Genomic DNA, 57,671 nt, shown 5'->3' with positions numbered 1-57,671 from the left:
GCGTCGACATCGCCTACTGCTGCCTGGGCACCACCATCAAGCAGGCGGGCTCGGAAGAGGCGTTTCGCGCGGTGGACCTGGACATGGTGGTGGCCTTCGCCAAACGTGCCCGGGAGATGGGCGCCCGGCACCTGATCGTGATCAGCGCCTTAGGGGCTGATCGCAGATCGCCGATTTTCTACAACCGGGTCAAAGGCGAGATGGAACACGCATTGCGGGCCCAGGACTGGCCGCAACTGACCATTTGCCGGCCCTCGTTGCTGCTGGGCGAACGCATCGAGCCACGCTTGGCGGAGAAAGTCGCCGGTCCGCTGTCACGCTTGATCCCCGGCAAGTACCATGGCATCGAAGCTTGCCAAATGGCCCGCGCCATGTGGCGATTGGCGCTGGAAGAACAGGATGGGGTGCGGATTGTCGAGTCGGATGAGCTGAGGAAACTGGGCAAATAAGATCAAAAGATCGCAGCCGGCGGCAGCTCCTACATGATTCCTTGTAGGAACTGCCGCCGGCTGCGATCTTTTGATTTTTACAAACCACCCGTCGCCTGAAAATTCACCCCCAACACCGTCAGCACCGACAACGGCAAAAGCAGCGTATCAAGCAGCGCGCTGGCCGGCAGGTCGACGCCAGGATAGCCTGGCGCTTCGGCACCGAAACGGTCCTTGGCACAGCAACCACCGTTCATCGCGTACAGATCCAGCCGTGTTCCCGAGTACACCACCGGCGCTCCGGGTTTGGCGGCATCCAAGGTGCGCGCAGTCGCGCACCCTGCCAGCTGCAAGGCCAGCAGAATCGTCAGCAGCTTATTCATCGCTGGTCAGATGGTGTTCGCCCCAACGCGGCAGCATGTCTTGCGGAATGTTCAGCAGGTTGAGAATCCGCGCGACGACGAAGTCGATCAGGTCGTCAATGGTTTGCGGCTGATGATAGAAACCTGGCGATGCCGGCAGAATTGTCACACCCATGTTCGACAGCTTGAGCATGTTTTCCAGGTGAATGCTCGAATACGGCGCTTCACGCGGCACCAGAATCAGCTGGCGGCGCTCCTTCAACGTCACGTCGGCGGCGCGCTCGATCAGGTTGTTGCAAGCCCCCGTCGCAATCGCCGACAAGGTGCCCGTGGAGCATGGCACCACCACCATCGCGGCGGGCGAACCAGAGCCCGAGGCTACCGGTGACATCCAGTCCTCCTTGCCGTACACACGAATCTGCCCGGCAGCAGCGCCGGTGTATTCCGTGAGGAAGGCCTGCATCATCTGCGGTTTGGCCGGCAGCGTGACGTCAGTTTCGGTGGCCATTACCAGTTGCGCCGCCTTGGAAATCAAGAAGTGCACTTCACGGTCTTCGCGCACCAGGCAGTCGAGCAGGCGCAACCCGTACTGAGCGCCGGAAGCGCCAGTCATCGCCAGCGTAATGCGGTCCGGGCCGTTGTTCATTTGAGCGCCTCGGCGAGTTTGCCGTGCAGGCCGCCGAAGCCGCCGTTGCTCATGATCACCACATGTGTGCCGGGCTGAGCCTGACTTTTCACGCGTTCAATGATGCCTTCCAGCGAATCGCTGACAATCGACGGCACGGTGCATAGCGCCGCGGTAGCGCCCAGATCCCAGCCGAGGTTGGCCGGTGCATACCAAATCACCTGATCGGCATCGACCACGCTTTCCGGCAAACCATCGCGATGAGCGCCAAGTTTCATGGAGTTGGAGCGCGGTTCGATGATCGCGATCAACGGTGCATCGCCAATGCGCTTGCGCAGGCCGTCGAGTGTGGTGGCGATGGCGGTCGGGTGGTGAGCGAAATCGTCATAAATAGTGATGCCACGCACTTCCGCGACTTTCTCCATCCGGCGCTTCACGCTCTTGAACGCGCTCAACGCGGCGATGCCCATGGACGGCACCACACCGACGTGACGTGCGGCGGCCAAGGTAGCCAGTGCGTTGGCGACGTTGTGCTGGCCGGTCATGTCCCACTCGACCACGCCCTGGGAAACACCTTCGAACATCACCTCGAACTTCGAGCCATCTTCACTGTGCAGTTTGACCTGCCATTGACCGCCGGCGCCGGTGGTTTGCACCGGAGTCCAGCAGCCCATCTCGATCACGCGCTGCAACGCGGGTTCGGTGGTCGGGTGAATCACCAGGCCTTCGCTCGGGATAGTCCGTACCAAGTGGTGGAACTGCCGTTCGATGGCTGGCAGATCGGGGAAGATATCGGCGTGATCGAACTCCAGGTTGTTCAAGATCGCCGTGCGCGGGCCGTAGTGCACGAACTTGGAGCGCTTGTCGAAAAATGCGCTGTCGTATTCATCGGCTTCGATTACGAAAAACGGTGTACCGCCCAGACGCGCCGACACCGAGAAGTTCTGCGGTACGCCACCGATCAGGAAGCCCGGGCTCATGCCTGCGTGCTCCAGCACCCATGCGAGCATGCTGCTGGTCGTGGTCTTGCCATGAGTGCCGGCGACGGCCAGCACCCAGCGACCTTGCAGCACGTGATCGGCCAGCCATTGCGGGCCGGAGACGTAAGGCAGGCCTTTGTTCAATACGTATTCGACTGCCGGATTACCACGCGACATGGCATTGCCGATCACCACCAGATCGGGTGCCGGGTCCAGTTGCGCCGGGTCGTAACCTTGGGTCAACTCAATGCCCTGAGCCTCAAGCTGAGTGCTCATCGGCGGATAGACGTTGGCATCGGAGCCCGTCACGTGATGGCCCAGCTCTTTGGCCAGAACCGCCATCGAACCCATGAAAGTGCCGCAGATACCAAGAATATGAATGTGCATAGTCGACCTCGTAAAACATGGCCGCAGGTTAGCTTAGGGAGGGGAAAATCGCACCTTTGTTTCGGGCTGATGCAGAACCTGCAGGAGCGAGGCTTGCCCGCGATGAACGATAACGCGGTCATTCAGGCAGGCCCTGACGCCGCCATCGCGGGCAAGCCTCGCTCCTGCAGGAACCGGTTCACCTAGCGGGCAATCCCGTGTTTGCGCAGTTTCCGATAAAGGGTGTTACGACTCACACCCAGCTGTTCAGCCGTATGCGTCATATGCCACCGCGTATGTTCCAGCGCATTCAACAGCGCCAGCCGCTCGGCATCTTCCAGCGGATGCTCGGACGGCTCTTCAATGGCCTGCACCGCAGCTACCGGCCGGGCCTGGCGAATCATTGCTGGCAAATCTTCCAGGCCGACCCGTCCGCCTTCACACAACGCCGCCAAGGTACGCAGCACATTGCGCAACTGCCGAACGTTGCCCGGCCAGGCAAAGCCCAATAATGCCTGCCGTGCCGGCCCGTCAATCAGCACGGTTTCCCCGCCTGCCTCTTCGGCCAGTAAAAAGTCCAGCAACTGCGATTTGTCACTGCGCTCGCGCAATGCCGGCAGCGCCACCTCCAAACCGTTGAGTCGGTAATACAAGTCTTCACGGAAGCTGCCATCCTCAACCCGCTCCAGCAGATTGCGGTGCGTGGCGCTGATGATCCGCACGTTGACCGACTCCGGCTCGCCGCCAATCGGCACCACCTGGCGATCTTCCAGCACCCTCAATAGACGCGTCTGCAAGGCCAAGGGCATATCGCCGATTTCATCGAGGAACAAGGTCCCGCCATCTGCCTGCTGCAACTTGCCGCGCATGCCTTCCTTGCGCGCGCCGGTGAAACTGCCGCCGCGATAACCGAACAACTCGCTTTCGATCAGGCTTTCGGGGATAGCCGCACAGTTGAGGGCGACGAAGGCTTTGCCGGCCCGCTGACTGGCGTGGTGTACGGCTTTGGCGAAGGCTTCCTTACCCGAACCGGTTTCGCCGTTGATCAGCAATGGCACGTCCCGTTCATACACTCGCAGGGCTTTGCGAAAATCCGCCTGCAACGCGGCATCACCCAGGCAGATACCGGACAACTGCGTACGCTGTTCAACCACTGGACTTGGCGCCAATGACACCGGCGCGCGGCGAGCTTGTCCACGCAACACGGCAAACAGGTTGCGCCCGTCACGGGTGCGCAGCGGCCAACTGGCGCTGGCATTGACGCTGGCGCGACCAAGCAGTTCATCCAGCGCGCAATCGAAAAACGCCTCCACCGGTTTACCCAGCAACCCACCGCGAACATGCCCCAGCAGGTTCAGCGCACTTTGGTTGACCGCGCAGATCCGCCCTTCCCCGTCGAACGCCAACAGCCCTTCGCTGAACAGCCCGACGGACTCGGCCTGCAGATGAAAACGCAGCAACCATTGATTGTCGAAATAACGCAGGAAATAACAGCTCTCGATCATCTTCGCCGAAAGATTGACCAACGCCATGGTATGGAACTGGCTCTGCCGCGACATTTCATGCCGCGCCGATGAAACGTCGAGCACCGCCAGCAGCTCGCCGTGCGGGTCGAACACGGGGCTGGCCGAGCAGGTCAGGCCGGTGTGGCGGCCGCGAAAGTGCTCATCCTGATGGATAGTCAGCGACTGGCGCTCCACCAGGCACGTGCCGATGCCATTGGTGCCTTCGCAGGCTTCGCTCCAGTCGGCTCCGAGCCAGAGACCGGCGCGTTCAAAAATCTTCCGTTCGGTGGGTGCGGTCACGCAATTGAGGATCACGCCACGAGCGTCGGTCAGCAACACCGCATGGCCAGCCCCGGAAAGCTGCTGATGCAGGCTGGTCATTTCATTGCCGGCGATCTGTAGCACTTGCTGCAGGCGTTCGCGGCTTTCGAGGACGCGACCATGCTCCAGCACCGTCGGCGCCATGGTCAGCGCCGGATCAAGGTGATAGTCCTCAAGACAGCGCAGCCAGGAACGGGCAATGGACGGATCGCTGCCGGGACCGTGCAGGTGGGTTTTCCCCTGAGTGACGGTCAAGACTTGCTGGGCATGGCGACTCAAATGGTTGTCGTGCATTTCTTATTATTCTCCCCGAAAGGTGTACACGGCCCTGTAGGAGCTGCCGAAGGCTGCGATCTTTTGACCTTGCTGATTCGAGATCAAAAGATCGCAGCCTTCGGCAGCTCCTACGGTCCATCACAGGCACCGAGCATCCTCCAGCCATCCATGCTTTGCAATGCCGGCGAGACCGACCCGTCACACGCTGTGCCAGAAGCAGTACAAACTGTCACCAAGGCTGTACCGAAACCGTCACAGACAGAGTCCGTCGGTCCGACAAAAACCGCGTAAGGCCTTGATTTGCCTGACCTGCAAGGCAGTGGCCCGGCCTTTGCTCTACGCTTAAAGCAAGCGCACATGCGCGTCTTCCTAATAAGTACAAAAGCCAAGGAGAACCCACCATGCGTTACGCTCACCCCGGTACTGAAGGCGCTATCGTTTCGTTCAAAGCCAAATACGGTAATTACATCGGCGGCGAGTTCGTCGCGCCTGTCAAAGGTCAGTACTTCACCAATACTTCGCCAGTCAATGGCCAACCGATTGCCGAATTCCCGCGCTCCACAGCCGAAGATATCGACAAGGCCCTGGACGCTGCCCACGCCGCTGCCGATGCCTGGGGCGCCACGTCTGCCCAGGCGCGCTCGCTGGTGCTGCTGAAAATTGCCGACCGCATCGAGCAGAACCTCGAACTGCTGGCAATCACTGAATCCTGGGACAACGGCAAAGCCGTTCGCGAAACCCTCAACGCCGACATCCCGCTGGCTGCTGACCACTTCCGCTATTTCGCCGGTTGCATTCGCGCCCAGGAAGGCAGCGCTGCCGAGATTGATGGCAACACCGTGGCCTATCACATTCACGAACCACTGGGCGTGGTCGGGCAGATCATCCCGTGGAACTTCCCGATCCTGATGGCGGCCTGGAAACTCGCCCCGGCCCTGGCTGCCGGTAACTGCGTAGTGCTCAAGCCTGCCGAGCAAACCCCGCTGGGCATTACCGTACTGATGGAACTGATTGGCGACCTGCTGCCGCCAGGCGTGCTGAACATTGTGCAAGGCTTCGGCAAAGAAGCTGGCGAAGCCTTGGCCACCAGCAAACGCATTGCCAAGATCGCCTTCACCGGCTCGACCCCGGTCGGCTCGCACATCATGAAATGCGCCGCTGAAAACATCATTCCGTCCACCGTGGAGCTGGGTGGCAAATCGCCGAACATCTTCTTCGAGGACATCATGAAAGCCGAACCGTCCTTCATCGAGAAAGCGGCCGAAGGTTTGGTGCTGGCGTTCTTCAACCAGGGCGAAGTCTGCACCTGCCCGTCCCGCGCACTGGTTCAAGAGTCGATCTACGACGAATTCATGCAAGTGGTCATGAAGAAAGTCCTGCAAATCAAACGTGGAGACCCGCTGGACACCGACACCATGGTTGGCGCCCAGGCATCCGAGCAGCAATTCGACAAAATCCTTTCGTACCTGGAAATTGCCAAGGGCGAAGGTGCCGAGCTGCTGACCGGCGGTAAGGTGGAAAAACTCGAGGGCAACCTGGCGTCCGGCTATTACATCCAGCCGACCTTGCTCAAGGGCACCAACAAAATGCGTGTGTTCCAGGAAGAAATCTTTGGCCCGGTGGTGAGCATCACCACCTTCAAGGACGAAGCCGAAGCCCTGGCCATCGCCAACGACACCGAGTTCGGCCTGGGTGCCGGCCTCTGGACCCGCGACATCAACCGCGCCTATCGCATGGGCCGCGCCATCAAGGCCGGTCGTGTGTGGACCAACTGCTACCACCTGTACCCGGCACACGCCGCGTTCGGTGGTTACAAAAAGTCCGGCGTCGGCCGTGAAACCCACAAAATGATGCTCGACCACTATCAGCAGACCAAAAACCTGCTGGTGAGCTACGACATCAATCCGCTGGGTTTCTTCTAACCCAGCGCGTAACGGCCATCGCGGGCAAGTCTTGCCCGCGACGGCATCTCCAGGCTGACACAACACAAATGCCCTGGCCGTTCCTGGCACGGGCATTGCCTATTTTTATCCGGGTTTGCTCGCACACGGCCCTTGTAGGAGCTTCCAAAGGCTGCGATCTTTTGATCTTGCCTTTTTAAAGAGCACGATCAAAAAATCGCAGCCTTCGGCAGCTCCTGCAGGGGAATTGCTTTCAACCAGGAGGACACCGCCCCATGGCCGCATTTGCCCATACTGTCGGCGCCCAGACCTATCGCTTCGACAACCTCAAAGAGGTGATGGCCAAGGCCAGTCCGGCGCGCTCAGGGGACTTCCTGGCGGGTGTCGCCGCGCTCAACGATGGTGAGCGTGTGGCCGCACAGATGGCTTTGGCCGACATTCCATTGAGCCACTTCCTACAGGAAGTACTGATTCCTTATGAAGATGATGAAGTCACCCGACTGATCATCGACACCCACGACAAAAACGCCTTTGCCGTGGTCAGCCACCTCACGGTCGGAGGTTTTCGTGACTGGCTGCTCAGCGACGCCGCCGACGAAACGGTCCTGCGCGGCCTCGCCCCCGGCCTGACCCCGGAAATGGTTGCCGCCGTATCGAAGATCATGCGCGTGCAGGATCTGGTGCTGGTGGCTCAGAAAATCCGTGTGGTCACGCAGTTCCGTGGCACCCTCGGCCTGCGCGGCCGCCTGTCCACGCGCCTGCAACCCAACCATCCCACCGACGAACCGGCCGGCATTGCCGCCAGCATTCTCGACGGCCTGCTGCACGGCAACGGTGATGCAATGATCGGGATCAATCCGGCCACCGACAGCATCGCCTCAATCTGCGCGATGCTGGAAATGCTTGACGCGATCATTCAGCGCTACGAAATCCCGACCCAGGCTTGCGTGCTGACCCACGTCACCACGTCGATTGAAGCGGTAAATCGCGGTGTACCGCTGGACCTGGTGTTCCAGTCGATCGCCGGCACCGAAGCGGCGAATGCCAGTTTTGGTATTAATTTGAACGTGTTGAAGGAAGGGTACGACGCCGGGTTGAGCCTCAATCGCGGCACGCTGGGCCAAAACCTGATGTATTTCGAAACCGGCCAGGGTAGCGCTCTGTCGGCCAACGCCCACCATGGCGTCGATCAACAGACGTGTGAAACCCGGGCCTACGCGGTGGCGCGACATTTCAACCCGTTCCTGGTGAACACCGTCGTAGGATTTATCGGCCCGGAATACCTCTACAACGGCAAACAGATCATCCGCGCCGGCCTTGAAGACCACTTCTGCGGCAAGCTCCTGGGCGTACCGATGGGTTGCGACATTTGTTACACCAACCATGCCGAGGCCGACCAGGATGACATGGACACCCTGCTGACCCTGCTGGGCGTGGCCGGGATCAACTTCATCATGGGCATCCCCGGCTCCGACGACATCATGCTCAATTACCAGACCACCTCGTTCCACGACGCGCTTTATGCCCGCCAGACCCTGGGCCTCAAGCCTGCGCCGGAATTCGAGCAATGGCTGGCGAAAATGGGCATTTTTACCCAGCCGGACGGCAAGGTGCTCTTCGGCAACGGCCTGCCGCCCGCCTTTCGCCAAGCATTGGCGCAATTGGGATGAGTGTTGACATGGAAAAAATACCCTTCGATCCGCACAACCCCTGGCTGGAACTGCGACGCCTGACACCGGCGCGAATTGCTTTGGGCCGTACCGGCACTAGCATGCCTACCCGCGCACAACTGGACTTCCAATACGCCCATGCCCAGGCGCGGGACGCGGTGCATTTGCCATTTGACCATGTGGCACTGCGCTCGCAACTGACTGAACGCGGTCGTGACAGTATTCTGCTGCACAGCGCAGCGATCGACCGCAACAGTTACCTGCAGCGCCCCGATCTGGGGCGAAAATTAAGCGAGGCGTCCGCACAAATCCTGCGCGATTACACCGCGGCCCATCCTGGCGGAGTCGATCTGGCCATCGTGGTCGCCGATGGCTTGTCGGCATTGGCGGTTCATCGTCACACGCTACCGTTTCTGGCGCGGCTGGAAGAACAGGTCAACGCCGAAAACTGGTCCGTAGCCCCGGTGATATTGGTGGAACAGGGGCGCGTTGCAGTGGCCGACGAAATCGGCGAGCTGTTAGGCGCAAAAATGACAGTGATTCTGATAGGAGAACGCCCTGGCCTCAGCTCGCCAGACAGTCTGGGTTTATATTTCACCTACAATCCCAAAGTCGGCCTGACGGATGCCTACCGCAACTGCATCTCCAATGTGCGCCTCGAAGGGCTGAGTTACGGCATGGCGGCACACCGTTTGCTGTATTTGATGCGTGAGGCCTGCCGGCGCCAGCTTTCAGGGGTCAATCTGAAGGACGAAGCGCAAATTCAGACGCTGGATTCGGATATGAGGGCGGATATGAAAGGTAATTTCCTACTCGGCCCGCCGGATGGATGAATCGCTTCCGCATTGCACTTTCGTTCCATTTTGAGGCAGGATCGACGCACGGCTGCCAGTGAGTACCCTTTGCCGCCAGAGCACGTGAAGACAGCCACTTGAAGACGAGACCTACCATGCGGATTATTCAAGCGACCCTCGAACACCTGGACCTGCTGACCCCGTTGTTCGTCAAATATCGCGAGTTTTATGGTTCCCTGCCGTATCCGGACTCGTCCCGGGCGTTTCTCGAGAAACGCCTGCGTCGCAAGGAGTCGGTGATTTACCTTGCACTGTCTGATGACGACAAAAACAAACTGATGGGTTTTTGTCAGTTGTACCCAAGCTTTTCGTCGCTTTCGCTGAAGCGCGTGTGGATCCTCAACGACATCTACGTCGCCGAAGATGCCCGTCGTCAGTTGGTGGCCGACAACCTGATCCGTACTGCGAAGAAAATGGCCAAGGAAACCAACGCCGTGCGCATGCGCGTTTCCACCAGCAGCAACAATGAAGTCGCGCAGAAAACCTACGAATCCATTGGGTTCAAGGAAGACACCGAGTTCAAGAACTACGTGTTGCCGATCAGCGACGAGTTGTAGGCGTTTCAAAAAGATCGCAGCCTTCGGCAGCGCCTACAGGAGCAAGGTTTGTCCCAGCCAATGTAGGAGCAGCTGAAGGCTGCGATCTTTTCGTCAATACACCACGACATCCCCCGCTACAAACTCGACGCTCTTTTCACTTATCAGCCCGTATAATCCCGATCTTTCCGGCTTGTAAGAAAAACTACCCCTACCCGTAGTCTTACGCGAAGTCATCCGCACAGGCCTGCTGAGTCGGGCCGCTAACACAGGTGCCCCCATGGATTTCAACTTGATCGACATTGTCCTGCATCTCGATGTGTACCTCGACATGCTCGTAACCAACTACGGGGCCTGGATCTACGCCATTCTGTTCATGGTGATTTTCTGTGAAACCGGCCTGGTGGTGATGCCTTTCCTGCCGGGCGATTCCCTGCTGTTCATCGCTGGTGCCGTGGCGGCTGGTGGAGGCATGGACCCGGTGCTGCTCGGCGGCCTGCTGATGCTGGCGGCGATTCTTGGTGATAGCACCAACTACATCATCGGACGAACGGCTGGCGAAAAGCTGTTCAGCAATCCGAATTCGAAGATTTTCCGCCGCGACTACCTGCAACAAACCCACGATTTCTACGACAAGCATGGCGGCAAAACAGTAACCCTGGCGCGCTTCCTGCCAATTATCCGTACCTTTGCACCGTTCGTCGCTGGCGTAGGGAAAATGCCATATCCGCGTTTCTTCGCCTTCAGCGTCTTCGGCACCATCCTGTGGGTTGGTGGTCTGGTCACCCTCGGGTACTTCTTCGGTAACGTACCGTTCATCAAGAAAAACCTTTCGTTGCTGGTGGTCGGCATCATCCTGTTGTCACTGGTACCGATGATTATCGGCGTAGTCCGCAGCCGCTTGGGCGGCTCGAACTCCAAAGCCGAATCTCGCTGATTCACGATGTGGTCCCTGAGCGCCTGGCGACGCCAGCGCACCCTGGCCAAGCACCCGATTGCCGACGACATGTGGCAGCGGGTGCGTCATCACTTGAGTTTTCTCGATGGCATCAGTGCCGCCGAAGACCGATGGCTGCGTGAAGCCTGCGTGTTGTTCCTGCAAGACAAACACCTGACCGCCCTGCCCGGTGTCGAATTGCATCAGGAGCAACGTCTGCTGCTTGCCGCCCAGGCGCAATTGCCGTTGTTGCACCTCGGCGACCTGAACTGGTATCAGGGTTTTCACGAAATCATCCTTTACCCCGACGACTTTCTCAGCCCGCAGCGTCATCGCGACGCCAGTGGTGTCGAGCACGAATGGGACGGCGAGCACAGTGGTGAAGCCTGGCAGCAGGGCCCGATCATCCTTGCCTGGCCCGGCGTCATGGCCAGCGGCGGCTGGGAAGGCTACAACCTGGTGATCCACGAACTGGCGCACAAACTCGATATGCTCAACGGTGACGCCAATGGCCTACCGCCATTGCATGCCGACATGCGGGTCAGCGACTGGGCCAAGGTCATGCAAGAAGCCTACGACGACCTCGACCGACAACTGGAGCGCAACCCGGAAGCCGAGACCGCAATAGATCCTTACGCCGCCGAGAATCCGGGCGAGTTCTTCGCGGTCACCAGCGAATACTTCTTCAGCGCCCCGGATTTGCTGCATGAGGCTTATCCTCCGGTCTACGAACAGCTGAAGTTGTTCTACCGCCAGGACCCGCTGGCGAGGCTCAGGCAACTTCTCGCCGACGACCCTGTCTATCAGGCACATGACTAAGGTCTACAGGACCTGCGGTGCATAGCAACGTTGGCGGAATATGCCTATAATCGCCGCCACTTTTTGGTCAATCCGGCCAAGTGTTTTTGGTCAACTAACGGGGGCAACGCCCAATGAGCTACAGCAAGATTCCGGCTGGCAAAGACCTGCCGAACGACATCTACGTCGCGATCGAGATTCCGGCCAACCACGCGCCGATCAAATACGAAATCGACAAAGACAGCGATTGCCTGTTCGTTGACCGTTTCATGGCCACCCCAATGTTCTACCCGGCCAACTACGGTTACATCCCGAACACCCTGGCGGACGACGGTGATCCCCTCGACGTACTGGTTGTAACCCCTTACCCGGTTGCTCCAGGTTCGGTGATCCGCGCACGTCCAGTCGGCATCCTGAACATGACCGACGACGGCGGCGGCGATGCCAAAGTCATCGCGGTTCCGCACGACAAGCTGTCCCAGTTGTACGTCGACGTGAAGGAATACACCGACTTGCCACCGCTGCTGATCCAACAGATCGAGCACTTCTTCGCGAACTACAAAGATCTCGAAAAAGGCAAATGGGTGAAGATCGAAGGCTGGGCCGGCGCAGACGCTGCCCGCGAAGCGATCACCAAGTCGGTTGCGGCCTATAAAGGCTAAGAGCAGTCGCGAGCTTCAGGCGGCAAGCCTCAAGAGAAACCCCGGTTGATCCGGGGTTTTTTGTGGGCGCTTGCAAAGCAGCTTAAACAGCTCGTTTAACACCCTGCCATTGAGTTGTTTTTTGTTTAATTTTCCCTGAAAGCGTCTTACATCCCGTCTTAAATTTCCGCCGATTTTGAACGGTTCGTTGATTCAAAGCCTTATTGCGCGCCAGTAGACTCGCGCTTATGAAAAACAACAAATCCAGCGGTCCTCGGTTCAAAGCGCTTCTTGGGATAGCGAATATCACCACAACAGGATTTGCCGAGTTCTTGAACACGGCACCACAAAATGTGCACAACTGGTACACCCGCGGCGTGCCTGCTCACTGCATGGAAGAAGTCGCCAGAAAACTGTCCGTGAACAGTGACTGGCTAAAAACTGGAGAAGGCCTGAAAGACGCCAAGCATCTGCGCCTGGCCGATGAGTCTGGCAACATCTTCGACGCCCAGGCCATTCGCGGCGTTTATACCGTGATTGAGCCCACCGATCTTGACTTGCCGTTCTACAAGGAGGTTCCTACGGCAGTCGGCTCTAACAAAACTCACGTTGTCGAGGACCGCGAAGAATCCATCCGCCTTCCTCGCAGTCACCTCGATTCCCTGGAGATCAACCACACTGACGCCATCTGCGCCCGCATGGTCGGCAACAGCATGGCCGAGAAGATCGAAGACGGCTCCACCATTGCTATCGACCGGGGCCTTACGCAAATCATCGACGGCCAGATCTACGCCATCGAGCACGACGGCATGCTTCGTATCAAATACCTGCATCGAGTCCCGGGTAACGCATTGCGGATGCGCAGCCACAACAGCGCCGAGTATCCAGACGAGATTCTCAGGCGCGAACAAATCGAAGAGCAGAACTTCAGGGTATTGGGCTGGGTGTTCTGGTGGTCGACACTGAACAAGCGCAGACCGGAAGTGCCGTTCCTGTAACGCCGAGGCGTCTTTTTCGCGAGCAAGCCCGCTCCCACAAGGATTACGCGATCCTTGTGGGAGCGGGCTTGCTCGCGAATGCTTTGCAACATTCAACCTACATCTCGACCCCGTCAGCAGACCCGCAACGATCGGATAGCTCTACAACGCACACCATGCTGGGAATTTCCCCAAAAAATCAGTATGCTGCGCCCCACATTTGCGCATCGACCCGCTCCGCGGCTCATGATCGCACCGACAAGGCAGATGATTTTCTCGCTGAGTCCCACAGCCGGACGCAAGATCCGGGTGTACGTTTTGAAGGCTGGCGCGGTTTACCAAAAATGATCCAAGCCAGTCCCCGAGAAGCCGGCCACAAGCCGGCTTTTTAATGCCTTTCAGAAAACCCGTATTGATTGACAGCAACGCAGCTGATTTAAAAGCCACCGCTTGAATCGGTACAGAGCGTTCCGATCGCAGTGCACTTTTTATGGCCTGCGTCTTCTATCAATATCCGCACCGAAATAGCGGCGAACGCACCCCCGAAAAAGCAAAAAGGGAAAGCAAGCATGAGCGATACCCCAATTAATCAGAGCATGCCACTCGATGGCTATGGCGATTGGCTGGTGGACCTCAAGGGCCGTATTCATAATGCCCAGCAGCGCGCCAATTTGATGGTGAATCGTGAACTGGTGTTGATGTACTGGCAGTCTTCCTCCGTTGCGTCATCAAACGCCAGTTCGCGCCCGTGGAAGGTCGCTCAGGTGCCCAGTTACCATTTGTGATGGGTTGCCAAGGGAATCCCTATACTTTTACGGATAACTAAACCCCTTAACCAGCGTCAACTCCCCCACCGCCCGCATCGGCACCAGAAACGTTTCCATCTTCTCGCTCGGCGTCCCCTCTTCGGTAATTACCGTCACCTGCGCGGTGGTCAGCGGTTGTACCGCGTCTTCCTGCCCTTCTTCATCACTGCGATAGCCGCCGCCAAAGTAGTTCACATACACCAGATACTGACCCTTGATCGGCGCCGGCATGGCGAAGATTTCCGGGCCATAGCCGGTTGTGACATCGACATCCAGTGTGGCGCCGTTAGGGGCGACGCGGTCGCCGTACCAGATATGCGCGCCGTCGGGGGTGATGAGGTGGAGGTCCAGGTCGGTGTTGTCGCTGTCCCAGGCCAGCAACACGCGCAATTTGGCCGGAGTAGCGCCGCCGCTGGTGTTGAGGAATTGCGTGCGGTGGCGTTGCTGGCCATCGGGGCTGCGCACTTCCACGCTGTTGCTGCCGTTGGGGAATGAGAACGGTCGGTCGAAGCGGCCGGCGGCGTCGATCTTCAGGGGCATGCTGACGCCGTTGACTACCAGGCGACCAGGCTCAGCCGATTTGGGCGTAGTTTTGATCTGGCCGCTGATGCGCGCGGTGTTGGCCTGGCCTGCCGGGGTGTTTACCGAAGAGGCCGGGTAGTTGACGGTCTGACGGAAGTTTTCGCCCTCGCCTTCGGCCGCACCGGTTCGCCAGCCGCCTGCGGGAGTATCGAGCTTGATGCTGTCGGCGGCGATAACCGGCGTTAACGCGGCAACCGTGCAAAGCATCAGCAAGACCTGTGGGTAACGGAGTGTCATGGTCTATTCCAGCAAGAGGTGGCGGGCGAGCCCTTCGATGTAGGTTTCGTCCTGGCCATTGGGGTGTGCTTCGAAGGCCAGGTGCAGGTATTCGTGGGTCAGGTCGAGACGGTCTTGCAGCGAGAGCACGCCGCGCACGTAGATCCGCTGGCGTTCGCGGTCGACATAAGGGCGGCCGAAGGCCAGGCGGCACACGGCGAAGGTGCTGACTTCGTTGTAGCCGGCTTCGCTCTCAAGGCGTGAGCGCCAGCCCTGACGTTGCTTTTGCAGCCAGTCTTGCGCCGCGGGCAATGCTTCGCAGGAGGCCACCGGATTGTCCCACCGACTGAGGCTGGCGCGCGGATAGGCGTGCAGCAGGATGGCGTCGTACCGCTGGCCGGCCTTGGCCTGTTCGACCGCTTGCTGCCAGGACAATCTGTCCGGGCCGGGTTGGTCGGAGTGGTAAGTGACGGGGCTGCCGGCCAATACCAGATCGCTGGTCCACGCAGCGATGTTGCGGGCTTCGGCGCTGGCCGGCCGTGGTGCGACGCGCTGACGGCTGCTGCTGTCATCGATGCTCAGGCAGTCGCCATTGCGCGTGGCGTTTTGCAGCAAGTAGGTGCGGATGGCCACGGCCAGGGCTTTGGCGGCTTCGACGGGTTCGGGGGTGGCTTCGCGCTGCAGCACGCGGGCGACGTATTCTTCGCGATCCAGGCGGGCGATGAGCTTGTCGTTGAGTAAAAACAGTTCGCCATCGCTATGGATATCGAGCTGATTACCGTTGGCGAATTCGACGCGGTAATCGCCCTGCAAAGGACCGGATCCCAGAACGCGATCCCCCGTCAGCACTCGCTTCAATGGATGACGCGAGAACAGGCTGACCTCAACACATTTTCCCGCTTCGGCCGGCCATGACGACGGCAAAACAGTCGCCAGCGCCGGACCATAATTGCGCAAAACCATCTGACTGGTCCCACGTCCACCAGCCCAGATCGGCGTACCGTCCGCCGTCCATCCGGCGAATCCGCCCTGACGTGACGACGGATCCTGATCCCCCAACCAGCTCCAGGTTTTCACCCGCAAGCCGCTGCCAAGTTCACCGACCGCATTACCGTCGGCAGCATTCAACAGCACATCCAGCAGCACGCGCCGGGCCTGATCTTGCGCCGGTATCACCGTCAACATGCGCAACAACTCAACCACCGAAACCCGGGTGGCGGGCTTTAATGACGGTAAATTCAGCAACCACTCCGGCGCTTGCCGCGCCTGCCAATAGGCTCGCCAATCCGCGCTGGATATACCCAACCGCGCCGGTTCAAAATACAACCCGCAGGATTTCACCAACGCCTGATCGCGCTCGATCTTGCCGCCCGCCGTGCAGCAATAAACTTCCTCTTTCGATTGCCCACGACATTCATAAGCCGGTTCGCGAGCGGCGGTGTCCACCAACCAGCCGTAGACAAACAGCTTCCACACACTGCCCAACGGCGTCTGCACGGTGTCGGGCAATGGCTCACGCGATAGCAACTGAGTGCGGTTCAAGGACAGCAACTCTCCCTTGTAGGCCACGCGCAGCGGTTCGTCCTGCGCCGTGACCAGCGCGGGGACCAAACACAGCAGCCAACAGATCAGCAACCGATGCATGTCAGTGGACCGTGACCTGACCGAGCGCAGGCTTCTGTTCCTGGGCTTGATGCTGTGGCGCGTACACCTGAGTGAAACGCACTGGCGGCAGGTTGAACTGGCCTTTCTGCGAGAAACGCACCAGGTGACGCAGGCGCAATTCGCCACTCAACGCATCCACCGGTACCGCATAGGCCAATTGTCCCGGCTCGAAACGTGCCTTCTCCAGCGCCGTTGGCTCGGTACCGGCCTTGCCCATCAGCTTGATGCCCCACGTGGTGCGCTCAACGTCGGCGCCCGGTGGCAGCGGCACTTCGAGCATGCCGTAGCGCAGCGGTTTGCCGGCCTTGCTGGTGAGGATTACTTCGTCCAGGTACAGGCTGTCACTGGACAACGGCGTGTTGCCGACCGGCTCCAGTTTGAAGGTGAATGCTTCGTCACCCGGCACCAGTCGCGACAGGCGACGGGTGATGGTCACGGCCATCGGATCGGCTGCCGGTTGCTTGGTCTGGTAACTCAGCGCGGCACGGAGCGGCCGTTCTTGGCTGCCGGTCACCGACAACACCGCCGGCACCGGCGAAGAACCCTGCCACGTCCAATACGTTTCACCGGTATCACCGTGTTCTTTTTTCCAGCCGTCACCCGGTGCCAGTGCGATGGTGGGCGAGGCCTGTTCGATGCTGCGTTGCAGCCAGGTCAGCGCCAGCGCCCGTTCCAGAGTCGACTGCTGTGGCAGCAAGCGCTGTAACAACGTCGACGCGCGGGCCTGATCGAAAGGTTGCAGCGACAGGTTCAACGCTTCGGCAAATGGCTGTGAGCTGACGGCCAAACGTTGTTGCGCATCGGCCAGTTGCCGGTTGAATGCGTCCGGCAACGCGACTTTCGATTGCTTGGCCAGGGCTGTGGTCAGTACCCGAGCCGCGGCCAGACCCAACGCCGAATCCGGATCGTTAATGACGATACTGTCTTCGCCATCGTCCATCAGGTTCGCGGCATTGCCCTCGCCCGCTTTTGCCAAATCCTCCATCAAACCGCTGAGCAAGGTATTCACCGGCAACTGCATTTGTTTGGCGAACGACAAAATCAGCGCGCGTTGCAACAGCGGCGTGTTTTTCGCCTGTTTGGCGTAGACCTCCAACACCCGCTGCCAATGCTCCGCAGGCAAGCTCAATTCCAGCACTTTGCTGGCGTGCCAGTCAGCGTAATAGGCATAAGCGGTGAGGAATGCATCCGGTTCGCCGTCCATGCCCCACCAGGTAAAACTCGCCGAAGGCCCGGCCATTTGCACCAGACGCAAGCGGCTGTTCTGCATGATCAGGCGCAAGCGATCGCGCACTTGTGGGTTCGACGACAGGGTTGGATAGGCGATGCTCAGTGGCAGCAGTTGACTGGCCGTTTGCTCGACGCCGCCATACGGATAGCTCAGCAAATCATCGAGGGCCGAGCGGAACAGCGCCTGCGGGCTGTCATCCAGACGCAAGCGAATATCCGTGGCGTCTGCCGGCAGCGTCAGCGGCGTATCCCCGCTCGCCACGTCCAGGCTTTGACTTTGCGTGACCTGCCAACCGTCACCGGTTGCAGTCAGTTGCACCGCCAACGCATCAGCGATTTTACCGTCCTGCACCAGTTCGGCGGTCCACTCGCCATTCGCCAACGTGAACGCCGGCAACGGGACGTAGTTAATGCCGCTGTTAAGCGTAACGGGAACGCGCTGATCATTGCCCGCGTAATGAATCACCAACTCTGCCTTCACCGGGTTCTCTGCCTGACTGAAAGCAAACACACCGAGATCCGGCTTGTCGCCCGCGCGGAATTTGCTTGGCCCGCTCCACTTGAGGTACAGCGGTTTATCCGAACGCACGAACTGCTTCTTCTGCCCGACCTGTCCGTCATCGGCGATAGCCCGGGCGGTGATGCGCCAGCGGGTCAGTGAGTCGGGCATTTTGAAAGTGAAACGGGTTTTACCGCTGGCGTCGGTCAACAATTCCGGTTGCCACGCGGCGGTGTCGACGTCCTCTCGACGCGGCCGCTCCAGCACTTTTACGCCGCGTTCACTGCGGTTGGCTTTGCCGGGCGCGCCCGGGCTACCCGGTAGTGCAACGTCATAGCTGATGAACGACAGACTGGCGCTGGTGCGCACGTTGTTGCGGCGCGGATGGTAGAAAAACTGGTCGATGGTTGGCGCGACTTCCGGTTGCAGCGCGTAAATCATTTCGTCGACCACGCTGACCGTCAAATGCGCCGGAATCGGCTTGCCGGCGAACAGCGTCGTCAGGTCTACCGACACCGTATCGCCGGGCTGATAGGTCTCTTTGTCAGTCGCGATGGCCACATCGATTTGCGGCGTAATCACCCTGATGCCGGCGTTCTGAAAACTGTATTGACCGCCCTTGGTGTACAGCACCGAGAAGGTCAGGTTCGGCGCGAAGCGGTCCTTCACCGCAATGCGCGCGCGGTACTGGGTGTCGCTGAGTTTTTCCATCTTCAGCCAGTCGCCGCCCTTGGACAGCAGCGCCGTAGCTTCGACTTTGTCGCGTTCCAGCGACAGCAGCGCATCGCTGATCGGCTCGGGGAACGTGATCAATGCCAGCACTTCATCACCGGCCTTGTACTCGGGTTTGTCGAGGACGATTTCCACGGTGCCGGGTACGGCTTTTACGCCTTCTCCGGTGACTGAATGACCGGTCCCACCGAGGGTTCGACCATGGTCATCCCTGAGCGTCAGGTTGTAGGTGCCAGGCCTTTCGAAGGCCAACGTGAAGCCCTTGTCGCTGGCGGCAAGCTTGCCTTCGCCGGTGCTCTGATCCTCCAGTCGTACCCAACCGTAGCTGCTCGGCGTGATCGATTTTTGCTCTGCAGCGTTTTCATTCGCGTAGCTGAACACGACCTTATCGCCCACCGCACTGAAACGTTGCGGCGCGCCAAGACGGAAGTTCGCGGCACCACGGTCGATGAGGATTTCCTTGGTGGTCTTGACCCGATACGCCGCACCATCGCTGGCGAATACCGTGAGCATGTAACGGCTCGGTTTCTCGGCGGCTGGCAGGTCCAGAGTGGCGTTACCCTTGGCATCGGTGGTCAGTTCGGTGCTGGTCAACTCCACAGGAAATTGCCCGAGGTATTGCAGTTCGTTGTCGACCATCGACAGTTGCTGGGCGCGCAAGCTCAGACTCAATTTGGCGTTGGCCACCGGTTTGCCGTCCGGGTACAGCAGCACCAGGCTGCCTTGCACCGGTTCGCCCGTGCGGTAATCCTGCTTGGCCAGATTCAGCGAAATTTCGAAATGCGGCTTGATGTATTCGGCCACGCGAAAGGCGCTGCTGTAGGCCTGATCCTTGTAGCTGAAGCGCAATTCATAACCGCCGGCCACGGCGTTGTCCGGCAGCTGGAATCGGCCTTGGGTGCCAGCCTTGGAATCGAGTTTCAAGTCCAGGCTTTGCAGTGCCGTGCCGGTCGCATCCAGCACGGTCACGTTGACGTCGGCAGCCGTTGGTTGCACCGAATCCCGGGCGTTTTTGAACTCGCGGCCGACGATTTTCAGCGACACCCAATCTCCCGGCCGATACAACGGCCGGTCGGTGAACGCATAGAGTTTGGTGTCATAGATTTCGCTGTCGTAGTAGAAGTTTTCCGAGACGAATACACCGCCCTCTTCGTCCTCGCCGATCAGGAACGAACGCTCGGGGCTGACGTGTTTCAGGCGCAGCAAACCATCGGCATCGGTGGCACCGCTGCTCATTACGCCGAGGCCATCGGTCCACAGCACATTGACCTTCGGCACTGAACTGCCTTCGTGTTTGCGCGCGGCCCAGACCAGCAATTCATCGCCAGCAATCTTGCTCACGGCCACGGTGTTGGAGACGAAAACCATGGTGGTCGCACGGTACTTGCCGATCAGCGCTTCCACCAGATACAGGCCCGGTTTCAGGTTGCCCAACGGGATATACACGTTGCCCGGCGCGACACTGACGAACTCACTGGAAGACCCGGCCAGATTCACGCCCTCGGGCGGCTGGATCGGCTTGGCTTGCCACAGCGGATAACGGAATTGGCTCACCACTGGCAAACCTGGAATCAACGCGAATTGCGGCTGCGCATCGTAGGGCGTTGGCGCCGCAATGGCGGCGCCCATCTTCAGTTCCGGTACTTGCTCGGTGACTTGTTTACGCGACTCGAAGGAGAACGCCCGCTGCATCACCCGTCGGGATTTGCGATACCAGTTGTCCCACAAATAAGCGAGGGTGTTGGACAGGCCTTCGCCCTTGAACTGGCCGTCACTGACCACCCGGTGCAGGTTCTTCTGGCGCTTGAGGAAATCCAACGGTTTGTCGATGCGATACACCCGAATATCGGCACCACCGTAAGGCTCCATGCGGAACCGGCGATAGTCGCGACCCGGCGCTTCGAGACGTACCATCGCTTGCTCGTCACTGGCGAAACTGCTGTCGGCCAGCAGGAAAAAACTTTCACCGGCCACCGGCGTGTAGCCGCTCGGCTCGACCGTATCTTCGGCATTGGCCGCCGAGAAAGGCAGCAGCAATACCAACAAAAGAGGCAGAAAACGCAACATGCGGGCACCGATCATTGGGAGAGAAAATTCAGTCGATAGACGCCGATGAAGTTGGGGTTGGCTGCATCGGGTATCCATCGGGTGTCCTTCCATGTCATGAGTTGCTGCAGGCTTGCGGAGCGCATGCCGTTGTCGGTGGGGGTGGTAGTGCCGGTGTGATAGGCGATGTAGCGGCCCATCCAGATCATCAGGTGCTGGTCGTCGCCCTGATCGAAAAACATCAGGTCGCCGGGCCGGGCTTGCGCCAGATCGCGGCCGACCAGATGACTGTTGAACTGAATCAGTTTGATCGCGTTGACGTACGGCCCGACCTTGCCGCCGCCCTGCTGCCATTGCTGGGCGAGGCCGCGTTGCGCCTCGCTCAGTTGCAGCTCTGGCGGCAGATAACGGTTGGACAGGCCATTGCTGCGCAGCCATTTGTCGTCGTGGACTTTCAGCGCTTCGTTGGCGGCAAAACGTACCAGGCCCGCGCAGTCCTGCTGATACCAGCGCGGGCTCGGACCTTGGGTCAGTTGTTCCTGGGCGATGCGCACGAACCAGGCACGGAACACCTGGGATTGCTGCACGTCCAGCGGCGGTGTATCAGTGGCAAAGGCTCGGGTGCCCAGTAGCAACGCCAGCAGGCCGAGGCCTCGGATAAGTGCTGTCACAGGGCTTTCCATTCCAGCGGCAGCCACTGCCAGTGGCCATCGGGTTCGCTGCCTTCCGGCAAGGTCAGGGCGTATTTGCCGTAGCCGCCGAGCTTGCGCAGTTTCGGGATCAGGTAGGTTTGCGCGGCGTTATAGAACACCGGTTCCATGTCCTGCGGCAGGCTGTCGAGGGTTTCCTGTTGCATCAGTTGCGCCATCGAATCCGGGCCGAAGTAGACCGGCATCAGCAGGTCTTTCGGCACCACGTCGGCCATCGGCGGGAATCGTTTGTCGAGAGTACCGAGGGCCTTGTCCACCAGCTTGTCGTCGAGGGAGAACAGCAGCGTCGAACCGTGGCGCGCCAGGCTGACTTTCATGAACGCCTTGCCGGTGATGGTGTCCGGGTCCTCGGCATCCTTGGCTTTGTAAGGGCCGAAGTTGGAGCTGACCTGGCGCTGCCATTGGTGGGTTGGGCCGTCCTGTTTCTCGACCACCGGGAATGCGTGCTCTTCGATGTTGCCTTCATAGGCGCCGACCATCGAGCCGAACAGATTGCCCAGGTCGCCGTCGAGTTTGGCGCTGTCATCATCGTTCAGACTGGCCACCAGCAACGGCGTGTACAACCGCGAATCGGCGTACCAGCACAGGCCGGCGGCACCGGCCATGTGTTCGGTCAGGGCTTGGGCTACAGACTCTTCAGCGCCGAGTTTCACCAGCAGCGGTTTCTGTTGTTCGGCGGCGAGCGGCAAGGCGACACAAGCACTGGCGCCCATCGGCATGGCTTGCCAGATCGGCTTGAAATCGAAGTCCGGCTGGTCGTCCAGTTCGTCCATGGCGAGGAAGCTGTGCCAACCCTTGTCGTCCATGTCGAAACGCAGCCCGGCGAAGTTCGGTATGAAGCGCTGATAACCCATGGCCAGGACGCTGGCATTGACCGACAGACGCTGTTTTACCTCAGGCGTGCGCGGTGGCAGGCCGAAGGCTTCGGGGAAGAGTTTGTCACCGTTAAGCAAGGCGGCGATGGCCTTGGTCGAAACGCTGCCTGTCTCTTCCGATGAACCGCTTTCCGGATCGTAGAGTTTGGTCGGATTGGACAGCACCACCAGTTTGTCGCCATGAGAGGCGAACAGCAGCGCTTTGCTGTGGTTGTAGGTGAGTTGATAAAGCGGCACCACATCGCCGGCAACTTTGATTTCAGCCAATTGGGTCAGCTGCGAATCATCCAGCGCTACTTTCGCCAGCGGCTCCAGCACCTTGGCCAGACCACCGCGATCCATCACCAACAAAAAGTCTTTCAGGCGACCATCCGCCCCACGCCACAGCGCCACGTCTGCCGGTTGATCGAAGAGCTGCTCGATCAAACTGTCCTGCAACTTCAGGTCATGTTCGTAAATAATCCGCCGCAAACTGCCGATCAAACCGAGACGATCCGCATGCGCTTCGTAATAGAAGACGAAATCTTCGGTCAGGGTTTCCTTGAGGAACGGCACCGCCAGCAAGTCCTTGGGCAATTGGCTCAAGGAATGGGTTTCGAGCAGACCGTCCGGCCGGCTCATGCCCAGTTTGTCGCTGGCCAACGCCGCCGGCGGCGCCTTGGGTTTGTGCATGAACCAGCCCAAACCGCCCGCCACGCCGGCCACCAGGACCAACCCGACCAGCAGCGCCGGCCAGCGGCGAGGAGTTTTGGCTGCAGGCGTTTCGGCCGCCGGAGAAACAGTGTTATCGCTCATGTTCACAAAGCCCAATTCATCCGTGGAGCGGGATGCTTAATAGTTGAAAGTCTTGACCAGCAGCAGGTCACCGATGGCCCGCAGGGGCACGATGAAGGTCTCGCGTTTTTCGTCGACGGTGTTTTCGTTGAGCACCAGATTGATCTGCGAGGTGATCACCTCGTTCTGGTTGCTGGTCTCATCGAAGTTATAGCCGCCACTGCCGAAGTTGCCCCAATAGTTCACGTAAACCAGATAGGTGCCATGCATCGGCGCGGTCATGGTGAACATTTCCGGGCCGGGGCCATCGACACCGTCCGGGTCCAGACCGCCGCCGTTGCTCATCGCCGGGCGAGCCCAGAACGCATGCTGGCCGTCGGGGGTAATAATGTGCAGGTCGAGTTCGGCTTTCGGGTCATCCCAGCCCAACACCACGCGAATCCGCGCCGGAGTGCGCAGGTTGTTGGCTTCGTAGAATTGAACGCGCTTGAGCGATTTGCCTTCAGCGCTGCGTACTTCAACGCTGTTGGAGCCGGCGCCGAACGCATACGGCCGGGCGAAACGCCCTTGGTCGTCGGTGTACAGATTCAGAGGATTGCCGTTGACGGCCAGGGTATGCGGCCCTCGCTGAGTGCCGATGGCCTTGAGCTGGCCCTGGATCATGGTGCGATTGCGCTGCACACCGCGATCGATCGGTGGCGTGGGATAGGCGACTTGAGGATGTTCACTGCGGTCCAGCAGGCCGGAATAACGCCACCCACCCACCGGTTCCGACACCTCGGCCGAAGGCTCGGCTAACGCCGCGGACGCGCAGGCGAGCCCCATCAGCAATAGAAGAAATGAACGCATGTGACGCCTCCTGCCATGCATAACGAAACCTTGCGCCCGATCCTCGGCGCGTTACAGATCCAAAAACTGCGTTTCGTCAGAAAGACCCATGACTATCGGGTCGTAGAAGGCGCGAAGATTAGCCATTCGGCGGTTTTTTAACAATCGGATACCTCTATATTTGCGGTGGGATTCACGCTGGCAGGTGGACGGTGAGCCGAATAGGCGTCATGTTCGGCTCACCATATGAGCCGAATAACGTTTCTATTCGGCTCACCCACTCCAAGAGCACCGAGTTCATGGCACCTCACTGGATCTGGCAGCAGCCCGATTGGCCGAATTTCAACTGGCAAGCAGAGCGGTTGGGGCCGTTTTTGCGCGAGTGTGTCCAAGCACAAGGGCGATTGATGGGCATGGCCAGCTCAGTGGGCAATTCGCTGAGCGCTCAGAGCGAACTGGATGCGCTGCTGCAGAACATCGTGACCTCATCCGCTATTGAGGGTGAGCAGCTGAATGTCGGCTCGGTTCGCTCATCATTAGCGCGCCGGCTGGGCCTGGAACTGGTCGATGGCAATAATGTCAGCCAGCGCAGTGAAGGGTTGGCGCAATTGATGCTCGACGCCACTCAGCATTTCGCTGAACCGCTGACGCTGGAGCGATTACTCGATTGGCACGAATGGCTGTTTCCCGAGCAAGAGACCGATCTCGCTGCCCGGCCGATCCGTGTCGGTGCGTTACGTGGCGATGATCCGATGCAAGTGGTGTCCGGCCGCCTCGACAGACCAACCGTTCACTTCGAAGCCCCGCCTCGTCAGGGCCTTGAGCGACAGCTCGACACCTTCCTCGCCTGGTTTACCGCCAGCCGAAATCAGGCGGGACTTGATCCATTGCTGCGGGCCGGCATCGCGCACTTCTGGTTCGTGACATTGCACCCTTTCGACGATGGCAACGGGCGCCTGACGCGAACGATCACCGATCTGGCATTGGCTCAGGGTGAAGACCAAGCCATCCGCTTCTATGCCATGTCCGCGAGCATTCTCGAAGACCGGTCCGGCTATTATCGAGTGCTCGAAACCTGCCAGAAAGCCACGCTGGATATCACCGAGTGGCTGGAATGGTTTCTGCAAACCCTGCTGCGCAGCTTGCAACAGGCCATGGCGCGGATCGAAAGCGTGCTGGGTAAGGCGCGTTTCTGGCAGGCGCATCGGGAATCAGAGTTGTCTGCGGCACAGACCAAAGTACTGAATCGCTTGCTTGATGGCGGGGAGCGCAGCTTTGTGGATGGCATTAGCGCAGCGCAGTATCAGGCTGAAGCTAAAGTATCCAAGGCCACGGCAACCCGTCATTTGGCTGAGCTGCTTCAAAAGGGTGGCCTGAAACGCTTACCCGCTGGAGGCCGAAGTACGCGATACAAAATCGACGATCCGAATCCCTCCCAATAGTGAACAACCGTCCAGTTCTCAAACAAAGATTTCAACTGGAGCTCAAGCTCATCTCATGATCAACTACGGCCAGAAAAACCGTCGGCGAGGACGGCAAAACCAGAGGTAAGCCTGTGATATTGCGCAAACTGAAACTCAAGGATTTCCGTCGATTTGAAGACATTGAGATCGACTTCCATCCTGAACTGACGGTAATTGCCGCACGTAACGGGCAAGGCAAAACCACGATTCTGGAAGCTATTGCTACCGCTCTCGGGCCCTTTGTGGGCGCATTTGACATGGGAAAGTCCAAACACATCGAGCGCACAGATGCTCGCTACGTTCGCTTAGACAATAGTTTCGAAAATGAGCAGCGATTCCCGGTCATCATCGATGCCGCTCTGGATGCCCCGGACATTCAGTGGCAGCGGGCATTGCACGGTCCAAAAAGTCGAACAACAACTAAGGAAGCAACACCGCTGGCCAACTGGGGCAAGAAGCTTCAGGAGTCATTACGCTCGGAAGCAAAGACAGCCTTGCCGCTGGTCAGTTATTACCCTGCTGGCAGACTTTGGATCAATCACAACAACAGCATGCGCAAAGCGGTTGTCAGCGCTAGTAGAACCACGGGCTATGAAGACTGCCTCTCCTCCGCATCCAACTTTGTACAAATGCAGCAGTGGATGAGTAAAGCGACCCTGGCGTTGGTACAGCAGCAAGAGCTGCCGGGATACGAGCATTCAGATTTGAAACCGCGTATTGCCGGGATTCAGAACGCCGTGAACTTGGTACTGGAAGCTGAAGGTTGGAGTAACTTCCACTACAGCTTGAGTTATGAAGAACTCGCGATGTCTCATCCAGACCATGGGCTTTTGCCTATAAGCCTCCTGAGCGATGGTGTACGGGCCATGATTTCGCTAACGGCCGACATGGCCTTCCGTTGCAGTCGCCTTAACGGGCACCTCAAGGAACAGGCTTCCCTACTGACAGAAGGGATTGTTTTGATCGATGAAGTGGACCTGCATCTGCATCCGGCCTGGCAGCAACAAGTCATAGCGTCTTTGCGCAGGGCCTTTCCAAAAATTCAATTCATTCTCAGCACCCATAGCCCCCAGGTACTGACAACCGTTAACCGTGAGCAAATTCGGGTCATTTACAGGCAGGAGGATATCTGGATTGCCGAACGCCCCAAAATGAGTCCCCTTGGGCAAGAAGCCGGAGACGCTCTTGCGGGCATTATGGAAGTGCCTGAGCGTCCAGACATTCCCATTACAGAGACTGCTCAAGCCTACGAACAATTCGCCCGTGACGGTGAAGCTGACAAGCCCCAGGCAAAAGAACTGAAAGCAGAACTCGACAAGGCCGGCTATCAAATCCCACAAATCGAAGCCGAGCTTTGGGACTTTCTTGCTGAGCATGCCGAGAGTCAAAAGGATGATTGAACTGATTCATGCTCCAGTTCCGGCTGAAGCGAGCAAAGCACTATCGGACTACGCCGCTGCCGCTCCCGGAGCAGGGCCGAACGAATTCGATACACTGGCTTTTCTTCCGTATAAAAAAATCGTCAAAGCCTGCCTGCATAAAATCCAGGCAGGCCTTTGCGCCTACTGCGAGACATCATTGCAGGCAGATAAGGGCCAGGTGGAGCATATAAAGCCAAAAGGAGGAACAAACGCTCATCCGCACCTGACGTTCGACTACACAAACTACGCGCACGGCTGCATCAGCAGCAACTCGAAAACCTGCGGCCAAAAAAAGGATTCGGAAATTCTGCCGATCGAACCTAGACCCGGCTGCAATAGTTTTTTTTCGATATCTACAAAGGGTGACCTGAGCCCAGTGCCGACACTGTCAGATGCAGACAAACATCGAGTACGTGAAACAATCCGAATACTCGGGCTACAGCACCCACCGCTGGTTCTTGAGCGAAAGAAAATGATTGATGCGGTTTTGGAATTGAAGGCCAAAATGCCTGCACTTGTGCCGTTATTTCTAAGCACTAGAGAATTTCGGCACATCCTCAAACGCCTTTAAAACATAGTCAGACAGAACCTGCATAAAGCAGCTCAAGCAGCCCGCGCGTTGCTGATAACCCCCATGTCTGCTAGTGTCGCGCCGGTTTAACGTCAACCGGAAATCGCCGCCATGGCCCGCAAAAAAGCTGCACTGGATTTCGAACAATCCCTCGCTGACCTGCAAACGCTGGTCGAGCGTCTGGAGAATGGCGAATTGTCGCTGGAAGACTCGCTGACCGCTTTCGAGCAAGGCATCGGTCTGACCCGCGATTGCCAGGCGGCGCTGGCCCAGGCCGAGCAAAAGGTTCAGGTGCTGCTCGAGCGTGATGGCGAGTTGGCCGAGGAACCCTTCGACGCGGATCAACCAGAATGATTGAGGCGTACTCGGCAACCAGCCAGGCCCGCGTCAACGCGGCCCTGGAAACCCTGTTCACTGCGCCGGGCCCTGAGCTGGCGCGTTTGTACGAAGCCATGCGTTACAGCGTGATGAACGGCGGCAAGCGCGTGCGTCCACTGCTGGCTTACGCCGCGTGCGAAGCGCTCGGCGGCAAGGCCGAGCAAGCCAACGGCGCGGCCTGTGCGGTGGAGCTGATCCATGCTTACTCGCTGGTGCACGACGATTTGCCGGCGATGGACGACGACGACCTGCGTCGCGGCCAGCCAACCACCCACAAAAAATTCGATGAAGCCTGCGCAATCCTTGCCGGCGACGGTTTGCAGAGCCTGGCCTTCAGCGCCCTGCTCGACCCGCGCCTGAGCAACGCCGACGCAGAAATCCGTCTGCAGATGGTCAGCGCCCTGGCATTGGCGGCAGGCCCGGCAGGTATGGTGGGCGGCCAGGCCATCGACCTCGGCTCGGTTGGTCTGAAACTCGATCAAAAAGCCCTCGAATACATGCACCGGCACAAGACCGGTGCGCTGATTGAAGTCAGCGTCAAACTCGGCGCCCTGGCCAGTGGCCGTGCCGAGAAAGACGAACTGAAGTCGTTGCAGACGTATGCACAGGCCATCGGCCTGGCGTTTCAGGTTCAGGACGACATTCTCGACGTCGAAAGCGATACCGAAACCCTCGGCAAACGCCAGGGCGCCGACATTGCCCGCGACAAGCCGACCTACCCGGCCCTGCTCGGCCTCGACGCCGCCAAGGCCTACGCCTTGGAACTGCGCGATCAGGCACTGCACGCGCTGCGACCGTTTGACGCGGCAGCCGAGCCGTTGCGCGACCTGGCCCGGTATATCGTCGAACGCCGAAGCTGACGGCGTATCGGTCAAAAAATACCAACGCGTGGGCAGGGGGCGAAGCATCAGGTAAACTGCCGCATCTTTTATACCTATAACGATTCGCCTGATGCCCACGACGTTTCATGAGATTCCCCGCAAGCGCCCGAACACGCCGCTGCTCGACCGCGCCAACACGCCGGACGGCCTGCGCCGGTTAGGCGAAGCCGAGCTGGAAACCCTGGCCGATGAGTTGCGCCTGGAATTGCTCTACACGGTCGGCCAGACCGGTGGGCATTTCGGTGCAGGCCTGGGCGTGATCGAGCTGACCATCGCGTTGCATTACGTCTTCGACACTCCGGACGACCGTCTGGTGTGGGACGTGGGTCATCAGGCTTATCCACACAAGATCCTCACCGGTCGTCGCGAGCGCATGGGCACCCTGCGTCAGAAGGACGGCATCGCCGCGTTCCCGCGTCGCTCCGAGAGCGAGTACGACACCTTTGGCGTCGGTCACTCCAGCACCTCGATCAGTGCAGCGCTGGGCATGGCAATTGCCGCCCGCCTGCAGAACAGTGATCGCAAGGCCATCGCGGTGATCGGCGACGGCGCGCTGACCGCCGGCATGGCGTTCGAAGCGCTGAACCACGCGCCGGAAGTGGACGCCAATATGTTGGTGATCCTCAACGACAACGACATGTCGATCTCGCGCAACGTCGGCGGTCTGTCGAACTATCTGGCGAAAATCCTCTCCAGCCGCACCTACGCGAGCATGCGCGAAGGCAGCAAAAAAGTGCTGTCGCGTCTGCCCGGCGCCTGGGAAATTGCCCGCCGCACCGAAGAATACGCAAAAGGCATGCTGGTTCCTGGCACGCTGTTCGAAGAGCTGGGCTGGAACTACATCGGCCCGATCGACGGCCACGACTTGCCGACCCTGATCGCCACCCTGCGCAACATGCGCGATCTGAAGGGCCCGCAGTTCCTGCACATCGTCACCAAGAAAGGTAAAGGCTTCGCTCCGGCGGAAGTCGACCCGATCGGTTACCACGCCATCACCAAACTCGAACCGCTGGACGCCCCGGCCGCCGCGCCGAAAAAGGCCAGCGGGCCGAAGTATTCCGGTGTGTTCGGCGAGTGGCTGTGCGACATGGCGGCCGTCGATCCACGACTGGTGGGCATTACCCCGGCAATGAAGGAAGGCTCCGATCTGGTGGCCTTCAGTGAGCGCTTCCCGCTGCGCTACTTCGACGTGGCGATTGCCGAGCAGCACGCTGTGACCCTCGCTGCCGGCATGGCCTGCGAAGGCGCAAAACCAGTCGTGGCGATCTATTCGACGTTCCTGCAGCGAGGTTACGACCAACTGATTCACGACGTCGCGGTGCAGAACCTCGACGTACTGTTTGCCATCGACCGTGCAGGTCTGGTGGGTGAAGACGGCCCGACCCACGCGGGCAGCTTCGACCTGTCGTTCTTGCGTTGCATCCCCGGCATGCTGGTGATGACCCCAAGCGACGAAAACGAGTTGCGTAAAATGCTTAGCACCGGCCATCTGTACAACGGCCCGGCGGCAGTGCGTTACCCGCGCGGCAACGGCCCGAATGCGACCATCGAGAAAAACCTCGAACCGATTGAAATCGGCAAAGGCGTGGTTCGTCGCCAGGGCAGCAAGGTCGCCCTGCTGGTGTTTGGCGTGCAACTGGCCGAAGCCCTGAAAGTTGCCGAGACGCTGGATGCCACCGTGGTCGACATGCGTTTCGTCAAACCTCTGGACGAAGCACTGGTGCGTGAAATCGCTGCCAGCCATGAACTGCTGGTGACCGTCGAAGAGAACGCGATCATGGGCGGCGCCGGTGGTGCGGTCAGCGAATTCCTCGCCCGCGAGAACATCCTCAAGTCGATGCTGCATCTGGGCTTGCCGGACGTTTACGTCGAACACGCCAAGCCTGCGCAGATGCTGGCCGAGTGCAGGCTGGACGAGGCCGGGATCGAAGCTTCGATCCGCGAACGCCTGCAATTGCTCGACCTGTAAACCGATCCCCATGTAGGAGCTGCCGAAGGCTGCGATCTTTTGATCCTGCTCTTCGGCGGCTTCAAATCTGAAAAAAATCAAATCAAAAGATCGCAGCCTTCGGCAGCTCCACAGGGGTTGTGTCGTATCTGAAATTTCGGATCATCCATGAAACTCTCTCCCTTTGCCCTGACGCTGACCCTCTTGCCGGCCGGCCCGGCCCTGGCCGACACTTTCGAACGCGATCAAGCCTTGAAACTGCCCGACGTGCTGATCAGCGCCAACCGCCAGGTCGAAGCGCGTAACGACAGCAGCGCCGCCAACACCGTGTTCACCCGCGAAGACATTGATCGCCTGCAACCCGATAGCGTCACTGACCTGCTGCGCCGTGTACCCGGTGTGCAAGTCTCACAAACCGGCGGGCGCGGTAGTTTGCCGGGGGTTTACATTCGCGGTACGCAATCGGCCCAGAGCCTGGTGCTGGTCGACGGCCAACGCATCGGCAATTCGACCTCCGGCGACAGCAACCTGCAACACATCAACATCGAACAGGTCGAGCGCGTGGAAGTGCTGCGCGGCTCCCGTTCGGCGATTTACGGCAGCGATGCGATTGGCGGGGTGATCCAGATTTTTACCCGTCGCGGTGGCGAGCCTGGTTTGCAACCGCGCCTGCACGTGGGTTTCGGCAATAACCAGACTTGGGAACGCAGCCTCGGCTTGTCCGGTGGCGATGAACGAACCCGCTTCAACCTCGGCGCCAGTCTCGATGAAACTGCCGGGATCAATCGCAGCCACGAGTCGTACCCCAGCGATAGCGATCACGACGAGTACCGCAACAAATCCCTGAGCCTGAGCCTGAGCCACGTCCTGAGCGATGACATCGAAATCGGCGCCAACCTGCTGGATAACCGCGGTAAAAGCGAGTTTGACAACCCGTTCGGCCGCTTTGACCTGGACACCTTCGAGTCGGTCCAGCAACAGCCTTACAGTGAGTTCGACGTCAGCAGCGTCAGCAGTTACGTCGACGCGCGGGTCAATGACCTCTGGAAAACCCGCCTCGAATTCGGCCACAGCGAGAACCGCGAAAAGACCCTCGACAAACTCAGCGATGAGCGCAGCGTATTTAATACCTACCGCGATTCGGTGACCTGGCAGAACGACTTGAAGCCCAGCGAGCGCAACAGCCTGATCCTCGGCGGCGACTGGTACGAAGACCGGGTCAACAGCAGCACAGACTTCGACGAGGACAGTCGCTGGAACCGCGCGGCGTTTATCCAGCATCGTTATCAGGCCGACAGTTTCTCCACCGAACTGGGCCTGCGTCATGACGATAACCAGCAGTTTGGCAGCCAAAATACCTGGAGCGGCACTTTCACTGTGCCGCTGAACCCGGACAACGATGTGCTGCTCAGTTACAGCGAAGGCTTCCGCGCGCCGACCTTCAACGACTTGTATTACCCGGACTTCAGCAACCCGGACCTGAAACCTGAAACCTCGAAAAGCTATGAACTGCAATGGCGTAGCCAGCTGACTGCAAACAGTCGCCTGGAAGCTTCGCTGTACCGTACGGATCTGGAAGACGCGATTATCTTCGGCAGCAACAGCCGCCCGGAGAACGTGGCCTCGGCGCGCATCAACGGCTTCGAAGCGGCGTTGAAACAGGAGTTGTTCAACTGGCAGAGCAACCTCGGCGTGGCGATCATCGATCCACGGGATCGCGACACTGGCCACACGTTAGCCCGCCGTGCACGTCGCACGCTGAGCTGGGATCTGGATCGGCAGTTCGACCGCCTCGGCCTCGGTGCAAGTTGGCAAGCGGTGAGCAGCAGCTACGACGACTTGAATAATCAGCAACCACTGGGCGGCTATGCCCTGTTGGGGTTGCGCAGCAGTTGGGAACTTAATCGTGAGATCACGTTGGAGCTGAAGGTCGATAACCTATTGGACAAAGGTTACAGCCGGGCGCTTTACAGTCATGAAGACGTTCAGTACGGCTATCGCGAGGAAGGTCGGGCGTGGATGTTTGGGGTGACGTGGACGCCGGAGATCTGATCCGACCTTTGTTCTGTCTGGGCTGGCCTCTTCGCGGGCAAGCCTCGCTCCTACAGGTTTTACGTGCCCCCCACAATCGAATACGACACAACCCCTGTAGGAGCGAGGCTTGCCCGCGAAGGCCGCAACTCGGTCTCAGCGGTCAGGCGCGATCAATTGGCACAGCTTGGCTGTCGCTTCAATCATCTGGCCGCTCGGCCGTTCCAGGCCTTTATCTGTCACCAGCAGCAATTGCCCCTTTGCCACCGCCGTCACCTGCGGCCAGGCTTTCCACGCATCGAGCTGCGCCAGGTCACTGGCCAGAATCACCTCGGGATTGCGCTGCAACACCGCCTCCACACTGACCTGCGGTGCTGGCAGCGTCAGGTCGGCAAACACGTTACGAGCCCCGCAAACTTCTAGCGCATCGCTGATGATCTGCCCGCCGCCAACCGTATACAGCGGCCGATCCCATACTTGATAGAACACCCGCAGCGGCTCATCCCGTCGATAGCGCTGGCGCAGCGATTCCAGTCGCGTACGTAAATCGGTGGCCAATGAAACACCGCGCTCAGGCCTGCCGAGCTGTGTGGCAATCGCCTCTATCTGGACGGTAAGTTGTTCAAGGTTGTGTGGTTCGGCGACGTAGGTCGGGATGTTCAAACGCTTGAGCTGTTCACGCTGGGCCGGGCCGACGCTGCCGGGCCAGAGCAACAGCAAATCGGGTTTCAGGCTCAGCAGCCGCTCCATGTCCAACTGGCCGTAGCGGCCAACGGAAGGCAAACCCTTGAGTTCGGCAGGACGCTCTCCGGCATCCAGCACGCCCACTAAAAGATCGGCTGAACCCAGTTCGACAACGATTTCAGAGAGAGACGGCGCGAGACTCACCACGCGCTCGACCGCCGCCACCGAACCGCTGACGGCCAGCAACAAAACCGCCAGCCAGACAGAACGCATCAGCCGAGTTGACGCGGAATACGGTAGAGGTAGAACAGCACGGTGGTCGACAGTGCCAGCAGCACCAGCGGTACGGCTTCAAGGCCGACGAAAACGGCCACTGCACCGATCCAAGCGGGCAAGCCGGCCGCGAGGAAGGCCGCACGGCGCTTGGCAGCGAGGCTGATCCACGCGGCGGGTTCTTCTGGGGTGTCGAGGGCTTTTTGGGTGGCAATCAATGCGTGTTTGTAGCCGCCAAAGAACTTCAGGCTGACAAACATCGAAGCGACACCGGCGATGAACAACGGCATCGCCAGCACTGGCAAGATCGCCTCGCTCTGTCCGAACACGCCATTGATCACAAACAGCGGCAACAAGGCCAGCGCCAGGTATTGCCACCAACTGACGGACAGTCGCCGCCGCACCTGACCGCGCGTCACGCCCGGTCTGCCTCGCCCTGATGTTCGTTGCCCATCATGTGGTCGAGCTTGCTGGCCTTGGTCGCCAGGTACAGCTTGTTGTGCGGGTTGTGACCGGTGTGCAGCGGCACGCGCTCGGCAACCACGATAGCCATGTCGGTCAGGGCTTTGACCTTGCGCGGGTTGTTGGTCATCAGGCGCAGGGATTTCACACCCAGGTGCTCCAGCATCGGCAGGCACATGGCGTAGTCACGCTGGTCGGCGGCAAAGCCCAGACGCTCGTTGGCTTCAACGGTGTCGGCACCGCCGTCCTGCAACTCATAGGCGCGGATCTTGTTCAGCAGGCCGATACCACGACCTTCCTGACGCAAGTACAGCAATACGCCACGCCCTTCACGAGCGATGGCCTGCAGCGCGGCCTCCAGTTGCGAGCCGCAGTCGCAACGCTGGCTGAACAAGGCATCGCCGGTCAGGCATTCGGAGTGCAAACGGCCGAGTACCGGGGCACCGTCGGCGATCTCACCCAGGCTCAGCACAACGTGCTCGAGGCCGGTGGCTTCGTCGAGAAAGCCGTGCATGGTGAATTGCGCAAAAGGCGTTGGCAGCTTGGAAGCGGCGACAAAAACGACAGGCACCGGTGTGCTCCTGATCTAAAGAGTCTGAAGATTCGCAGGCCGGCATTGTAACAGCAGGTTCCGGACGACGCTTAGGCTGAATTATCGGCCATAACAATCAAAAAGTTTGATGTCTGGGTGCAATCGACTTGTGTAGGAGCTGCCGCAGGCTGCGATCTTTTGATTTTGTTTTTTAAAAAGACAAGATCAAAAGATCGTCCGAACGCGGCCCGAGCCTCCGGCAGCTCCTACATTGACCGTTTTCAATCCGAATCAAACGGGTACGGCTGTTTCCAGCGTTCGAAGATCGGTTTGAGCTCTCCGCTTTTCACCAGTTCTTCCATGCGCTGGTCGAACAACGCCATCAGCGTGCGGGCCTGTGGAGTCTTGGCAAAGCACAGATACAGCGGCAGTTCCGCGATATGTGTCTTGCGGAACTGGGACGAGTCCTTGGCCCGATTGAGGACGTAATCGACTTCGGTCAGTGCATCGATGTAGAAGTCGGCGCGATTGTGGGTGAGCATCGACACGATCCCGGTACGGCGGATCACCTCGTCGTAGTGGCGCACATTGGGCAAGTAATCCTGGTAGTCATAGCCACGTACCCAGGCCAGTCGATAATTCCCCAAAGTTTCCGGGGTCGGCACCGGACTGCTGGCCAGCCCCAAGGCATAGATGTGATCGGTGTCGAAGTTCCAGTGTGGATAGAGCACATCGCCGGACTCATCACGATAGGAGCCAACACATGCATCCACTTCGCTGCGCTCCGCGAGGCCCAAGGAACGCAGATAAGGCTCGGTGCGGATGTCGAGCTTGACACCCGCCGGTTCGAAGACCTGCCTTAACACATCCCAACCCAGCCCATGGCCATCGGCAGCGGTGTAGTCTTCCCAGTCTTCGCTGGCCAGGTGAATAACAGACGGCAGCGTCGCGGCGTCCTCCGCCTGCGCGAGCGAACAAAACAAGGTGAACACCATCACCATCAAACCGCGTAGAGCCATCCTTAGTTCTCCCGTTTAATCCTTTAGGCGAAGATCCTTACCAGCCCTTGCATTGCCAACCACGCAAACACCCCGGCCAATACGTCGTCGAGCATGATCCCGACGCCACCATGCACGTGCCGGTCGATCCAGCGAATCGGCCACGGCTTGAGAATATCGAAGAAGCGGAACATCAGGAAACCCACCAGCAACCACTGCCAGCCTTCCGGCACCAGCCACAGGGTGATCCACATCCCGACCATTTCATCCCAGACGATGCCTTCGTGGTCGTGCACACGTAAATCATCGGCCACTTTGCCGCACAGCCAGAAGCCGAACAGCATGGTGGCGCCCAACATCAGCCAGTAGCCCCAATCGGGCAACATCTGCCATAACGGAATAAAGGGTAGCGCAACTAACGACCCCCAGGTGCCGGGCGCCTTTGGCAAGGTGCCCGAGCCGAAGCCGAACGCGAGGAAATGCCATGGATTGCGCCAGACCGACGGCGGTACGAATTCCGCCGGGGTTTGCTTGGGATGGTCTGTCACGGTGTCTCCCGAAAATGTTGATAACCCCGGGTTTGCGGGGTGATGTCTTGTCCAGCGGCGTCCAGCAGTGTGACGCCCTTCCCGCTCACGACGCGCCCGACCACATGAATCGGCCAGCCATCGGCCAGCAATGACGGTAACTCAGTGGACGGCAAGGTGAAGGCCAGCACGTAATCGTCACCACCGCTCAGGCCAGCATGTTCTGCGCCTGACTGGCCGAGAAACGCGACCAACGCCTTGGACAGCGGCAAACGGTCGAGCTCGACCTCAAGGCCGACCTGCGACGCCAGGGCGATGTGCCCACAGTCAGCGAGCAAGCCGTCGGAGATGTCCAGCGCCGACGTTGCCTTGCCACGCAACGCCTGCCCCAAACCAAGCTGTGGTTGTGGCGACCAGTAATGCGCCAGCAGCGGGTCGGCGATGTCCGCCTCGGCGGTGCGCTGGCCAAGCACTAACGGCAAGGCTCCGGCGGCACTACCCAACTCGCCGCCAACACACAGCAAGTCGCCGGGCTGTGCGCCGCTGCGGGTCAGTGCTTTGCCGGACGGCACACGACCGAACACCGTCATGGTCAGGCTCAACGGCCCACGAGTGGTATCGCCCCCCACCAAAGCCACGCCGCAGCGTTGCGCCATCAGGTTCAACCCACGGGCGTAGGCATCCAGCCAATCGGCGGTTACCGTCGGCAAGGTCAGGGCAAGGGTAAAGGCAACAGGGGTGGCGCCCATGGCAGCCAGGTCGCTGACCGCAACGGCCAGCGAGCGCTGACCGAGCAGAAAGGGGTCGCAAGGATCTGCGAAGTGCACACCGGCCACGAGCGTGTCGGTGGAAATCGCCAACTGTTCCCTGGGGGGAACAGTCAGCAAGGCACAGTCGTCACCGATTCCGAGAGCAACGCCTTCGCCGCCCTGCGCACAAGGCGCGGCGGCGAAGAAATTGCGGATCAGCTCAAACTCGCCCATGGCAATGGCAGTTCAAGCGCAAATCAGCGCTTGAACGCCTTTACTTCAGCTTCACGCAGACGCGGGGCCAGCTTGTCGAGCACACCGTTGACGAACTTGTGGCCGTCGGTGGAACCGAAGACCTTGGCCAATTCGATACCTTCGTTGATCACAACGCGGTATGGCACGTCGACGCGCTTGAGCAGTTCCCAGGTGGACAGGCGCAGAACCGCCAGTTCAACCGGATCCAGCTCTTCGATGGTCAAGTCCAGGCAAGGCTTGAGCGCGGTGTCGATTTCGGTCTTGAACTGCGGAACCCCGTGGAGGATTTCGCGGAAGTAGGCGCCATCGACATCGCTGAAATCGTTATCGACCCGGAACTGCGCTTCGATCTCGTTCAGTGACTGCTTGGCCATGTGCCATTGGTACAGTGCCTGAGTCGCGAGCTGACGAGCCTCACGACGCTTGACGCTTTTCGATGGCTTGCCGGCATCCGCAGGCTTTGGATCGCGCGGGTTGAAACGATCGCTTTCGTCGCTAATCACTTGGCCTCCAACTGCGCCAGCAGGCTGACCATTTCCAGAGCGGACAGGGCAGCTTCAGCACCTTTGTTACCGGCCTTGGTGCCGGAACGTTCAATGGCTTGCTCGATGGAGTCAACGGTCAGGACGCCGAAAGCGACCGGAACGCCGAACTCCATGGACACCTGGGCCAGGCCCTTGGTGCATTCGCCCGCCACGTATTCGAAGTGCGGAGTACCGCCACGAATGACTGCGCCCAGGGCGATGATTGCCGCGAACTCGCCTTTCTGAGCGACTTTCTGCGCAACCAGCGGAATTTCGAAGGCGCCAGGCGCGCGGATAATGGTGATGTCGCTTTCGCTCACGCCATGGCGAACCAGGGCATCAACTGCACCGCTGACCAGGCTTTCAACAACGAAGCTGTTGAAACGGCCTACTACCAAAGCGTAGCGGCCTTTAGGGGCGATGAAGGTACCTTCGATGGTCTTCAGGGTCATTCGTCAGATCTCTTAAAGAGCCGGGACGCGTCTTCTACGCGTCCCTCAGTGATTTATTTGCCGCGAATTCAGGACCGGAAACAACCGGTCATTATTCGGAGGGCACGTATTCTACAACTTCCAGATCGAAACCGGATATCGCATTAAATTTCATCGGTGCGCTCATCAAACGCATTTTGCGCACGCCGAGGTCACGCAGGATCTGCGAACCGGCACCGACCGTGCTGTAAGTGGTCGGTTTTTTCACGGCCGCGTGATCGGCGGTTTCACGGATGTGCGCCAGCAACACGTCGCCATCGAGCGGATGACCGAGCAACAGCACCACGCCACTGCCAGCCTCGGCGACCGCAGCCATGGCGGCACGCAGGCTCCAGCGGCCCGGTTGCTTGACCATCAGCAGGTCGCGCAGCGGGTCCATGTTATGCACGCGAACCAGGGTCGGTTCTTCGGCACACACGTTGCCCAGCGTCAGCGCCATGTGCACGTCGCCTTCCACGGAATCACGATAGGTCACCAGGTTGAATTGGCCCAGTTCGCTGTCCAGCGGCTGTTCGGCAATCCGCTGAACGGTACGTTCGTGGATCATCCGGTAGTGAATCAGGTCGGCGATGGTGCCGATCTTGATGCCGTGTTCGGCGGCAAAGGCTTCCAGTTCTGCGCGACGGGACATGGTGCCGTCGTCGTTCATCACTTCGCAGATCACGCCGCTCGGCTCGAAACCGGCCATGCGCGCCAGGTCGCAGGCGGCTTCGGTGTGGCCGGCGCGAGCCAGGGTGCCACCGGCCTGGGCCATCAGCGGGAAGATGTGACCGGGGCTGACAATGTCTTCAGCCTTGGCGTCTTTCGCGGCGGCTGCTTGCACGGTGCGCGCGCGGTCGGCGGCGGAGATGCCGGTGGTCACACCGGTGGCCGCTTCGATGGACACGGTGAACTTGGTGCCGAAACCGGAACCGTTGCGCGGAGCCATCAATGGCAGCTTGAGCAGTTCGCAGCGCTCGCGGCTCATCGGCATGCAGATCAGGCCACGGGCGTGCTTGGCCATGAAGTTGATGTGCTCGGGCTTGCAGCACTCGGCGGCCATGATCAGGTCGCCTTCGTTCTCGCGGTCTTCGTCATCCATGAGGATGACCATCTTGCCTTGGCGGATATCTTCAACCAGTTCTTCGATGCTATTGAGCGCCACAAGGCACCCCCCTTCTTTCGAAATTTGAGCTTCAGGATTTGAGGTAGCCGTTTTGGGCCAGAAAGCTTTCGGTGATGTTACTGGAGGTTGGCTCTGCGGCCTTGTCGCCCAGCAACAGGCGCTCCAGGTAACGGGCCAGCAAATCCACTTCCAGATTCACCCGGCGACCTGGCTGATAAGAAGCCATGATGGTTTCGCTAAGGGTGTGCGGAATGATCGTCAGCAGGAATTCGGCGCCATCGACCGCGTTCACGGTCAGGCTGGTGCCGTCGACGGTGATCGAGCCTTTGTGGGCGATGTACTTGGCCAGTTCTTTCGGCGCGCGGATGCGGAATTCCACGGCACGCGCATTCTCGGTACGGGCAACCACTTCGCCCACGCCATCGACGTGACCGCTGACCAGATGTCCGCCGAGGCGAGTGGTCGGGGTCAGGGCTTTTTCCAGGTTGACCGGGCTGCCACTTTTCAGGTCGTTCATGGCGGTGCAGTCGAGGGTTTCGCGGCTGACGTCGGCGGCAAAGCCATTGCCCGGCAGTTCAACGGCGGTCAGGCACACGCCGTTGACCGCGATGCTGTCGCCCAGTTTGACGTCGCTCAAATCGAGCTTGCCGGTTTCTACGTGAACCCGCACATCTCCGCCCTTTGGGGTCAATGCACGAATACTGCCGATGGATTCGATGATGCCGGTAAACATGGAGTCCTCCTCGAGAACAGGGCTGTCGCGTGGCGCAGCCCGGGAATTATACGCTCGCTGCTGGCACAGGAATGGCGATGACTCGCCAGTCATCGCCAACCGCACGAATTTCGGTGATTTTAAGCTCGGGTGCATCCTTCATTTGCGCGAGCGGCCAGTCCAGCAGCGGCCGCGCCGAGGAGCCGAGGAACTTGCCGGCGATGAAGATCTGAAACTCATCCACCAGACCTTGCTGGGCAAACGCCCCCGCCAGGCGCGGACCTGCCTCGACCAACACTTCATTGACCCCGCGAGCCGCGAGTGCCACCAGCAACTGGCGCAAATCAACCTGACCGTCATAGCCAGGCACGATCAGGCATTCAGGGCCATTGGCGTATTGCTCTTCCACCGCAACACAAGTGGCAACCAGCGCCGGGCCAGCCTTGAAGAACGCTGCATCCAACGGCACGCGAAGACGACCGTCGACCAGCACGCGAAGCGGTGTACGGCTCATGGCCAGCGCGGTTTGTTCCGCGTCCAGACCCAGCTCATCGGCACGTACGGTCAAACGGGCGTTGTCCGCCAGCACCGTGTCGGCGCCAGTCAGTACCACACTGGCCTGGGCACGCAGGCGTTGCACTGCCGAACGCGCCGCCGGGCCGGTGATCCATTGGCTTTCGCCGCTTTCCATCGCCGTACGACCGTCGAGACTCATGGCCAACTTGACCCGCACGAACGGCAAGCCGTGTTCCATACGTTTCAAAAAGCCTTGATTGAGCTTGCGCGCCTCGCCTTCCAGCACACCGCTTTCGGTGGCGATGCCAGCCTGTTGCAGGCGTTGCAGACCGCGACCGGCGACTTCCGGGTTCGGATCCTGCATCGCCGCGACCACCCGCGCCACACCGGCATTCACCAGTGCATCGGCGCAGGGCGGCGTACGGCCGTGGTGGCTGCAAGGTTCGAGAGTGACATAGGCGGTTGCGCCGCGGGCCTTGTCGCCAGCGGCGCGTAAGGCGTGGACTTCGGCGTGGGGTTCGCCAGCGCGCTCATGCCAGCCCTCGCCGACAATCTGCCCGTCACGCACGACCACGCAACCGACTCGCGGGTTGGGGTGCGTGGTGTAATGACCTTTGCGCGCCAGTTCCAGCGCGCGGGCCATGTAATGGGCATCGAGGATGGCTTGTTCTGCGGATGTGGTCATTCTTTCACCGGCTCACGGGCCAGGCGATCGATCTCTTCGCGGAACTCGTTGAGGTCCTGGAAGCGGCGATACACCGAAGCGAAGCGGATGTAGGCGACTTCGTCGAGCTTTTGCAGCTCGGCCATCACCAGTTCACCGACCACGAGGGATTTGACCTCGCGTTCGCCGGTGGCGCGCAGTTTGTGCTTGATGTGCACCAGCGACGATTCGAGGCGCTCGACACTCACCGGGCGCTTCTCCAGCGCACGCTGCATGCCGGCGCGAAGTTTTTCTTCGTCGAACGGCTGGCGACTGCCATCGGTTTTGATCAGGCGCGGCAACACCAGTTCAGCGGTCTCGAACGTCGTGAAACGCTCGCCGCAGGCCAGGCATTCACGCCGGCGGCGCACCTGTTCGCCCTCGGCGACCAGACGCGAGTCGATGACCTTGGTGTCGTTGGCACCGCAGAAGGGACAGTGCATGGTGGCAGGCAACAAAAAAAGGGAGGGCCATGGTAGCGCATCCCGGTGGCAAGACAAGCCATAGGGTTTGCGGTATACAGACGGGATATATCGATTGTTCCATGGATGACACCTTGCTGGAGCCGCAAATGTCGTTACGACCGCTCGTATTGATCAGTCTTTTCAGCCTGTTGGTGGCCTGCGGCAGCGATGCGCCCAAACCTCAGCCACCGACACCCGGCCCCGCGCCAGTAGAAGCGCAAAAGAAAGCCCGGGAGTCGGCCAACCTCGGCCCGCTGCCAGCGTATCAGCGTGAACTGAGCGGCACCCTGCAAGGCGTGCCCGAAGGCGCCGAAGTCGAACTGGCGTTGCTGGTGATCGACGAAAAAGATCGCCCGCAGCAATTGCTCGCCAGCTCGAACCTGATCGGCACCAATCAAGTGTTGCCGTTTCGCCTGCGCTTCAACCCCGAATCCTTTCCAGCCGGTGCCCGCGTTGAACTGCGCGGCCGTGCCAGCCAGTCCGGCCAGTTAATCCTGCATCTGCCGTCGCAATTGATTACCCAACCCACCACCCAGGCGCTGGGCCAATTGCAATTCGTCAAAGCCCCATGAGTGCACCGCTAGACCTGCAACAGGCGTTGGGTGAACTGCTCGGCGATGCACAGTTGAAAGCCTGTGAGTTGCCGGGCACCGAGCTGAAGCTGTGGCTGATCGACGGCGACAACATGGATCGCGCTTTCAGCCCCGAAGAAACCCGACGCATTCTGCATGAGCCGCCTTACTGGAGTTTCTGTTGGGCCAGTGGCCTGGCGATGGCCCGCTATCTCGCCGAATTCCCCGAGTGGGTCAAAGGCAAGCGGGTGCTGGATTTCGGCGCCGGTTCCGGTGTGGCGGGGATTGCTGCGGTGAAGGCCGGGGCGCTGGACGTAGTGGCTTGTGATCTCGACCCACTGGCGATTGCCGCCTGTCGGGCGAATGCCGAACTGAACGGTGTGCAGCTCAATTATTCGACGGATTTTTTCGCCGAGGCCGACCGGTTTGATCTGATTCTGGTGGCCGATGTGTTGTACGACCGGGCGAATCTGCCGCTGCTCGACGAGTTCCTCAGTCGTGGCCAGGAAGCGTTGGTGGCCGATTCGCGGGTGAGGGATTTTCGTCATCCGTTGTACCAGCGGATCGAAATGCTCGAAGCCATGACCTTGCCGGATCTGGCCGAGCCAGAAGAGTTTCGGCATGTGAGCCTGTATCACGCGCGGCGTATTTAAAGCCGCCAAAAGATCGCAGCCTTCGGCAGCTACTACATGAGATTGCATTTCAAATGTAGGAGCTGCCGAAGGCTGCGATCTTTTGCGGCACACCTTATAGTGCATGTATCCACGCTTCCAAGAGATCGCCCATGAGTCAGGAAACGCCGTATATCTTCGATGCCACGACTGCCGATTTCGACCAGTCGGTGATCGAGAACTCTTTCCACAAACCGGTGCTGGTGGATTTCTGGGCCGAATGGTGTGCGCCCTGCAAGCAACTGATGCCAATGCTGCAGACCATTGCCGAGAGCTATCAGGGCGAGTTGCTGCTGGCCAAGGTCAACTGCGACATCGAGCAAGACATCGTCGCCCGATTTGGTATTCGCAGCCTGCCGACCGTGGTGCTGTTCAAGGATGGTCAGCCGGTCGACGGCTTTGCCGGTGCCCAGCCGGAATCAGCCGTGCGCGCGTTGCTTGAGCCCCACGTCCAGATGCCGCCACCGGCGGCGGCCGATCCGTTCGAACAGGCTCAGGCGCTGTTCGACGACAGTCGTTTTGCCGACGCCGAAGCCGTCCTCCAAGCGCTGCTGACCGAAGACAACACCAACGCCAAAGCGCTGATCCTCTACGCGCGCTGCCTCACCGAGCGCGGTGAGCTGGACGAGGCGCAAGCCGTGCTCGGTGCGGTCAAGAGTGATGAACACAAGGCTGCCCTGGCCGGTGCCAAGGCGCAGATCAAGTTCCTCGGCCAGGCCAAGGACTTGCCGGATGCCGCCGACCTGAAAGCACGCCTGGCGAAAAACCCGCAGGACGATGAGGCGGTCTATCAATTGGCGGTCCAGCAGCTGGCCCGCCAGCAATACGACGCGGCGCTGGATGGTTTGCTCAAGCTGTTCATTCGCAACCGCAGCTACAGCGAAGGCTTGCCGCACAAAACCTTGCTGCAGGTGTTCGAGTTACTGGGCAACGACCACCCGTTGGTGACTACATACCGTCGCAAGTTGTTTGCTGCGCTTTATTAAGATCAAAAGATCGCAGCCTTCGGCAGCTCCTACATGGATCCCTGTAGGAGCTGCCGAAGGCTGCGATCTTTTGCGGTTTATTCGATCCAGCGGTAAAGCGGCGTATCCCCACCGTTTTCCACTTTCACATCCGCGCTGTGTCGCAAGCGCACTAACAGTCGCTTGCCCGACGCCGCGCTACCGGTCAGCCCTTCCAGTTGCTCCAGCAGATCCGGCCCGCTCATTTGCCCGGCCTTGCGCAGCAAATCTCTGGCGATCTGCCAGACCGCATCATCCTGATTCAACGGTTTGGCCGGCGCGATACTGACTTCGGTTTTTTCTACCTTCAACTGCGCACCCAGGCGCGCCCAGTCGGCGTCATCCATCTCCAGCGTCAAATCCACCGGCCAGTCGCCGATGCTTCCGCGAATTCGCAACATAAGTCTGCTCCTGCACATTTCTGACTTGCATGCTCCCACGGGGCTTGTGCAACGCCAAGCAGGCAGTCAAACTCCCCGCACTTACGTTATAAGATTACATAACAATTTCTTCATTTTACTTTTCGGAGATTCGCCATGCGTCGTCTGCTGCTCGCTCTGCCGTTTGCCTTGTTACCGCTGGCTGTCGCCCACGCCGCTGAAGAACATGATCACGAGCATGGCAGCCTCGGCACCCACGAGCATGGTGTCGGCCGGCTGAACGCGGCGCAGGATGGTCAGACTTTGGAGCTGGAGCTGGAAAGCCCGGCGATGAACCTGGTGGGCTTCGAACATGTCGCCACCACCGATGCCGACAAGGCCAAAGTCGCCGCCGCTCGCGCTCAACTGGAGAAACCGTTGGTGCTCTTCAGCCTGCCGAAGGCTGCCGGTTGCGTAGTAGCGAGTCAGGAACTGAACAGCCCGCTATTCGGTGACAAACCGGACGCCGATGATCACGACGAAGATGAAGAAGAGGCCGACAAAGACGGCCACGAGCATCACCACGATCACAGCGAAATCCACGCCCACTACCAATTCAACTGCGCCACCCCGGGTGCGCTGAAGACGCTGGATCTGGCGAATATTTTCAGCACCTTCCCGGCTACCCAGAAAATTCAGGTACAACTGATCAGCCCGAGCGGGCAGCAAGGGGTTGAAGTGACAGCCAAGGCTGCCGCCCTGCAATTCTGAATCACTTTAGGTCCCCCGTAAGAACTGTGTAGGAGCTGTCGAGTGCAACGAGGCTGCGATCTTTTGATCTTGATTTTTAAAGTCAAAAGATCGCAGCCTCGTTGCACTCGACAGCTCCTACATAGGCCATCAATATTTATGAAATCGGCGCTATGACCCAAGCACTCATCGAACTGTCCGACCTGGGCTTCAGCTGGCCCGGTCATCCGCCGCTGCTGGATATTCCGGCGTTTCGCCTGGAGCCGGGTGAAACCCTGTTCCTCAAAGGCCCCAGCGGCAGCGGCAAAACCACCCTGCTCGGCCTGCTCGGCGGCGTGCAGAAACCCAATCGCGGCAGCATCCGCCTGCTTGGCCAGGAACTGACCGAACTCTCGGCCGGTGCCCGCGATCACTTTCGCGTCGATCACACCGGCTACATTTTCCAGCAGTTCAACTTGCTGCCGTTTCTCTCGGTGCGTGAAAACGTCGAACTGCCCTGCCACTTCTCCAAGCTGCGAGCACAACGGGCGGTCCAGCGCCACGGCAGCATCGATCAGGCCGCCGCGACGTTGCTCGCACACTTGGGCCTGAAGGACGAAAGCATCCTCAGTCGCCGCGCCGATTCGCTGTCCATCGGCCAACAGCAACGGGTCGCCGCAGCGCGTGCGTTGATCGGGCAACCGGAACTGGTGATCGCCGACGAGCCGACCTCGGCCCTGGATTACGACGCCCGCGAAAACTTCATTCGCCTGCTATTCGCTGAATGCCGCGAAGCCGGATCGAGCCTGTTGTTTGTCAGTCATGACCAGAGCCTCGCGCCACTGTTCGATCGTCATCTGTCGCTGGCCGAACTCAATCGCGCCGCCACCCCGTCCGAGGTCTGAGATGTATTTGTTTCGTCTTGCCATGGCCAGCCTGGCTAACCGCCGCTTCACCGCGATCCTCACCGCATTCGCCATCGCTCTGTCGGTGTGCCTGCTGCTGGCGGTGGAACGGGTACGCACCGAAGCCAAGGCCAGTTTCGCCAGCACCATCAGCGGCACCGACCTGATCGTCGGTGCGCGTTCCGGCTCGGTCAACTTGTTGCTGTACTCGGTGTTCCGCATCGGCAACGCCACCAACAACATCCGCTGGGACAGCTTCGAACATTTCGCCAACAACCCGAAAGTGAAGTGGGCAATCCCGATGTCCCTCGGCGATTCCCATCGCGGTTATCGGGTGATGGGCACCACCGAGGCGTACTTCGAGCATTACCAGTACGGCCGCCAGCAGCACCTGGAACTGGCCGATGGTCGCGCCTTCGCCACCGATCCTTTTGAAGTGGTACTCGGTGCCGAAGTGGCCGATGCGCTGCACTACAAACTCGGCGACAAACTGGTCCTGGCCCACGGCGTGGCGGCCATCAGCCTGGTCAAACACGACGACAAACCGTTCACCGTGGTCGGCATTCTCAAGCGCACCGGCACACCGGTGGACCGCACGTTGCACATAAGCCTTGGTGGCATGGAAGCGATTCACATCGACTGGCACAACGGCGTGCCGGCCCGGGGCGAGGGGCGGATCAGCGCTGATCAGGCACGTAACATGGACCTGACGCCGCAAGCGATCACCGCGTTCATGCTCGGCCTCAACAACAAGATTTCGACCTTTGCCTTGCAGCGCGAAATCAACGAGTTCCGTGGCGAACCAATGCTGGCGATCCTGCCGGGCGTGGCGCTGCAAGAGCTGTGGAGTTTGATGGGCACGGCGGAAAAAGCCTTGTTCGTGGTCTCGCTGTTTGTGGTGCTGACCGGGTTGATCGGCATGCTCACAGCGATTCTCACCAGTCTCAACGAACGCCGCCGTGAGATGGCAATCCTGCGTTCGGTGGGCGCGCGGCCATGGCACATTGCGACGCTGCTGGTGCTGGAAGCCTTTGCCCTGGCGCTGTCGGGTGTCATCGCGGGCGTGGCGCTGCTTTACGTCTGCATCGCTGCGGCGCAGGGTTACGTGCAGGCCAACTACGGCCTGTTTCTGCCGCTGGCCTGGCCAAGTGAATATGAATGGACGCTGCTCGGTGGCATCCTGATCGCCGCGCTGTTGATGGGCAGCGTGCCGGCCTGGCGCGCTTACCGCCAATCCTTGGCCGATGGCCTGTCGATCCGTTTATGAGGACGTTGAAAATGCCCCGCGCTTTGCTTGCGCTGTTGATGCTGGTCGCCCTGCCCCTGTGGGCGGCGCAGCCCAAAGACCTGACCTGGTCGGAAATGATCCCGCCAGACGCGGCACCCGAAGTGCCGAACATGACGCCGCTGCACGACCTGTCGCAGATGAGCAGCACGCTGTCCGCCGAGTCGGCGCCAGCGGCCAAGCAGGACATGCCCAATGCGCCGGTGGTCAAAGCCCTCGACGGGCAGAACATTCGCCTGCCGGGTTATATCGTACCGCTGGAAGTGAGCGAAGACGGGCGCACCACGGAGTTTCTGCTGGTGCCGTACTTCGGCGCCTGCATCCACGTGCCACCACCGCCGTCGAACCAGATCGTGCACGTCAAAAGCGAAGTCGGCGTGAAGCTGGATGAGTTGTACCAGCCGTACTGGATCGAAGGTGCGATGCAGGTCAAGGCGTCTACCAGCGAGCTGGCGGATGCCGGGTATCAGATGGAGGCGGACAAGATTTATGTGTATGAATTGCCGGAGTGAATCCGGTGGTTCTTTGGTGTCTGTAAGGACGCCTTCGCGGGCAAGCCTCGCTCCTACAAGGACACCACTAACCCTGTAGGAGCGAGGCTTGCCCGCGAAGGGGCCATCAAAAACACCCACAAACTCAGGGCAATCACTGTTTCATTGAGCTGAGTCAAAAGACCGAATCAAACGACTGTTTACCATTGGACATCGAACATTTTCAACGTCCTTTGGAGCCCCCCATGAACAAGTCCCTGCTCAGCGCCGCGCTGTTTTCCCTCGCGCTTGCAGCCCCGCTCGCCCACGCCCACGAGGCCGGCGACATCATCCTTCGTGCCGGTGCAATCACCGTCAACCCGAAAGCCGACAGCTCCAGCGTCAAGGTCGACCAAGGGCCATTGGCGGGTGCCGATCTGGGTGGCAAGGCGACCATGAGCAGCGACACGCAATTGGGTCTGAACTTCGCCTACATGATCACCAACAACTGGGGGATCGAGTTGCTCGCGGCCACGCCGTTCGAGCATGACGTCAAACTCAAGGGCACCGCACTGGGTGCGGCCAATGGCAAGCTCGGCACGCTGAAACACTTGCCGCCGACCCTCAGCCTTGTGTACTACCCACTGGACGCCAAATCCGCATTCCAGCCGTATGTCGGAGCGGGTATCAACTACACCTGGATCTACGACGAACACGTCGGCAGCGAAGCCCAGTCCGCAGGGTTCAGCAACTTCAAGGCGGAAAACTCCTGGGGCATGGCGTTCCAGGTGGGTGCCGACTACATGATCACCGACAAGATTATGCTCAACGCCCAGATGCGCTACATCGACATCGACACCCGCGCCACCGTGGAAAACGACGCGGTAGCACCGGGCACCCGCGCACGGGTTAACGTGGATGTGGACCCGTTCATCTACATGGTGGGTTTGGGTTACAAGTTCTAAGCAGCAATCATGTGGTGGTGAATGCGCGCCATGGTGGCGAGGGCGCTCGCTCCCGCTAGGCTGCGAAGCGGCCCCAAAATCGGTAACAGCGGTGATTCAGACAAACCGAATTGCCGGACTTACGCCTGCTGCGCAGCCGAGCGGGAGCAAGCTCCCTCGCCACAGATTTTTATGTGCTGCCTATGAAACAGGCCCCGAGACGGCACCTTTTTGTGGCAGTGAGAATCTCAGCGACCCAGCAACCGCGCCAACCCGACGCTCATGGGCGTCTGTTGCGGCGGAGTAAAGCGCTCCAGCAAACGCCGATTGTTCGCCCGTGAATGGCGGATATCACCGGAGCGTGCCGGGCCGTAGGTCACCGGCGGCAACTCACCGACCACTTCTTCAAGGGCTGCAAGCATTTGCTTGAGACTGGTCGCCTGATTCCAGCCGACATTGACCGCGCCCACTTCCACCTGCGGCTTCTCGATGGCTTGCACCAGCAGGCCGACCAGATCCTCGACGTAGACAAAATCCCGCGTCTGCTCACCGTCGCCAAACACCATGATCGGCTGGCCGTTCTGCGCGCGCTCGCTGAAAATGCTGATCACCCCGGAGTACGGCGATGAAGGGTCCTGGCGCGGGCCGAAGATGTTGAAAAAGCGGAAAATCACCGGTTCCAGCGCATGCTCGCGCCGGTAGAAATCGAAGTAATGCTCGCTGGCCAACTTGTCCGACGCATAGGGCGTCAACGGCGCCTTGGGCGTGTCTTCATCGATCGACTCACCTTCGCCATTGTTGCCATACACCGCCGCACTGGAGGCAAACAGCACGCGCTTGACGCCGGTCTGGCGCATGGCTTCGCAGACATTCAGCGAGCCGATGAAGTTGCTCTGGTGTGTCTTCACCGGATCGTCCACCGACGCCTGCACTGACGCCACCGCCGCCAGGTGCGCCACGGCGCTGCACCCCGCCATTGCCCGGGCCACCAACGCGGCATCCGCAACGTCGCCGACGATCAGTTCGAGCTTGGGATTATCCAGCGGCAGGTTGCTGCCCTTACCGGTCGACAGGTCATCGAGCACGCGCACCGAATGACCTTTGGCCAGCAAGGCATCGGTCAGGTGCGAGCCGATGAAACCGGCGCCGCCGGTGATTAGAACGGGACCCTCAGCCATGGCGATAGAACCTGTCGAGCAGGCCCGGAAGCGCCGCACGCCAGGCGCGTGGCTTGATCCCGAACGTATGGAGAATTTTCTTGCAGGCCAGCACCGCGTGTTGCGGCTCTTCGGCGGCGTCCGGTCGCGCGGCGTGGGCCTGGGCGGTCGGGGCTTCGATGGCCAGCGAATGCAGCGTGCGCGCTTCGGTGAGGATCGCCTGGCCTAACGCCAGCGGCGTGGTCGCCTCATGCCCAGCGTAGTGATACGTGCCCCAAAGCGGCGCCGAACAGTCAAGTTGCTTGAGGACCGAAATGATCACCCGCGCGGCGTCGTCAACCGGGGTCGGATTGCCTCGGCGGTCGTCGGCCATCAGCAGTTCTTCCGGGTGTTCGGCCCGACCGAGGAAACGCCCGAGGGTGCCGTCCGGACTGTCATCAAGCAGCCATCCGAATCGCAGCAGCACGTGTTGCGGGCAGGTGGCGCGAACGCTTTGCTCAATGCGCCACAAGGCTTGACCGCGCAGGCCCAATGGCACCGGCTCGTCTTTTTCGCTGTAGGCAGTGGCCCGGGAGCCATCGAACACGCGGTAGCTCGAAGGTTGCAGCAACACGATGTTGTGGTGCTGGCACAATTCGGCCAGACGCTCGATCGCCCGCTCCTGCCCGGCCAGACGCTGTTCGCTGACCGACTCCGCCTGGAACCAGTCGAAGTAGTAGGCAAGGTTGATCAACGCGTCGGGGCGGGTGTCATCGAGCAGTTGCGTCAGGCTCGCGGCATCCCAGCCGTCTTGCGGCGGGCGGGGGGCGAGGAAACCGATGTCTTCCTCCGCACCGAGGCGAATCAGCGCCTGCCCAAGGGCATTTCCGCCGCCCAGTAACATAAGGCGCATTCGCATAGAGTCAGCAGGCCCAGTCTGATTGGAACGAGGGTTTGTCGACAGCGCCACAGGGCGGTGTCGTTGAAAGTTGCAGGAATCGTTGCATTTTGCGGGTTTAGTGCGCAACCGTCATCCGTAAAGTGTAGATGTGTGGGATTTGTACTGCCTGTGCCGCCCCCTTTGCGGGCAAGCCTCGCTCCTACAGGTTTAGCGCTGCCCTTGCAGGAGCGAGGCTTGCCCGCGAGGGGGCCCTCAATATCCTTGGAGATCCCCAGCGGTACTTGCATCTTCGAACCCCCGCCCGCATAACTTGCCCCATGAACCTGCCCATCCCCGCCGACAGTGCCCTGGCCGGCTTTCATCCCGCCGTCAGCGCCTGGTTCAGCAACACGTTCGCGACGGTCACCGCCGCCCAGGCCCGGGCGTGGCCGCTGATCCGCCAGCGCCGCTCGACCCTGATCGCCGCGCCCACAGGTTCCGGCAAAACCCTCACCGCATTCCTCGCGGTCATCGACGACCTGGTCCACCGTGGCCTGGCCCACACCGAAGATCAGCCTAACGGCCTGCCGGATGAAACGCTGGTGGTCTATGTCTCGCCGCTCAAGGCCCTGTCCAACGACATCCGCATCAACCTGCAAAACCCGCTGGCTGGCATCTGCGAACAATTGCGCCTGATGGGCTTGCCCGAACTGCAGATCAGCATCGCCGTGCGCACCGGCGATACCCCGCAAAAAGACCGCTCGGCGATGCGCAAAACCGCGCCGCACATTCTCGTCACCACCCCCGAATCCCTTTACGTATTGCTCGGCTCCGACTCCGGACGGCGAATGCTCGGCACCACGCGCACGGTGATCGTCGATGAAATCCACGCCATCGCCGCCAGCAAACGCGGCAGCCACCTCGCTCTGAGCCTCGAACGCCTGCAAGCGCTGTGCGCCGAACCGCTGGTGCGCATCGGCCTGTCGGCCACGCAAAAACCCATCGATGCGGTCTCGCGTTTTCTGGTGGGTCGCGACCGCCCTTGCGAGATTATCGACATCGGTCACGCCCGCCCACGGGACCTGGACCTCGAAGTGCCGCCCGTGCCGCTATCAGCGGTGATGGCCAATGACGTCTGGGAACTGGTCTACGACCGCCTCGCTGCCCTCGCCCGCCAACACCGGACCACACTGATTTTCGTCAATACCCGGCGCCTGGCCGAACGCTTGAGCCGGCACCTGAGCGAACGCCTGGGCAAAGAGGCCGTGGCCGCGCACCACGGCAGCCTGGCCAAGGAGTTTCGCCTGGATGCTGAACAGCGACTCAAGCGTGGCGAGCTGCAAGTGCTGATCGCCACGGCGTCGCTGGAGTTGGGCATTGATATCGGCGATGTCGATCTGGTCTGCCAGATCGCCTCGCCGCGTTCGATTTCCGGATTCTTGCAACGGGTCGGTCGCTCCGGTCACCAGGTCGGCGGCACGCCCAAGGGCCGTTTGTTCGCCACCACCCGCGACGACCTGATCGAATGCGCCGCCCTGCTCGACTGCGTGCGCCGGGGTGAGCTAGACATTTTGCAGATCCCCGAGGCACCACTGGATGTACTCGCGCAGCAGATCATCGCCGAAGTGAGTTGCCAGGAATGGCAGGAGCAGGCACTGCTGGAGATGTTCCGCAAAGCCTCGCCCTACGCCGGCCTCGACGAAAAGCACTATCAAGCGCTGTTGCAGATGCTCGCCGAGGGCTACAACGGTCGCCAGGGCATCCGCAGCGCTTACCTGCACCGCGATGCCGTGACCCGCAGCCTGCGAGGTCGTCGGGGTGCGAAACTGACGGCCGTGACCAGCGGCGGGACGATTCCCGACAATGCTGATTACAGCGTCCTGCTGGAACCCCAAGGCCTGAACATTGGCAGCGTCAACGAAGACTTCGCCGTAGAAAGCATCGCCGGGGATGTTTTTCAGTTGGGCAACACGTCGTACCGAATTCTGCGGGTCGAAACCGGCAAGGTCAGGGTCGAAGATGCGCAAGGTCAGCCACCGACCATTCCGTTCTGGCTCGGCGAAGCACCGGGGCGCAGTAACGAACTGTCGTTTGCCGTGGCGCGGCTGCAAGCGCACCTTGATGGATTGCTCGGAGCCACACCGGGCCACTTGCAGCCGAGCATCGACTGGCTGACCGACACCCTCGGCCTGAACGTCGCCAGCGCCGAACAACTGGTGGAATACCTGGCCCGTGCGCGCCAGACGCTCGGCGCCCTGCCCTCGCAAGACACGCTGCTGATGGAACGTTTTTTCGACGAGTCCGGCGGCACGCAACTGATCATTCACACGCCGTTCGGAAGCCGCCTCAATCGTGCCTGGGGCCTGGCCCTGCGCAAGCGCTTTTGCCGCACGTTCAACTTCGAATTGCAGGCCGCCGCCAGTGAAGACGCCATCGTCCTGTCGCTGTCCACCAGCCACAGTTTTGAGCTTGATGACGTCTGGCGCTATCTGCACAGCAACAGCGCCGAGCACATCCTGATTCAAGCGGTGCTGGAAGCGCCGTTGTTCGGCGTGCGCTGGCGCTGGAATGCCGGCGTTGCCCTGGCGTTACCGCGCTATACCGGCGGCCGAAAAGTCGCACCGCAGATCCAGCGGATGAAAAGCGAAGACCTGATCGCCAGCGTATTTCCGGATCAGATCGCCTGTGTGGAAAACCTCGCCGGCGAACGGGAAATTCCCCAGCATCCGCTGGTGGAACAAACACTCGACGATTGCCTGCACGAGGCCATGGACACCGAAGGCTGGCTGGCACTGCTGCGGCGCATGGAGCGCGGTGACATCCGCCTGATCAGCCGCGACTTGCCCGCGCCTTCGCCACTGGCGGCGGAGATTCTCAGCGCCCGGCCCTACACCTTTCTCGACGATGCGCCGCTGGAAGAACGCCGCACTCAAGCGGTGCTCAACCGCCGCTGGAGTGACCCGCAGTCCACCGACGATCTCGGTGCACTGGACGCCGAGGCGATTGCCGCCGTACGCGAAGAAGCGTGGCCGGCACCCAACAACATCGATGAAATGCACGAGGCGTTGATGAGCCTGGCGTGCATCACCAACGCCGAGGCCCGGCTCCATCCGAACTGGCTCGACTGGCTCAATACCTTGACCGACAGTGGTCGCGCCTGCCTTCTCAATCAATCGTTGTGGCTGGCGCGGGAAAGGCTGACCTGCCTGCGGGTGATTTATCCACAGGCTGATTTGATACCGCCGCTGGAGGCGTTGCCGGGGTTCGATGAAGCCTGGGAAATGGATGCCGCCGTGCTCGAAGTGATCCGCGCACGACTGAGCGCTTTTGGTCCATTGCCACTGAAGGCGATTGTCGAGCCGCTCGGTTTGCCGGCGACTCAAGTCACCCAGGCACTGGCACAGCTGGAACGCGAAGGCTATGTACTGCGCGGCCGCTTCACTCCGGGCACGTCTGAAGAAGAATGGTGCGAGCGACATCTGCTGGCGCGGATTCATCGCTACACGGTCAAGCGTCTGCGACGGGAAATTGAACCCGTTGCCTTGCAGGACTTCATGCGCTTTCTGTTCGACTGGCAGCATCTGTCAAGCGCCACTCAAGGACAGGGCAGCGCGGTGTTGCCGGCAATCATCGCGCAGTTTGAGGGCTACCCCGCCGCCGCGTCTGCCTGGGACAGCGACATCCTGCCGGCACGGCTCAAGGACTATTCCCCGACCTGGCTGGATGATTTGTGCCGCAGCGGCAAACTGGTCTGGACCCGCCTTACCGCACGCAACAAAAGCACCGGCACCGCGCTGCGCAGCACGCCGGTTCTGTTGTTGCCGCGCAACCGGGTCGGGCTCTGGAGCGACTTGACCGAGCAGACGCCCGTCAGTGAGCTGTCAGCGAAAACACAAAAAGTCCACGCCGCGCTCAGCCAGCACGGCGCGCTGTTTTTCGATGAACTGATTCACGAAGCCCACCTGCTGCGTTCGGAACTGGAAATCGCCTTGCAGGAATTGGTCGGCGCGGGACTGGTGAACGCCGACAGCTTCGCCGGCCTGCGAGCGCTGATCACCCCGGCCAGTAAACGGCAGAACCGCAGCAGTCGGCGCGGGCGCGGGGCGTTTGTCGGCGGCATGGACGATGCCGGGCGCTGGGCGTTGTTGCGGCGCGGGGCCGTCGCTCCGGTTGTGGATAACCAACGTCCGGCGCCCACACCTGCCGATACCCTGGAACACATCGCCATGACCCTGTTGCGCCGCTACGGCGTGGTGTTCTGGCGCTTGCTGGAACGTGAGGCGGACTGGCTGCCGAGTTGGCGCGAATTGCTGCGCACCTTCCATCGACTGGAAGCGCGAGGCGAGATTCGCGGCGGGCGGTTTGTCAGTGGCCTGGCGGGCGAGCAATTCGCACTGCCTGAGGCGATTCCGTTGCTGCGCGAAGTGCGGCGTCGGGCCCATGACGGGAGTCTGATCGCGGTGTGCGGGGTCGATCCGCTGAACCTCGCGGGCACGCTGTTGCCCGGCATGAAAGTACCGGCGCTGGCGAGCAATCGGTTGGTGTATCGCGATGGGTTGCCGGCGGCTGCGGAGATTGCCGGTAGACAGCATTTTTGGTTGGAACTGGATCAGCAGGTGATGGCTGAAGTGAGGAAAAAACTGGTCCAGCACAACCACCCGTAGGAGCGAGGCTTGCCCGCGAAAAACGATGACGCGATCTTGCTGATACACCGCAGCGCTCCTTTCGCGGGCAAGCCTCGCTCCTACAGAACCATCCTGTTACGGGACATGCGGGCGGTCCGGCATCAACACCGCCGAATGCTCCGGCGTCGGCCCATCCTCGTGTAGCGGCTCAACCGCATGCCTTGGCATCAAAACCTGCTGTGGATAAGTCTGCGCGAAATGCACCCATGGGCTGTTATCCACAAGCTTTTTCAAACGCTGGTTGAACGCCCGGCTCACCGCGTATTGCCCACCGGACACCGTGCGAAATTGCGCCGTCAGCACCACGCCGTTGAGGTCCATTTTGTCGACACCAAACACATCCAGTGGCCCTTGCAGGTTGTACTTGAGAAACGGGTCGTCGCTGATGGAATGCCCGGCCTCGCGAATCAACGCGATAGCTTTGTCGACATCGGTGTCGTAAGTGAACTGCACCGAGAAGAACGCATAGGCAAACTGCCGCGATTGGTTGGTCACGGCTTTGATCTGGCCGAACGGCACCGAGTGCACAAAGCCCTTGCCGTCGCGCAGACGCAGGGTGCGGATGGTCAGGCCTTCGACTGTGCCGGCATGCCCGGAGTCGAGCACCACCCAGTCGCCGATGGACAGCGTGTCTTCGATGATGATGAACAAACCGGTGATCACGTCCTGCACCAGTTGCTGGGAACCGAAACCGATCGCCAGCCCGATCACCCCGGCACCGGCCAGGAAAGGCGCAACGTTGATGCCCAGATTGGCCATGGTGGTGATCGCGCAGATCACCACCAGAACGATTTTGATCGCATTGCGCAACAACGGCAGGATGGTCTTGACCCGCGTACTTGGCTGGCGCGCCGAGCGTTTATTGACGGGTGGTTTCAGTGCTTCCTGGATGGCCGTGTCCAGCACCACCCATACCATCCAGGTCACCAGGAAGATCAAACCGATGTGGCTCAGGGAATCACTGATCGCCCGACCCACCGAATTGCTCACCGCGAATTCGAACAACGACACGCCCCAGATACGCCCGAGGATATCGATGAACACGATGGACATGGCGATCCGCAGCAACGCGTGGGAGAGGTTCAAAAAGCGCTCTTTGTAGGCACTGCTGCGGCGCAGATCCGTTTCACTTCGTGCCTTGAACAGATGATGCAGCGTGGTGCTCAGAAATACCGTCGCAATCAGCAATATCGAGGTAAACAGCGCACTGCGCATGACCTTCTGGTTGTCATCGCTGATGCTGATCAGGTTGATGATCGAGACAAACACCATCAACAGAATCGGCCAATACCAGAGCCCGGAAAAAATCCGCAATGTTTCGCGCAGAGCCGGCTGGCCGAGACGTTGCGCCAGCGGCAGAATCCGGATCACATGCGCCACCGGGCGGCGCATGCGGATCACCAGCAAACCGAATGAAATCGAGGCGGCGAGCCCGGTGAATACCGCGATGCTGCTGGTGAGGTTGTTGCCCAACTGATGGGCGATCTGCGGGCTGGTCAGGGCATCGCTCAGCGCCACCAGGAAACCGGTCGCGAACAGTGGCCGGGGGCTGTGCTGACGGATGATCTGCACCGCTCGGCGCTTGTGGCCGGTATTGAACAGCACCACCAATGACATCACCAATGACGCGGCAAAGATCCCGCTGCTGGTGGCATAAGCAAAGCACAGCGCCAATGCGCGCCCGGCCGACGTCGGTAAAAACTGACTGGCATAAATGGTCAGCGGCAGGCTGATCAGCGCCGGAATGCTGTAGGGCAACACGTAACGGAGCAATGCCTGGCCACGTTCACGACTGAGCAGCAGGCGATGCCGGCACAGGCGCTCGGCCAAAAACCGCCCCGACAGCCAAAGCAGGCCGAAGACACCCGCCCATACAGCAGTCAGCAACAGGAAATCCCTCGCTACGCTCCAACTCGAACGGGCCGATGGCCGATTGACCAGTTGATCCACCTCATCCGCCGCGCGGTCGGCACGCAGGCGCCAGGCATCGACAAGGTTTTCGTTGAGATCGAGCTTGCTCTGGACTTCGTCAATGCTTGAACTGATAGCCCCCAGCAACCCGCCCTGAACCAGCGGCTCAGGGTGCGCCGGCGGTGTGGCGGCAGTGGCGGCGGCCGGTAACCCTGGTATCGCTGCCGCTTCCAGTTCCTCACTGCCCAGAAACAACAACGCCCCCAGCAGTATCGCGGTCTTGAGCTTGATC

52 protein-coding genes (2 of these 52 cut by a window edge) are annotated in these 57,671 nt (G+C 60.1%); 26 read left to right on the top strand and 26 right to left on the bottom strand.

Annotation, left to right across the window (positions count from 1 at the left end):
* A protein-coding gene (locus KUF73_RS14290) for an oxidoreductase (protein WP_218438637.1) crosses the window boundary here: on the top strand, window positions 1-449 show its 3' portion. 193 nt of this gene lie to the left of the window's left edge; only the last 449 of its 642 coding nucleotides appear in the window; its start codon lies off the left edge, out of view; its stop codon occupies window positions 447-449.
* 77 nt (window positions 450-526) lie between these two features.
* Here KUF73_RS14290 and KUF73_RS14285 read toward each other — a convergent pair whose 3' ends face one another.
* The 4 genes from KUF73_RS14285 to KUF73_RS14270 form a co-directional block, all read right to left on the bottom strand.
* On the bottom strand, window positions 527-811 hold the full coding sequence (locus KUF73_RS14285; RefSeq protein WP_218438635.1) for a YceK/YidQ family lipoprotein: 285 nt from the start codon (window positions 809-811) through the stop codon (window positions 527-529).
* Window positions 804-1,436, bottom strand: coding sequence for a flavin prenyltransferase UbiX (gene ubiX / locus KUF73_RS14280; RefSeq protein WP_095941968.1), 633 nt, complete (start codon window positions 1,434-1,436; stop codon window positions 804-806). Before ubiX ends, KUF73_RS14285 begins: the two co-directional genes overlap by 8 nt.
* The gene (gene mpl, locus KUF73_RS14275; protein ID WP_218438634.1) at window positions 1,433-2,782 is read right to left on the bottom strand and encodes a UDP-N-acetylmuramate:L-alanyl-gamma-D-glutamyl-meso-diaminopimelate ligase; all 1,350 of its coding nucleotides are present in this window, start codon (window positions 2,780-2,782) and stop codon (window positions 1,433-1,435) included. Before mpl ends, ubiX begins: the two co-directional genes overlap by 4 nt.
* A 182-nt stretch (window positions 2,783-2,964) precedes the next feature.
* Entirely contained in the window at window positions 2,965-4,881 is a 1,917-nt protein-coding gene (locus KUF73_RS14270) for a sigma-54-dependent Fis family transcriptional regulator (protein WP_218438633.1), read from the bottom strand.
* Between the two features lie 383 nt (window positions 4,882-5,264).
* Here KUF73_RS14270 and KUF73_RS14265 point away from each other — a divergent pair, with 383 nt between their 5' ends.
* The 9 genes from KUF73_RS14265 to KUF73_RS14225 all read left to right on the top strand — a co-directional run bounded on the left by KUF73_RS14265 (window position 5,265) and on the right by KUF73_RS14225 (window position 13,962).
* Complete coding sequence (locus KUF73_RS14265) at window positions 5,265-6,785, top strand: aldehyde dehydrogenase family protein (protein WP_218438632.1); 1,521 nt, start codon at window positions 5,265-5,267, stop codon at window positions 6,783-6,785.
* Between the two features lie 254 nt (window positions 6,786-7,039).
* Entirely contained in the window at window positions 7,040-8,434 is a 1,395-nt protein-coding gene (locus KUF73_RS14260) for an ethanolamine ammonia-lyase subunit EutB (protein ID WP_218438631.1), read from the top strand.
* Window positions 8,435-8,442: 8 nt separating this feature from the next.
* Window positions 8,443-9,267 (top strand): ethanolamine ammonia-lyase subunit EutC, encoded by an 825-nt coding sequence (gene eutC, locus KUF73_RS14255; protein ID WP_218438630.1) that lies wholly within the window; start codon window positions 8,443-8,445, stop codon window positions 9,265-9,267.
* Window positions 9,268-9,383: 116 nt separating this feature from the next.
* Window positions 9,384-9,845 (top strand): N-acetyltransferase, encoded by a 462-nt coding sequence (locus KUF73_RS14250; RefSeq protein WP_218438629.1) that lies wholly within the window; start codon window positions 9,384-9,386, stop codon window positions 9,843-9,845.
* Between the two features lie 259 nt (window positions 9,846-10,104).
* Window positions 10,105-10,761: a DedA family protein gene (locus KUF73_RS14245; protein ID WP_218438628.1), complete on the top strand. Its 657-nt coding sequence runs from the start codon at window positions 10,105-10,107 to the stop codon at window positions 10,759-10,761.
* Window positions 10,762-10,767: 6 nt separating this feature from the next.
* Entirely contained in the window at window positions 10,768-11,580 is an 813-nt protein-coding gene (locus KUF73_RS14240) for a zinc-dependent peptidase (RefSeq protein WP_218438627.1), read from the top strand.
* Window positions 11,581-11,693: 113 nt separating this feature from the next.
* Entirely contained in the window at window positions 11,694-12,221 is a 528-nt protein-coding gene (gene ppa / locus KUF73_RS14235) for an inorganic diphosphatase (protein ID WP_003205933.1), read from the top strand.
* Between the two features lie 227 nt (window positions 12,222-12,448).
* Window positions 12,449-13,198, top strand: coding sequence for a S24 family peptidase (locus KUF73_RS14230; RefSeq protein WP_218438626.1), 750 nt, complete (start codon window positions 12,449-12,451; stop codon window positions 13,196-13,198).
* A 548-nt stretch (window positions 13,199-13,746) separates the two neighbouring features.
* Window positions 13,747-13,962 carry a hypothetical protein gene (locus KUF73_RS14225; RefSeq protein WP_371135470.1) on the top strand — a complete coding sequence of 72 codons (216 nt, stop codon included), beginning with the start codon at window positions 13,747-13,749 and terminating at the stop codon, window positions 13,960-13,962.
* A 27-nt stretch (window positions 13,963-13,989) separates the two neighbouring features.
* Here KUF73_RS14225 and KUF73_RS14220 read toward each other — a convergent pair whose 3' ends face one another.
* Genes KUF73_RS14220 through KUF73_RS14195 form a run of 6 tightly spaced genes read right to left on the bottom strand, consistent with a single transcriptional unit; the run spans window position 13,990 to window position 24,161 of the window.
* Window positions 13,990-14,802 (bottom strand): YfaP family protein, encoded by an 813-nt coding sequence (locus KUF73_RS14220; protein ID WP_218438625.1) that lies wholly within the window; start codon window positions 14,800-14,802, stop codon window positions 13,990-13,992.
* Window positions 14,803-14,805: 3 nt separating this feature from the next.
* Window positions 14,806-16,425, bottom strand: coding sequence for a DUF2300 domain-containing protein (locus KUF73_RS14215; protein ID WP_218438624.1), 1,620 nt, complete (start codon window positions 16,423-16,425; stop codon window positions 14,806-14,808).
* 1 nt (window position 16,426) lies between these two features.
* Entirely contained in the window at window positions 16,427-20,989 is a 4,563-nt protein-coding gene (locus KUF73_RS14210) for an alpha-2-macroglobulin (RefSeq protein WP_218438623.1), read from the bottom strand.
* Window positions 20,986-21,636: a DUF1175 domain-containing protein gene (locus KUF73_RS14205; protein WP_218438622.1), complete on the bottom strand. Its 651-nt coding sequence runs from the start codon at window positions 21,634-21,636 to the stop codon at window positions 20,986-20,988. The genes KUF73_RS14210 and KUF73_RS14205 overlap by 4 nt, the downstream gene beginning before the upstream one ends.
* On the bottom strand, window positions 21,621-23,333 hold the full coding sequence (locus tag KUF73_RS14200; RefSeq protein WP_218438621.1) for a DUF2138 domain-containing protein: 1,713 nt from the start codon (window positions 23,331-23,333) through the stop codon (window positions 21,621-21,623). Before KUF73_RS14200 ends, KUF73_RS14205 begins: the two co-directional genes overlap by 16 nt.
* A gap of 36 nt (window positions 23,334-23,369) precedes the next feature.
* Window positions 23,370-24,161, bottom strand: a complete 792-nt coding sequence (locus KUF73_RS14195) for a YfaP family protein (RefSeq protein WP_218438620.1) — start codon at window positions 24,159-24,161, stop codon at window positions 23,370-23,372.
* A 278-nt stretch (window positions 24,162-24,439) separates the two neighbouring features.
* On the opposite strand from KUF73_RS14195, the gene KUF73_RS14190 reads away from it, so the two are divergent.
* The 7 genes from KUF73_RS14190 (at window position 24,440) to KUF73_RS14160 (ending at window position 32,854) form a co-directional block, all read left to right on the top strand.
* Window positions 24,440-25,582 carry a Fic family protein gene (locus KUF73_RS14190; protein ID WP_218438619.1) on the top strand — a complete coding sequence of 381 codons (1,143 nt, stop codon included), beginning with the start codon at window positions 24,440-24,442 and terminating at the stop codon, window positions 25,580-25,582.
* 113 nt (window positions 25,583-25,695) lie between these two features.
* Window positions 25,696-27,003, top strand: coding sequence for an AAA family ATPase (locus KUF73_RS14185; protein ID WP_218438618.1), 1,308 nt, complete (start codon window positions 25,696-25,698; stop codon window positions 27,001-27,003).
* A complete protein-coding gene (locus tag KUF73_RS14180) occupies window positions 26,996-27,595 on the top strand; it encodes a retron system putative HNH endonuclease (protein ID WP_218438617.1) in 600 nt (199 codons plus the stop codon). Before KUF73_RS14185 ends, KUF73_RS14180 begins: the two co-directional genes overlap by 8 nt.
* 111 nt (window positions 27,596-27,706) lie before the next feature.
* The gene (locus KUF73_RS14175) at window positions 27,707-27,949 is read left to right on the top strand and encodes an exodeoxyribonuclease VII small subunit (RefSeq protein ID WP_007894317.1); all 243 of its coding nucleotides are present in this window, start codon (window positions 27,707-27,709) and stop codon (window positions 27,947-27,949) included.
* The gene (gene ispA, locus KUF73_RS14170; protein WP_218438616.1) at window positions 27,946-28,833 is read left to right on the top strand and encodes a (2E,6E)-farnesyl diphosphate synthase; all 888 of its coding nucleotides are present in this window, start codon (window positions 27,946-27,948) and stop codon (window positions 28,831-28,833) included. Before KUF73_RS14175 ends, ispA begins: the two co-directional genes overlap by 4 nt.
* Before the next feature lie 91 nt (window positions 28,834-28,924).
* Window positions 28,925-30,823 (top strand): 1-deoxy-D-xylulose-5-phosphate synthase, encoded by a 1,899-nt coding sequence (dxs, locus tag KUF73_RS14165; protein ID WP_218438615.1) that lies wholly within the window; start codon window positions 28,925-28,927, stop codon window positions 30,821-30,823.
* A gap of 147 nt (window positions 30,824-30,970) precedes the next feature.
* Window positions 30,971-32,854 carry a TonB-dependent receptor domain-containing protein gene (locus KUF73_RS14160; RefSeq protein WP_218438614.1) on the top strand — a complete coding sequence of 628 codons (1,884 nt, stop codon included), beginning with the start codon at window positions 30,971-30,973 and terminating at the stop codon, window positions 32,852-32,854.
* 135 nt (window positions 32,855-32,989) lie between these two features.
* On the opposite strand, the gene KUF73_RS14155 is transcribed toward KUF73_RS14160, so the two are convergent.
* The 12 genes from KUF73_RS14155 to nrdR all read right to left on the bottom strand — a co-directional run bounded on the left by KUF73_RS14155 (window position 32,990) and on the right by nrdR (window position 41,807).
* Window positions 32,990-33,790, bottom strand: coding sequence for a cobalamin-binding protein (locus KUF73_RS14155; RefSeq protein WP_218438613.1), 801 nt, complete (start codon window positions 33,788-33,790; stop codon window positions 32,990-32,992).
* Entirely contained in the window at window positions 33,790-34,209 is a 420-nt protein-coding gene (locus KUF73_RS14150; RefSeq protein ID WP_218438612.1) for an MFS transporter, read from the bottom strand. Before KUF73_RS14150 ends, KUF73_RS14155 begins: the two co-directional genes overlap by 1 nt.
* Window positions 34,206-34,823 carry a GTP cyclohydrolase II gene (gene ribA / locus KUF73_RS14145; RefSeq protein ID WP_218438611.1) on the bottom strand — a complete coding sequence of 206 codons (618 nt, stop codon included), beginning with the start codon at window positions 34,821-34,823 and terminating at the stop codon, window positions 34,206-34,208. Before ribA ends, KUF73_RS14150 begins: the two co-directional genes overlap by 4 nt.
* A 242-nt stretch (window positions 34,824-35,065) precedes the next feature.
* Complete coding sequence (locus KUF73_RS14140) at window positions 35,066-35,803, bottom strand: ABC transporter substrate-binding protein (protein WP_218438610.1); 738 nt, start codon at window positions 35,801-35,803, stop codon at window positions 35,066-35,068.
* A gap of 23 nt (window positions 35,804-35,826) precedes the next feature.
* Entirely contained in the window at window positions 35,827-36,330 is a 504-nt protein-coding gene (locus KUF73_RS14135; protein WP_218438609.1) for a phosphatidylglycerophosphatase A, read from the bottom strand.
* Window positions 36,327-37,292, bottom strand: a complete 966-nt coding sequence (gene thiL, locus KUF73_RS14130; RefSeq protein ID WP_218438608.1) for a thiamine-phosphate kinase — start codon at window positions 37,290-37,292, stop codon at window positions 36,327-36,329. The genes KUF73_RS14135 and thiL overlap by 4 nt, the downstream gene beginning before the upstream one ends.
* Before the next feature lie 23 nt (window positions 37,293-37,315).
* Window positions 37,316-37,816: a transcription antitermination factor NusB gene (nusB, locus tag KUF73_RS14125; protein ID WP_103403407.1), complete on the bottom strand. Its 501-nt coding sequence runs from the start codon at window positions 37,814-37,816 to the stop codon at window positions 37,316-37,318.
* Window positions 37,813-38,289, bottom strand: a complete 477-nt coding sequence (gene ribE, locus KUF73_RS14120) for a 6,7-dimethyl-8-ribityllumazine synthase (protein WP_003228649.1) — start codon at window positions 38,287-38,289, stop codon at window positions 37,813-37,815. The genes nusB and ribE overlap by 4 nt, the downstream gene beginning before the upstream one ends.
* A gap of 91 nt (window positions 38,290-38,380) precedes the next feature.
* Window positions 38,381-39,472, bottom strand: coding sequence for a bifunctional 3,4-dihydroxy-2-butanone-4-phosphate synthase/GTP cyclohydrolase II (gene ribBA / locus KUF73_RS14115; RefSeq protein ID WP_218438607.1), 1,092 nt, complete (start codon window positions 39,470-39,472; stop codon window positions 38,381-38,383).
* A gap of 31 nt (window positions 39,473-39,503) precedes the next feature.
* On the bottom strand, window positions 39,504-40,166 hold the full coding sequence (locus tag KUF73_RS14110) for a riboflavin synthase (RefSeq protein WP_046047353.1): 663 nt from the start codon (window positions 40,164-40,166) through the stop codon (window positions 39,504-39,506).
* Between the two features lie 46 nt (window positions 40,167-40,212).
* Entirely contained in the window at window positions 40,213-41,346 is a 1,134-nt protein-coding gene (ribD, locus tag KUF73_RS14105; RefSeq protein WP_218438606.1) for a bifunctional diaminohydroxyphosphoribosylaminopyrimidine deaminase/5-amino-6-(5-phosphoribosylamino)uracil reductase RibD, read from the bottom strand.
* Window positions 41,343-41,807, bottom strand: a complete 465-nt coding sequence (gene nrdR, locus KUF73_RS14100; RefSeq protein ID WP_003228656.1) for a transcriptional regulator NrdR — start codon at window positions 41,805-41,807, stop codon at window positions 41,343-41,345. The genes ribD and nrdR overlap by 4 nt, the downstream gene beginning before the upstream one ends.
* Window positions 41,808-41,935: 128 nt before the next feature.
* Here nrdR and KUF73_RS14095 point away from each other — a divergent pair, with 128 nt between their 5' ends.
* The 3 genes from KUF73_RS14095 (at window position 41,936) to trxA (ending at window position 44,057) form a co-directional block, all read left to right on the top strand.
* Window positions 41,936-42,400, top strand: a complete 465-nt coding sequence (locus tag KUF73_RS14095; protein WP_218438605.1) for a YbaY family lipoprotein — start codon at window positions 41,936-41,938, stop codon at window positions 42,398-42,400.
* Entirely contained in the window at window positions 42,397-43,053 is a 657-nt protein-coding gene (locus KUF73_RS14090) for a methyltransferase (RefSeq protein ID WP_218438604.1), read from the top strand. The genes KUF73_RS14095 and KUF73_RS14090 overlap by 4 nt, the downstream gene beginning before the upstream one ends.
* A gap of 131 nt (window positions 43,054-43,184) precedes the next feature.
* A complete protein-coding gene (trxA, locus tag KUF73_RS14085; protein ID WP_218438603.1) occupies window positions 43,185-44,057 on the top strand; it encodes a thioredoxin in 873 nt (290 codons plus the stop codon).
* A gap of 77 nt (window positions 44,058-44,134) precedes the next feature.
* Here trxA and KUF73_RS14080 read toward each other — a convergent pair whose 3' ends face one another.
* Complete coding sequence (locus KUF73_RS14080; protein WP_218438602.1) at window positions 44,135-44,476, bottom strand: hypothetical protein; 342 nt, start codon at window positions 44,474-44,476, stop codon at window positions 44,135-44,137.
* A 135-nt stretch (window positions 44,477-44,611) separates the two neighbouring features.
* On the opposite strand from KUF73_RS14080, the gene KUF73_RS14075 reads away from it, so the two are divergent.
* From KUF73_RS14075 to KUF73_RS14055, 5 genes are all read left to right on the top strand, one after another.
* The gene (locus KUF73_RS14075) at window positions 44,612-45,205 is read left to right on the top strand and encodes a DUF2796 domain-containing protein (protein ID WP_218438601.1); all 594 of its coding nucleotides are present in this window, start codon (window positions 44,612-44,614) and stop codon (window positions 45,203-45,205) included.
* Between the two features lie 152 nt (window positions 45,206-45,357).
* Complete coding sequence (locus tag KUF73_RS14070; protein WP_218438600.1) at window positions 45,358-46,068, top strand: ABC transporter ATP-binding protein; 711 nt, start codon at window positions 45,358-45,360, stop codon at window positions 46,066-46,068.
* 1 nt (window position 46,069) lies between these two features.
* Window positions 46,070-47,335, top strand: a complete 1,266-nt coding sequence (locus tag KUF73_RS14065; protein ID WP_218438599.1) for an ABC transporter permease — start codon at window positions 46,070-46,072, stop codon at window positions 47,333-47,335.
* Between the two features lie 11 nt (window positions 47,336-47,346).
* Window positions 47,347-47,865, top strand: coding sequence for a DUF3299 domain-containing protein (locus tag KUF73_RS14060; RefSeq protein ID WP_218438598.1), 519 nt, complete (start codon window positions 47,347-47,349; stop codon window positions 47,863-47,865).
* Window positions 47,866-48,089: 224 nt separating this feature from the next.
* On the top strand, window positions 48,090-48,788 hold the full coding sequence (locus KUF73_RS14055) for an OmpW family protein (protein WP_218438597.1): 699 nt from the start codon (window positions 48,090-48,092) through the stop codon (window positions 48,786-48,788).
* A 227-nt stretch (window positions 48,789-49,015) separates the two neighbouring features.
* Here KUF73_RS14055 and KUF73_RS14050 read toward each other — a convergent pair whose 3' ends face one another.
* Both KUF73_RS14050 and KUF73_RS14045 read right to left on the bottom strand, forming a co-directional pair.
* Complete coding sequence (locus KUF73_RS14050; protein WP_218438596.1) at window positions 49,016-49,945, bottom strand: NAD-dependent epimerase/dehydratase family protein; 930 nt, start codon at window positions 49,943-49,945, stop codon at window positions 49,016-49,018.
* The gene (locus tag KUF73_RS14045; RefSeq protein ID WP_218438595.1) at window positions 49,938-50,822 is read right to left on the bottom strand and encodes a sugar nucleotide-binding protein; all 885 of its coding nucleotides are present in this window, start codon (window positions 50,820-50,822) and stop codon (window positions 49,938-49,940) included. The genes KUF73_RS14050 and KUF73_RS14045 overlap by 8 nt, the downstream gene beginning before the upstream one ends.
* 299 nt (window positions 50,823-51,121) lie before the next feature.
* Between KUF73_RS14045 and KUF73_RS14040 the strand changes: the two genes are divergently transcribed.
* The gene (locus KUF73_RS14040; protein WP_218438594.1) at window positions 51,122-55,447 is read left to right on the top strand and encodes a DEAD/DEAH box helicase; all 4,326 of its coding nucleotides are present in this window, start codon (window positions 51,122-51,124) and stop codon (window positions 55,445-55,447) included.
* 96 nt (window positions 55,448-55,543) lie between these two features.
* Here the strand turns inward: KUF73_RS14040 and KUF73_RS14035 are convergent, their stop codons facing one another.
* Window positions 55,544-57,671 carry the 3' portion of a mechanosensitive ion channel family protein gene (locus tag KUF73_RS14035; RefSeq protein ID WP_218438593.1) on the bottom strand. The gene runs 2 nt beyond the window's last position, so the window shows 2,128 of its 2,130 coding nt (coding positions 3-2,130); its start codon straddles the right edge of the window (only 1 of its three bases is visible, at window position 57,671); it ends in the stop codon at window positions 55,544-55,546.

The sequence above is a fragment of the Pseudomonas sp. PD9R genome, from assembly GCF_019200975.1.
In the GTDB taxonomy this organism is placed as follows: Bacteria; Pseudomonadota; Gammaproteobacteria; order Pseudomonadales; family Pseudomonadaceae; genus Aquipseudomonas.
Note: the sequence above shows the minus strand (reverse complement) of the source record. Positions and strands in the feature narration are given on the sequence as shown.

Excerpts from the sequence above, each read along its gene's own strand:
- KUF73_RS14285 (WP_218438635.1), bottom strand. The coding sequence starts at position 811 with ATGAATAAGCTGCTGACGATTCTGCTGGCCTTGCAGCTGGCAGGGTGC.
- ubiX (WP_095941968.1), bottom strand. The coding sequence starts at position 1,436 with ATGAACAACGGCCCGGACCGCATTACGCTGGCGATGACTGGCGCTTCC.
- mpl (WP_218438634.1), bottom strand. The coding sequence starts at position 2,782 with ATGCACATTCATATTCTTGGTATCTGCGGCACTTTCATGGGTTCGATG.
- KUF73_RS14270 (WP_218438633.1), bottom strand. The coding sequence starts at position 4,881 with ATGCACGACAACCATTTGAGTCGCCATGCCCAGCAAGTCTTGACCGTC.
- KUF73_RS14265 (WP_218438632.1), top strand. The coding sequence starts at position 5,265 with ATGCGTTACGCTCACCCCGGTACTGAAGGCGCTATCGTTTCGTTCAAA.
- KUF73_RS14260 (WP_218438631.1), top strand. The coding sequence starts at position 7,040 with ATGGCCGCATTTGCCCATACTGTCGGCGCCCAGACCTATCGCTTCGAC.
- eutC (WP_218438630.1), top strand. The coding sequence starts at position 8,443 with ATGGAAAAAATACCCTTCGATCCGCACAACCCCTGGCTGGAACTGCGA.
- KUF73_RS14250 (WP_218438629.1), top strand. The coding sequence starts at position 9,384 with ATGCGGATTATTCAAGCGACCCTCGAACACCTGGACCTGCTGACCCCG.
- KUF73_RS14245 (WP_218438628.1), top strand. The coding sequence starts at position 10,105 with ATGGATTTCAACTTGATCGACATTGTCCTGCATCTCGATGTGTACCTC.
- KUF73_RS14240 (WP_218438627.1), top strand. The coding sequence starts at position 10,768 with ATGTGGTCCCTGAGCGCCTGGCGACGCCAGCGCACCCTGGCCAAGCAC.
- ppa (WP_003205933.1), top strand. The coding sequence starts at position 11,694 with ATGAGCTACAGCAAGATTCCGGCTGGCAAAGACCTGCCGAACGACATC.
- KUF73_RS14230 (WP_218438626.1), top strand. The coding sequence starts at position 12,449 with ATGAAAAACAACAAATCCAGCGGTCCTCGGTTCAAAGCGCTTCTTGGG.
- KUF73_RS14225 (WP_371135470.1), top strand. The coding sequence starts at position 13,747 with ATGAGCGATACCCCAATTAATCAGAGCATGCCACTCGATGGCTATGGC.
- KUF73_RS14220 (WP_218438625.1), bottom strand. The coding sequence starts at position 14,802 with ATGACACTCCGTTACCCACAGGTCTTGCTGATGCTTTGCACGGTTGCC.
- KUF73_RS14215 (WP_218438624.1), bottom strand. The coding sequence starts at position 16,425 with ATGCATCGGTTGCTGATCTGTTGGCTGCTGTGTTTGGTCCCCGCGCTG.
- KUF73_RS14210 (WP_218438623.1), bottom strand. The coding sequence starts at position 20,989 with ATGATCGGTGCCCGCATGTTGCGTTTTCTGCCTCTTTTGTTGGTATTG.
- KUF73_RS14205 (WP_218438622.1), bottom strand. The coding sequence starts at position 21,636 with ATGGAAAGCCCTGTGACAGCACTTATCCGAGGCCTCGGCCTGCTGGCG.
- KUF73_RS14200 (WP_218438621.1), bottom strand. The coding sequence starts at position 23,333 with ATGAGCGATAACACTGTTTCTCCGGCGGCCGAAACGCCTGCAGCCAAA.
- KUF73_RS14195 (WP_218438620.1), bottom strand. The coding sequence starts at position 24,161 with ATGCGTTCATTTCTTCTATTGCTGATGGGGCTCGCCTGCGCGTCCGCG.
- KUF73_RS14190 (WP_218438619.1), top strand. The coding sequence starts at position 24,440 with ATGGCACCTCACTGGATCTGGCAGCAGCCCGATTGGCCGAATTTCAAC.
- KUF73_RS14180 (WP_218438617.1), top strand. The coding sequence starts at position 26,996 with ATGATTGAACTGATTCATGCTCCAGTTCCGGCTGAAGCGAGCAAAGCA.
- KUF73_RS14175 (WP_007894317.1), top strand. The coding sequence starts at position 27,707 with ATGGCCCGCAAAAAAGCTGCACTGGATTTCGAACAATCCCTCGCTGAC.
- ispA (WP_218438616.1), top strand. The coding sequence starts at position 27,946 with ATGATTGAGGCGTACTCGGCAACCAGCCAGGCCCGCGTCAACGCGGCC.
- dxs (WP_218438615.1), top strand. The coding sequence starts at position 28,925 with ATGCCCACGACGTTTCATGAGATTCCCCGCAAGCGCCCGAACACGCCG.
- KUF73_RS14160 (WP_218438614.1), top strand. The coding sequence starts at position 30,971 with ATGAAACTCTCTCCCTTTGCCCTGACGCTGACCCTCTTGCCGGCCGGC.
- KUF73_RS14155 (WP_218438613.1), bottom strand. The coding sequence starts at position 33,790 with ATGCGTTCTGTCTGGCTGGCGGTTTTGTTGCTGGCCGTCAGCGGTTCG.
- KUF73_RS14140 (WP_218438610.1), bottom strand. The coding sequence starts at position 35,803 with ATGGCTCTACGCGGTTTGATGGTGATGGTGTTCACCTTGTTTTGTTCG.
- thiL (WP_218438608.1), bottom strand. The coding sequence starts at position 37,292 with ATGGGCGAGTTTGAGCTGATCCGCAATTTCTTCGCCGCCGCGCCTTGT.
- ribE (WP_003228649.1), bottom strand. The coding sequence starts at position 38,289 with ATGACCCTGAAGACCATCGAAGGTACCTTCATCGCCCCTAAAGGCCGC.
- KUF73_RS14110 (WP_046047353.1), bottom strand. The coding sequence starts at position 40,166 with ATGTTTACCGGCATCATCGAATCCATCGGCAGTATTCGTGCATTGACC.
- ribD (WP_218438606.1), bottom strand. The coding sequence starts at position 41,346 with ATGACCACATCCGCAGAACAAGCCATCCTCGATGCCCATTACATGGCC.
- nrdR (WP_003228656.1), bottom strand. The coding sequence starts at position 41,807 with ATGCACTGTCCCTTCTGCGGTGCCAACGACACCAAGGTCATCGACTCG.
- KUF73_RS14095 (WP_218438605.1), top strand. The coding sequence starts at position 41,936 with ATGTCGTTACGACCGCTCGTATTGATCAGTCTTTTCAGCCTGTTGGTG.
- KUF73_RS14090 (WP_218438604.1), top strand. The coding sequence starts at position 42,397 with ATGAGTGCACCGCTAGACCTGCAACAGGCGTTGGGTGAACTGCTCGGC.
- trxA (WP_218438603.1), top strand. The coding sequence starts at position 43,185 with ATGAGTCAGGAAACGCCGTATATCTTCGATGCCACGACTGCCGATTTC.
- KUF73_RS14080 (WP_218438602.1), bottom strand. The coding sequence starts at position 44,476 with ATGTTGCGAATTCGCGGAAGCATCGGCGACTGGCCGGTGGATTTGACG.
- KUF73_RS14075 (WP_218438601.1), top strand. The coding sequence starts at position 44,612 with ATGCGTCGTCTGCTGCTCGCTCTGCCGTTTGCCTTGTTACCGCTGGCT.
- KUF73_RS14070 (WP_218438600.1), top strand. The coding sequence starts at position 45,358 with ATGACCCAAGCACTCATCGAACTGTCCGACCTGGGCTTCAGCTGGCCC.
- KUF73_RS14065 (WP_218438599.1), top strand. The coding sequence starts at position 46,070 with ATGTATTTGTTTCGTCTTGCCATGGCCAGCCTGGCTAACCGCCGCTTC.
- KUF73_RS14060 (WP_218438598.1), top strand. The coding sequence starts at position 47,347 with ATGCCCCGCGCTTTGCTTGCGCTGTTGATGCTGGTCGCCCTGCCCCTG.
- KUF73_RS14055 (WP_218438597.1), top strand. The coding sequence starts at position 48,090 with ATGAACAAGTCCCTGCTCAGCGCCGCGCTGTTTTCCCTCGCGCTTGCA.
- KUF73_RS14050 (WP_218438596.1), bottom strand. The coding sequence starts at position 49,945 with ATGGCTGAGGGTCCCGTTCTAATCACCGGCGGCGCCGGTTTCATCGGC.
- KUF73_RS14045 (WP_218438595.1), bottom strand. The coding sequence starts at position 50,822 with ATGCGAATGCGCCTTATGTTACTGGGCGGCGGAAATGCCCTTGGGCAG.
- KUF73_RS14040 (WP_218438594.1), top strand. The coding sequence starts at position 51,122 with ATGAACCTGCCCATCCCCGCCGACAGTGCCCTGGCCGGCTTTCATCCC.